56 protein-coding genes (1 of these 56 only partly in view) are annotated in these 57,381 nt (G+C 59.2%); 13 read left to right on the top strand and 43 right to left on the bottom strand.

The window, feature by feature from the left end; all coding sequences use genetic code 11:
* The 11 genes from NPX02_RS11080 to NPX02_RS11030 all read right to left on the bottom strand — a co-directional run.
* Positions 1 to 1,129, bottom strand: partial view of a DegT/DnrJ/EryC1/StrS family aminotransferase gene (locus NPX02_RS11080; RefSeq protein WP_260293629.1) — the 5' portion only. It extends 56 nt beyond the left edge of the window; only the first 1,129 of its 1,185 coding nucleotides appear in the window; its start codon is at positions 1,127 to 1,129; the stop codon falls past the left edge of the window.
* On the bottom strand, positions 1,126 to 2,127 hold the full coding sequence (locus NPX02_RS11075; protein WP_260293628.1) for an NAD-dependent epimerase/dehydratase family protein: 1,002 nt from the start codon (positions 2,125 to 2,127) through the stop codon (positions 1,126 to 1,128). The genes NPX02_RS11080 and NPX02_RS11075 overlap by 4 nt, the downstream gene beginning before the upstream one ends.
* Positions 2,128 to 3,342, bottom strand: coding sequence for an L-2-hydroxyglutarate oxidase (lhgO, locus tag NPX02_RS11070; protein ID WP_260293665.1), 1,215 nt, complete (start codon positions 3,340 to 3,342; stop codon positions 2,128 to 2,130).
* Between the two features lie 5 nt (positions 3,343 to 3,347).
* A complete protein-coding gene (locus tag NPX02_RS11065) occupies positions 3,348 to 4,406 on the bottom strand; it encodes an NAD-dependent epimerase/dehydratase family protein (protein WP_260293626.1) in 1,059 nt (352 codons plus the stop codon).
* 6 nt (positions 4,407 to 4,412) lie between these two features.
* Positions 4,413 to 5,345, bottom strand: a complete 933-nt coding sequence (locus NPX02_RS11060; RefSeq protein WP_260293625.1) for an NAD-dependent epimerase/dehydratase family protein — start codon at positions 5,343 to 5,345, stop codon at positions 4,413 to 4,415.
* Positions 5,346 to 5,359: 14 nt separating this feature from the next.
* On the bottom strand, positions 5,360 to 6,298 hold the full coding sequence (locus tag NPX02_RS11055) for an NAD-dependent epimerase/dehydratase family protein (protein ID WP_260293624.1): 939 nt from the start codon (positions 6,296 to 6,298) through the stop codon (positions 5,360 to 5,362).
* 27 nt (positions 6,299 to 6,325) lie between these two features.
* A complete protein-coding gene (wecB, locus tag NPX02_RS11050) occupies positions 6,326 to 7,417 on the bottom strand; it encodes a non-hydrolyzing UDP-N-acetylglucosamine 2-epimerase (protein ID WP_260293623.1) in 1,092 nt (363 codons plus the stop codon).
* A gap of 4 nt (positions 7,418 to 7,421) precedes the next feature.
* Complete coding sequence (locus NPX02_RS11045; protein WP_305792837.1) at positions 7,422 to 8,528, bottom strand: DegT/DnrJ/EryC1/StrS family aminotransferase; 1,107 nt, start codon at positions 8,526 to 8,528, stop codon at positions 7,422 to 7,424.
* On the bottom strand, positions 8,525 to 9,106 hold the full coding sequence (locus tag NPX02_RS11040; protein WP_260293622.1) for an acyltransferase: 582 nt from the start codon (positions 9,104 to 9,106) through the stop codon (positions 8,525 to 8,527). The genes NPX02_RS11045 and NPX02_RS11040 overlap by 4 nt, the downstream gene beginning before the upstream one ends.
* Before the next feature lies 1 nt (position 9,107).
* Positions 9,108 to 10,157, bottom strand: coding sequence for a Gfo/Idh/MocA family protein (locus NPX02_RS11035; RefSeq protein ID WP_260293621.1), 1,050 nt, complete (start codon positions 10,155 to 10,157; stop codon positions 9,108 to 9,110).
* A gap of 180 nt (positions 10,158 to 10,337) precedes the next feature.
* Complete coding sequence (locus tag NPX02_RS11030) at positions 10,338 to 10,787, bottom strand: MarR family EPS-associated transcriptional regulator (protein WP_335342552.1); 450 nt, start codon at positions 10,785 to 10,787, stop codon at positions 10,338 to 10,340.
* Between the two features lie 237 nt (positions 10,788 to 11,024).
* Here NPX02_RS11030 and rfaH point away from each other — a divergent pair, with 237 nt between their 5' ends.
* Complete coding sequence (gene rfaH, locus NPX02_RS11025) at positions 11,025 to 11,519, top strand: transcription/translation regulatory transformer protein RfaH (protein ID WP_260293620.1); 495 nt, start codon at positions 11,025 to 11,027, stop codon at positions 11,517 to 11,519.
* A 158-nt stretch (positions 11,520 to 11,677) separates the two neighbouring features.
* Here rfaH and NPX02_RS11020 read toward each other — a convergent pair whose 3' ends face one another.
* The 4 genes from NPX02_RS11020 to NPX02_RS11005 form a co-directional block, all read right to left on the bottom strand.
* Complete coding sequence (locus tag NPX02_RS11020; protein ID WP_260293619.1) at positions 11,678 to 12,181, bottom strand: hypothetical protein; 504 nt, start codon at positions 12,179 to 12,181, stop codon at positions 11,678 to 11,680.
* Entirely contained in the window at positions 12,178 to 12,471 is a 294-nt protein-coding gene (locus NPX02_RS11015; protein ID WP_260293618.1) for a nucleotidyltransferase domain-containing protein, read from the bottom strand. Before NPX02_RS11015 ends, NPX02_RS11020 begins: the two co-directional genes overlap by 4 nt.
* 264 nt (positions 12,472 to 12,735) lie before the next feature.
* Complete coding sequence (locus NPX02_RS11010) at positions 12,736 to 13,254, bottom strand: hypothetical protein (RefSeq protein WP_260293617.1); 519 nt, start codon at positions 13,252 to 13,254, stop codon at positions 12,736 to 12,738.
* The gene (locus NPX02_RS11005) at positions 13,251 to 13,550 is read right to left on the bottom strand and encodes a nucleotidyltransferase domain-containing protein (protein WP_260293616.1); all 300 of its coding nucleotides are present in this window, start codon (positions 13,548 to 13,550) and stop codon (positions 13,251 to 13,253) included. The genes NPX02_RS11010 and NPX02_RS11005 overlap by 4 nt, the downstream gene beginning before the upstream one ends.
* Before the next feature lie 341 nt (positions 13,551 to 13,891).
* On the opposite strand from NPX02_RS11005, the gene msbA reads away from it, so the two are divergent.
* The 6 genes from msbA (at position 13,892) to NPX02_RS10975 (ending at position 21,072) form a co-directional block, all read left to right on the top strand.
* Entirely contained in the window at positions 13,892 to 15,649 is a 1,758-nt protein-coding gene (gene msbA, locus NPX02_RS11000; protein WP_260293615.1) for a lipid A export permease/ATP-binding protein MsbA, read from the top strand.
* Positions 15,650 to 15,839: 190 nt separating this feature from the next.
* Positions 15,840 to 16,769, top strand: coding sequence for an LpxL/LpxP family Kdo(2)-lipid IV(A) lauroyl/palmitoleoyl acyltransferase (lpxL, locus tag NPX02_RS10995; protein WP_260293614.1), 930 nt, complete (start codon positions 15,840 to 15,842; stop codon positions 16,767 to 16,769).
* 301 nt (positions 16,770 to 17,070) lie between these two features.
* Positions 17,071 to 18,516, top strand: coding sequence for a bifunctional D-glycero-beta-D-manno-heptose-7-phosphate kinase/D-glycero-beta-D-manno-heptose 1-phosphate adenylyltransferase HldE (gene hldE, locus NPX02_RS10990; protein WP_260293613.1), 1,446 nt, complete (start codon positions 17,071 to 17,073; stop codon positions 18,514 to 18,516).
* The gene (locus tag NPX02_RS10985; protein WP_260293612.1) at positions 18,513 to 19,700 is read left to right on the top strand and encodes an FAD-dependent oxidoreductase; all 1,188 of its coding nucleotides are present in this window, start codon (positions 18,513 to 18,515) and stop codon (positions 19,698 to 19,700) included. The genes hldE and NPX02_RS10985 overlap by 4 nt, the downstream gene beginning before the upstream one ends.
* Entirely contained in the window at positions 19,697 to 20,488 is a 792-nt protein-coding gene (locus NPX02_RS10980; protein WP_260293611.1) for an aldo/keto reductase, read from the top strand. The genes NPX02_RS10985 and NPX02_RS10980 overlap by 4 nt, the downstream gene beginning before the upstream one ends.
* Entirely contained in the window at positions 20,485 to 21,072 is a 588-nt protein-coding gene (locus NPX02_RS10975) for a D-sedoheptulose-7-phosphate isomerase (RefSeq protein WP_260293610.1), read from the top strand. The genes NPX02_RS10980 and NPX02_RS10975 overlap by 4 nt, the downstream gene beginning before the upstream one ends.
* A 21-nt stretch (positions 21,073 to 21,093) precedes the next feature.
* Here the strand turns inward: NPX02_RS10975 and NPX02_RS10970 are convergent, their stop codons facing one another.
* The 17 genes from NPX02_RS10970 to trxA all read right to left on the bottom strand — a co-directional run bounded on the left by NPX02_RS10970 (position 21,094) and on the right by trxA (position 40,714).
* On the bottom strand, positions 21,094 to 22,284 hold the full coding sequence (locus NPX02_RS10970) for an O-antigen ligase family protein (RefSeq protein WP_260293609.1): 1,191 nt from the start codon (positions 22,282 to 22,284) through the stop codon (positions 21,094 to 21,096).
* Positions 22,285 to 22,307: 23 nt separating this feature from the next.
* Positions 22,308 to 23,321 (bottom strand): glycosyltransferase, encoded by a 1,014-nt coding sequence (locus NPX02_RS10965; RefSeq protein ID WP_260293608.1) that lies wholly within the window; start codon positions 23,319 to 23,321, stop codon positions 22,308 to 22,310.
* The gene (locus tag NPX02_RS10960; RefSeq protein ID WP_260293607.1) at positions 23,318 to 24,475 is read right to left on the bottom strand and encodes a glycosyltransferase family 4 protein; all 1,158 of its coding nucleotides are present in this window, start codon (positions 24,473 to 24,475) and stop codon (positions 23,318 to 23,320) included. The genes NPX02_RS10965 and NPX02_RS10960 overlap by 4 nt, the downstream gene beginning before the upstream one ends.
* 69 nt (positions 24,476 to 24,544) lie before the next feature.
* Positions 24,545 to 25,432, bottom strand: coding sequence for a glycosyltransferase family 9 protein (locus NPX02_RS10955; protein ID WP_260293606.1), 888 nt, complete (start codon positions 25,430 to 25,432; stop codon positions 24,545 to 24,547).
* 69 nt (positions 25,433 to 25,501) lie between these two features.
* On the bottom strand, positions 25,502 to 26,506 hold the full coding sequence (locus NPX02_RS10950; protein WP_260293605.1) for a mitochondrial fission ELM1 family protein: 1,005 nt from the start codon (positions 26,504 to 26,506) through the stop codon (positions 25,502 to 25,504).
* Positions 26,503 to 27,426, bottom strand: a complete 924-nt coding sequence (locus NPX02_RS10945) for a branched-chain amino acid transaminase (protein WP_260293604.1) — start codon at positions 27,424 to 27,426, stop codon at positions 26,503 to 26,505. The genes NPX02_RS10950 and NPX02_RS10945 overlap by 4 nt, the downstream gene beginning before the upstream one ends.
* Positions 27,427 to 27,603: 177 nt before the next feature.
* Complete coding sequence (glnE, locus tag NPX02_RS10940) at positions 27,604 to 30,450, bottom strand: bifunctional [glutamate--ammonia ligase]-adenylyl-L-tyrosine phosphorylase/[glutamate--ammonia-ligase] adenylyltransferase (RefSeq protein WP_260293603.1); 2,847 nt, start codon at positions 30,448 to 30,450, stop codon at positions 27,604 to 27,606.
* A gap of 125 nt (positions 30,451 to 30,575) precedes the next feature.
* Entirely contained in the window at positions 30,576 to 31,004 is a 429-nt protein-coding gene (locus tag NPX02_RS10935; protein WP_260293602.1) for a hypothetical protein, read from the bottom strand.
* 600 nt (positions 31,005 to 31,604) lie between these two features.
* Positions 31,605 to 33,254: a chaperonin GroEL gene (gene groL, locus NPX02_RS10930; RefSeq protein ID WP_260293601.1), complete on the bottom strand. Its 1,650-nt coding sequence runs from the start codon at positions 33,252 to 33,254 to the stop codon at positions 31,605 to 31,607.
* A gap of 53 nt (positions 33,255 to 33,307) precedes the next feature.
* Positions 33,308 to 33,598 carry a co-chaperone GroES gene (locus NPX02_RS10925; protein WP_260293600.1) on the bottom strand — a complete coding sequence of 97 codons (291 nt, stop codon included), beginning with the start codon at positions 33,596 to 33,598 and terminating at the stop codon, positions 33,308 to 33,310.
* A gap of 202 nt (positions 33,599 to 33,800) precedes the next feature.
* Complete coding sequence (murU, locus tag NPX02_RS10920) at positions 33,801 to 34,475, bottom strand: N-acetylmuramate alpha-1-phosphate uridylyltransferase MurU (protein ID WP_260293662.1); 675 nt, start codon at positions 34,473 to 34,475, stop codon at positions 33,801 to 33,803.
* A gap of 137 nt (positions 34,476 to 34,612) precedes the next feature.
* Positions 34,613 to 35,506 (bottom strand): UTP--glucose-1-phosphate uridylyltransferase GalU, encoded by an 894-nt coding sequence (gene galU / locus NPX02_RS10915; RefSeq protein ID WP_335342551.1) that lies wholly within the window; start codon positions 35,504 to 35,506, stop codon positions 34,613 to 34,615.
* 325 nt (positions 35,507 to 35,831) lie between these two features.
* The gene (locus tag NPX02_RS10910; RefSeq protein ID WP_260293598.1) at positions 35,832 to 37,361 is read right to left on the bottom strand and encodes a glycosyltransferase family 39 protein; all 1,530 of its coding nucleotides are present in this window, start codon (positions 37,359 to 37,361) and stop codon (positions 35,832 to 35,834) included.
* Between the two features lie 31 nt (positions 37,362 to 37,392).
* The gene (locus NPX02_RS10905) at positions 37,393 to 37,785 is read right to left on the bottom strand and encodes a GtrA family protein (protein WP_260293597.1); all 393 of its coding nucleotides are present in this window, start codon (positions 37,783 to 37,785) and stop codon (positions 37,393 to 37,395) included.
* On the bottom strand, positions 37,775 to 38,719 hold the full coding sequence (locus NPX02_RS10900) for a glycosyltransferase family 2 protein (protein WP_260293595.1): 945 nt from the start codon (positions 38,717 to 38,719) through the stop codon (positions 37,775 to 37,777). Before NPX02_RS10900 ends, NPX02_RS10905 begins: the two co-directional genes overlap by 11 nt.
* 225 nt (positions 38,720 to 38,944) lie before the next feature.
* Entirely contained in the window at positions 38,945 to 40,201 is a 1,257-nt protein-coding gene (rho, locus tag NPX02_RS10895) for a transcription termination factor Rho (RefSeq protein WP_260293593.1), read from the bottom strand.
* 180 nt (positions 40,202 to 40,381) lie between these two features.
* Positions 40,382 to 40,714: a thioredoxin TrxA gene (gene trxA, locus NPX02_RS10890; protein WP_305792836.1), complete on the bottom strand. Its 333-nt coding sequence runs from the start codon at positions 40,712 to 40,714 to the stop codon at positions 40,382 to 40,384.
* 338 nt (positions 40,715 to 41,052) lie between these two features.
* Here trxA and rhlB point away from each other — a divergent pair, with 338 nt between their 5' ends.
* Positions 41,053 to 42,429 (top strand): ATP-dependent RNA helicase RhlB, encoded by a 1,377-nt coding sequence (rhlB, locus tag NPX02_RS10885; RefSeq protein ID WP_260293589.1) that lies wholly within the window; start codon positions 41,053 to 41,055, stop codon positions 42,427 to 42,429.
* Between the two features lie 4 nt (positions 42,430 to 42,433).
* Complete coding sequence (locus NPX02_RS10880) at positions 42,434 to 42,811, top strand: YkgJ family cysteine cluster protein (protein ID WP_260293588.1); 378 nt, start codon at positions 42,434 to 42,436, stop codon at positions 42,809 to 42,811.
* A gap of 126 nt (positions 42,812 to 42,937) precedes the next feature.
* Here NPX02_RS10880 and yrfG read toward each other — a convergent pair whose 3' ends face one another.
* Complete coding sequence (yrfG, locus tag NPX02_RS10875; protein ID WP_260293587.1) at positions 42,938 to 43,591, bottom strand: GMP/IMP nucleotidase; 654 nt, start codon at positions 43,589 to 43,591, stop codon at positions 42,938 to 42,940.
* A 50-nt stretch (positions 43,592 to 43,641) separates the two neighbouring features.
* Between yrfG and nudE the strand changes: the two genes are divergently transcribed.
* Positions 43,642 to 44,190, top strand: coding sequence for an ADP compounds hydrolase NudE (gene nudE, locus NPX02_RS10870; protein WP_260293586.1), 549 nt, complete (start codon positions 43,642 to 43,644; stop codon positions 44,188 to 44,190).
* Positions 44,191 to 44,217: 27 nt separating this feature from the next.
* On the opposite strand, the gene NPX02_RS10865 is transcribed toward nudE, so the two are convergent.
* On the bottom strand, positions 44,218 to 44,679 hold the full coding sequence (locus tag NPX02_RS10865; RefSeq protein WP_260293585.1) for a hypothetical protein: 462 nt from the start codon (positions 44,677 to 44,679) through the stop codon (positions 44,218 to 44,220).
* A 305-nt stretch (positions 44,680 to 44,984) separates the two neighbouring features.
* Between NPX02_RS10865 and NPX02_RS10860 the strand changes: the two genes are divergently transcribed.
* Complete coding sequence (locus tag NPX02_RS10860; protein ID WP_260293584.1) at positions 44,985 to 46,145, top strand: GGDEF domain-containing protein; 1,161 nt, start codon at positions 44,985 to 44,987, stop codon at positions 46,143 to 46,145.
* A gap of 232 nt (positions 46,146 to 46,377) precedes the next feature.
* On the opposite strand, the gene NPX02_RS10855 is transcribed toward NPX02_RS10860, so the two are convergent.
* From NPX02_RS10855 to NPX02_RS10810, 8 genes are all read right to left on the bottom strand, one after another.
* Positions 46,378 to 46,746: a YajD family HNH nuclease gene (locus NPX02_RS10855; RefSeq protein WP_260293583.1), complete on the bottom strand. Its 369-nt coding sequence runs from the start codon at positions 46,744 to 46,746 to the stop codon at positions 46,378 to 46,380.
* Between the two features lie 15 nt (positions 46,747 to 46,761).
* The gene (locus tag NPX02_RS21360; RefSeq protein ID WP_335342550.1) at positions 46,762 to 49,398 is read right to left on the bottom strand and encodes a sensor domain-containing protein; all 2,637 of its coding nucleotides are present in this window, start codon (positions 49,396 to 49,398) and stop codon (positions 46,762 to 46,764) included.
* Entirely contained in the window at positions 49,395 to 49,874 is a 480-nt protein-coding gene (locus tag NPX02_RS10835) for a hydrogenase maturation protease (RefSeq protein ID WP_260293582.1), read from the bottom strand. Before NPX02_RS10835 ends, NPX02_RS21360 begins: the two co-directional genes overlap by 4 nt.
* A gap of 4 nt (positions 49,875 to 49,878) precedes the next feature.
* Positions 49,879 to 51,408, bottom strand: coding sequence for a nickel-dependent hydrogenase large subunit (locus NPX02_RS10830; RefSeq protein ID WP_260293580.1), 1,530 nt, complete (start codon positions 51,406 to 51,408; stop codon positions 49,879 to 49,881).
* 1 nt (position 51,409) lies between these two features.
* Positions 51,410 to 52,351: an NADH-quinone oxidoreductase subunit B family protein gene (locus NPX02_RS10825; RefSeq protein WP_260293578.1), complete on the bottom strand. Its 942-nt coding sequence runs from the start codon at positions 52,349 to 52,351 to the stop codon at positions 51,410 to 51,412.
* A 190-nt stretch (positions 52,352 to 52,541) separates the two neighbouring features.
* Positions 52,542 to 53,546 (bottom strand): M20/M25/M40 family metallo-hydrolase, encoded by a 1,005-nt coding sequence (locus NPX02_RS10820; protein ID WP_260293576.1) that lies wholly within the window; start codon positions 53,544 to 53,546, stop codon positions 52,542 to 52,544.
* Positions 53,539 to 54,228, bottom strand: coding sequence for a DUF6064 family protein (locus tag NPX02_RS10815; RefSeq protein WP_260293574.1), 690 nt, complete (start codon positions 54,226 to 54,228; stop codon positions 53,539 to 53,541). The genes NPX02_RS10820 and NPX02_RS10815 overlap by 8 nt, the downstream gene beginning before the upstream one ends.
* Before the next feature lie 89 nt (positions 54,229 to 54,317).
* Entirely contained in the window at positions 54,318 to 54,890 is a 573-nt protein-coding gene (locus tag NPX02_RS10810; RefSeq protein WP_260293573.1) for a histidine phosphatase family protein, read from the bottom strand.
* A gap of 118 nt (positions 54,891 to 55,008) precedes the next feature.
* Here NPX02_RS10810 and NPX02_RS10805 point away from each other — a divergent pair, with 118 nt between their 5' ends.
* Entirely contained in the window at positions 55,009 to 55,248 is a 240-nt protein-coding gene (locus NPX02_RS10805; protein ID WP_260293572.1) for a type II toxin-antitoxin system ParD family antitoxin, read from the top strand.
* The gene (locus NPX02_RS10800; protein ID WP_260293571.1) at positions 55,248 to 55,541 is read left to right on the top strand and encodes a type II toxin-antitoxin system RelE/ParE family toxin; all 294 of its coding nucleotides are present in this window, start codon (positions 55,248 to 55,250) and stop codon (positions 55,539 to 55,541) included. Before NPX02_RS10805 ends, NPX02_RS10800 begins: the two co-directional genes overlap by 1 nt.
* Positions 55,542 to 55,685: 144 nt before the next feature.
* Here the strand turns inward: NPX02_RS10800 and NPX02_RS10795 are convergent, their stop codons facing one another.
* Positions 55,686 to 57,215 carry an IS1182 family transposase gene (locus tag NPX02_RS10795; RefSeq protein ID WP_470423644.1) on the bottom strand — a complete coding sequence of 510 codons (1,530 nt, stop codon included), beginning with the start codon at positions 57,213 to 57,215 and terminating at the stop codon, positions 55,686 to 55,688.
* Positions 57,216 to 57,381 lie beyond the last annotated feature (166 nt).

Genomic DNA, 57,381 nt, shown 5'->3' with positions numbered 1-57,381 from the left:
TCCCGTTGAATAGGGGCAAGGAGATGCTACAGTCGTTCGCGGCATATGCCATGGGGAAATCTTCGGGCTTGAGACCGTACTTATTACAATAGTAGGTCAGCATATGCACTGCATGGGTTGCGGGACGCGTGGAGATACCCGCCTGCTGCAAGCGATCCATCCATTCGTTCCTTTTGGCATTCACACGCTTGACAGACTGGGGGACAATCGGCTCCGGCTGGAAAAGACAGGGATAGCTCTGATAGCCGTGACCGTATCCCGCAGGATGGGCCGGAGTCCTGAGCCAGGGCAGCTTGGTGAATGCTTGGTCGTAGATGCCAGCCAGTCGCCGGCGCTCATCGATGATCGCTTGTGCCCGGTCCATTTGCGCCGAACCCAGCGCAGCCTGCAGGTCCGTCATGCGTTGGTTGTAACCCGCATCCGGATGATCAGCCAGGAGGTAGGGACGCGCGCCCATATGGCGCTGCAAGTCTGTCATGGCCGCGCCATGATCCCGCAATCGCCGCAGTTTTTCGGCCAGCGCATCGCTTTGCGTCGTGACCATCCCACCTTCGCCGGTAGTGATGGCCTTTCGCGGATGGAAACTGAAACAGCCGGCGTCGCCAAAAGTGCCGACATGCTGTACCTGATAGGTGCTGCCAAAACCACAAGCGGCATCCTCGACTACCCACAGGCCATGTTTACGCGCCAGCTCCATAACCGGACTCATGTCGGCTGACAGGCCAAACAGATGAACAGGCAGAATGGCTTTGGTGCGGGACGTAACCTTGCGTGCTGCGTCCTGGACGTCGAGGTTGAAGGTATTCAAGTTTATATCACAAAAGATCACTTTCCCGCCCAGATGCTCGACCACGTTCGCTGTTGCAATCCAGGTGAAGGCAGGGACAATAGCTTCGTCGCCCGGGCCAAAGCCCAATGCTGCCAGCGAGAGATGCAATGCGGTGGTGCAAGACGTCACCGCAATCGAGTGACGAGCCCCTGTGAACGCTGACCACTTTTCCTCGAATTCCCGAACCTTGGGGCCCTGGACAAGCCACCCGCTACGCAGTGGTTCGAGGACACTTTGAACCTCCTCCTCGGTGAGACTGGTTCTCGCGATAGGAACCTTCTGTTCGGTCGAACCGCTCATTCGGGTAATCCAACGGCGGCACGGCGCGCCGCTACCTCAGCCTTGTGATCAGCACGCCATTCAATGAGTCGTTTGAGACCTTCGCGCAGATCCAATGTAGCGGTAAAACCGATTTCCCCAGCCGCCTTCTTGGGGCAGCCGATGCGATTACGCACCAAGGTGGCCTGGCTGCGCGGGGCATACTTTATCGGCTTGTCGCAACCGGTTATTTCCAGTAGGAGTTCCGCCAACTCTTTGAGCGATGTCCGCTTGCCCGTGCCGACGTTGTAGTTGGTGTCAGTAGTGTCGGCTTTCATGGCGCAAACATTGGCAAGGCCACAGTCTTCCACCGCCACGAAGTCAAAGGCTTCGGAGCCTTCGCCCATAATGGTCGGCCCTTCCCCCTTGTCGATGGCGTCGAGCATTTTCATTATCACGGCGATATAGGCACCGTGGTAGTCCTGCCGGGGACCATAGACATTCATGTATCGCAGGCCAACGTAATCGAGACCGTAGCGGTGGTGGAATGCACGTAGCATGGCTTCACCGGCGATCTTGGTGGCACCATAGAAATTCTTGTTGTTGAACGGATGGTCTTCGTCCATCGGCTCGCGTACGGCGTCGCCATATACTGAAGCAGAGGAGGAAGACACCAGACGCTTGACGCCCTTGGCCACGCAGGCCTCCATGACGTTGAAGGTGCCGCGCACATTGACGTCGAAGGCGCTGCGCGGGTGTTCATGGCATTGAAGCAGCCAAAGCGCCGCAAAGTGGAAGACGCCATCCGCGCCTTCGAGAGCGGATTGCAGGATGTCAGTCTGCATGATGTCCCCGCCAACGTCGTAGATCTTGACCCTGGGATCTTTCAGTGCCTCGTGGAGGTTTTCGACGCTGCCGCGCACCATATTGTCATAGATCAGGATTTCTTTGACATCTTCTTTTACCAAATAATCGACAGTGTGGGAACCGATAAGACCGGCGCCGCCGACAAGAACGAGTTTTTTACCTTTCAAATCCATTCAATTTGTCCTTTCGATAAAGTGATCACAAATGTAACGTGCAAAAGGGAATGCGCTTGTCCAGGCCGGTGATATGGCATTCAGGATATGCGTGGATGACTCGCCACGTTCAACCAGAAAATCAGTAACCAGCCGTCCTGTTTGCTTATCCAGCATTTGAGCGCGAATGCCCACTTTTTCCGTTGGCTGCAGATGCTCCGGTCGCAAGCGGGGGACAACCGCTTGCGCCGCGTCAGCAAACCATGACTTGAAGTATCGTCGGCCCTCTTGCACCGCGAGGCGCCTGAAACCGTCCCTGCCACTCACGTACTGGCGAAGCAACAGGAGTGAAATACGGCCCGCCTCACCGATCGAAACACCCCTTAAACCGTTATAGTTTTCTCTGCCAAAGGCAGGCACTGCCGTGGGCCCGAAGTAAGTTGAACCGTCTGTTGTAGTGGTCGTATGCACACCCAGAAAGGGCACTCTCAGGTCAGGCACAGGGTAAATCAGGTGGTGAATTCGAATCCCAGAATCTGGATCCAATTTCCAGTAGATACCCTTAAAAGGCAACAACGTATAACGCCTGCCTACTCCAAACAGATGAGCAAGGCGATCTGCATGCAGTCCACTGGCATTGATAGCATGCCCATAACCGACGGTTTCGCCATTCTTGAATGTGACCATCTTCCGTTCAGGTTTAGCTTGTGCTAGAAGGGCGTTACAACGGAGTTCGACGCCCATTGACTTTACTTCTCCAACCAAGGTCTTCATTACCTCAGCAGGACTGCCGACCGCTGTCGATGGCACCCAAAGGGCTTTGCCTGTTGCAGAACGCGCTTCCGGCTCAAGCTCCTTCAAGGCTTGGGCATCAAGAAACTCTGCTTCTACTCCGTTAAGTTTGGCCCGTTGCGCCAGGAGATCCAGTTGTGGCGAATCCTCCTCACATGTGGCTATAAGGATCTTGCCTCTGCGATCTAACCGCAGTTGGCTGTCCTTGTGATACTGTGCCATTTCTATAGCACCTTGTCGGCACAGCTTCGCCTTGAGAGAGTCTCGGGGGTAGTAAATTCCGCTGTGCAATACGCCGCTGTTGCGCCCACTTGAATGCAACCCCGGCATTGACTCTTTTTCAATCACCAAAACCTTGCCTGATGGATTACGGCGTTTAAGCTCGCGGGCGATGGTCAATCCGACTACACCCGCACCGAAAATGACATAGTCTGCTGTCGGCACGAAGATCAAGCAAGAGTCTGGGACATCATTTTGTCGTGCTTGGCAATAGACCGCCTGATGAGGTCACCATTTGCCTTCGTCCACTCAACCGTGCGGCGAATACCTTCACGAATATCGACCTGAGTAGTAAAGTCCAGCTCCTGCTTCGCCTTTTCTGTCGAAGCAAAACGCTTTCCTGACCGATCCCAATCGCGAGCGGGTTTCAAGTCAACCGGCGTTTTATTACCGGTAAATTCGTTGATGAGGTTAGCCAGCTCCAGAATCGTAGTCTCCTTTCCGGTGGCCAGGTTATAAACTCCTCCAGCCTCTCCTTTTTGGGCACAAGCCATCAGGCCGCGAGCCATATCCTCGACGTAAATAAAGTCACGGCTCGTGTTGCCGCCATTATCCAATGGTAGCGCCTCGGCATTTATAGAACGCCAAACGAAAGTAGGGGTGACGTTGCGCCATACCGTGTGCACCGTACCGCGCCACTGACCGGCGCCGAGGATTTCCCGCGGCCCATATACGTTTGAAAAGCGTGCCTTGACAATGGGTAACTGGTGACTCTGGAAGTAATAGTTACCATACAGCTCGCCAATGATCTTGGATATCGAGTAGGGGCTGTCGTGGTAGAGGGTAACAGCCTGGTCTTCGGTGGTCGCCGTCGGGGAACCGTAGGTCTTTTCAGCCACGGCGCAGGCAGCAGCGGCATAGACTACCTTTTTCAGTGACTTGATGTCCTTCAACCTATCGAACAACTTGAGCGAAGTCAGGGTATTGTTCTCGTGGTCGGCAAAAGGGTCAGCAATCGAGGACTGGTTCCCATGATAGCAGGCCAGATGAAAGGCATACTCCAAGTCTTCCGGCAGGGCGGCCAAAATCTTTTCATCGGTGATAGAGCCAAATACGAAACGAACACGCGGATCCGCCGGAATGTTGGCCACGTCCGAGGAGATCAGGTTGTCGACAATGATGATTTCTTGAGGGTTTTGTTCCAGGAGTTGATGAACCAGGTTGCTACCCACAAAGCCGGCGCCGCCAACAACCAGCACTCGCGAATTTGTAAATCCATTATTGTTCATAGGGTCTCACTTTGGGGCCGGAGCCTTGAGGTGTGAATAAACGTCGGTAATCCCAAACTGGTCATACCACTGTAATTGACGCCGGATGGTATCGGCAAAACTCACCTGGGCCTGCCAGCCAAAGGATCGCAGCGTTTCCGATGGGTCCAACGAAACGACCGGCACATCATCTGCGGAAGGCGGGACAATGGGCACATCGAGGCGGCCTAGGCTAAGGTAATCCGAGACCAGATCGAAAATCTCCTTGATGGAATGCGCTTCGCCGCTGGCGATGTTGAATACACCTACGGGTGCGTCGGCTTTGATGGCGAGGTCCATGAAGGCGAGGAAGTCACTCATATCGAGAAAGTCGCGTGACGTATCCGAACAGAAGCAGCTCTGCCCAGCTTTCAGGCGTTTGTAGAAAGTTGGTATGGGTCCAATCGCCAGTCGTGGACCAGTGACGTTAGCGACACGAAGTGTCAGAGTCGGTATTTCGGACAGCAACATAAACTGCTCACCTGCCGTCTTGGTGATGCCGTAACTGGTGAAAGGTGCAGTCGGGTGGTCGGTAGGAATTGGTAACTGATGTGGGCGGCCGTAGCATAGGGCCGTCTGGAAATTGATAAGCCGCTTTACCCCGTTGGCCTTTGCCGCACGGGCCACATTGATACTGCCCATGACATTGGTGCGGCTGTCCTCGACCCAGTCATCTGGGTCCTTATAAGCTGCTGCCGAATGCACAACAACTTCTGGCTTAAAGGCATCGAAGCAGTTATTCACCAAACCTTCATCGGCAACCGAGCCCTCCCTCACGGTGAGACCAGGCACTTCGGGCACGACCTCCCGTTTGCCAGTGGCGAAGTTATCGACAACAAAGATTTCATGGCCTTGCGGTAACCAGTGTTCAATTAAGTTTGAACCCAAGCAGCCGGCACCGCCGGTAATCAGGATACGCATCTCTTCTCCCTCGCTTACTTTTCGTCTTGCAAGCGCAAGTGGGTGTACTCACCCAAAGTACCATGCTGCTGGTAGTATTTGATGGCTTCTGTGACTGTTGTCTGCAAAGGGGTAAATTCAATATCCCCAAAATCCTGGAAGGTGCGCGAGGGATCCAGCAATATGGAAAACACGTCATCCGGCCCCAAATCCTTTACATCGGCTTGCGGTCGGCCGGGAACATCCATTGCCTCGACAACGGCATTATATAGTTCCTGAATGGCGACATCCGTACCGGACGAGAAGTGATAGGCACCGTGCCCCATACCATCACATGCCTTGACGGTGACAGCCGCCAGGTCCTTAACGAAGACAAAATCACGCCGTGACTTGGTGACGAAACACTTTTTACCGTCCTTCAGTCGCTGATAGAAAATGGGCAGCGGACCCGCCACGTTGCGCGGACCAATAACATTGGCGAGGCGGAAGGTCACGTATTCAATACCGGACAGTTCGATGTAATACTCGTTTGCAGTTTTGGAGATCGCATAACTGCTACCAGCCGGATTCCTCGGATGATTCAGCGTGATGGGCTGTTCCTGGGGCTTCAATCCATAGCACAAAGCAGTCTGGTAGTAGACGAATCGCTTGACACCACACTTCTTGGCCAAATCAACCATCAGGGATCCACCGACACAGTTGGTTAGAGTATCGTTGTACCAATCATCCGGATCCTTGTAAGAACAGGCGGCATGAACCAGTGCATCTGGGCGGAAATCCCCGATCAGTTCCTCCATCAGCGACTTGTTGGCGATAGAATCGATCACCACCTTGAGCTTAGGATGCTCCGCAAGATGCTCGATACGGCCTGTCGCTAAATTGTCGACAACGACTACCTCATCCCCACGCTCCAAAAGCATTTCCACGACATGGGAGCCGATTTGGCCTAAACCACCAGTAACGAACGCTTTCATCCCTTCTCCTACACCAAGTAAAATGTTTTAAGATTTATTTTCAGCCAGCAACGAGACTATCTTTCCGGCTGCATCCCCCGCGCCATAGGGCGTTTCCCTGATCACCTGACGTGCCTTGCCCGCCACATCATCAAATGCGGCAAGAATCGCGGAGGTTGAGGAGCCGACCAGCAGGTTCGCTCCTGTACTGATCGTTTCCACCCACTCCGTTTCATCGCGCAGGGTAATGCACGGCACACCATAGAAAAATGCCTCTTTCTGCACGCCACCCGAATCGGTGAGGATTACCGTGGCTGCCTGCTCAAGGGCAACCATGTCAAGAAAGGGCAAAGGCTCTGTGACCTTGACGCTGCCCAGCATATCAGTCAATCCATAATCAACAAGCTGCTTGCGCGTTCGTGGATGCAGCGGCAGCACCACAGGGATCGTCTTAGCAATACTGCCAAAGGCATTGACGATCCTGCCCAATCTTTCAGGATCATCTGTATTTTCCGCTCGATGACAGGTTGCCAAGGCAAACTCGCTTTTCGTGAGACCGTATTCTTCGAGGCTTGTGCTTTGCGATTTGGCTTTCTCGCGATAAAAAAGGGCCGCATCATACATCACGTCACCACTGTTATGAACACCTCTTGTCAACCCTTCGGCCTGGAGATTGACGACTGCTGCCTCCGTCGGGCAGAAGAGTTTAGTGGACACCCGATCGGCGAGGATGCGGTTAATTTCTTCCGGCATCCGCATGTTAAATGAACGCAGCCCAGCCTCAACATGAGCCACGGGAATATGCAGTTTGGCGGCGGCAAGAGCGCCGGCCAGGGTGGAATTTGTATCCCCGTAAATGAGCACCCAATCGGGCTTTTCTTGCAGGAGGACGCTTTCGACGGACTCGAGCATGCGGCCTGTCATGACACCGTGATTACCACCGGATATCTCCAGGTTGTAGCATGGGCGAGGAATATTGAGTTCATCGAAGAAGACTTTTGACATGTTGTCGTCGTAGTGCTGGCCGGTATGCACAAGCACTTCGTCGATCTTGTCTGCATAGCGATCCCGAATAACCCTTGAAACCGTTGCAGCCTTGATGAATTGCGGTCGTGCTCCAATGATCGTAACGATTTTCATGGATTCAGGAGGCGCTCAGTTGTACGGATTGCAACAGCGCGGCAACGATTCGATCCTGATCGGGTTCGGATAGATCCGGCCCCATCGGCAAGCTAACCACTCGCCCGGCGACAAGTTCGGATACTGGAGTAGCGCCACCACCACAAGTAGATGCGTAGGCAGGCTGGTGGTTAAGTGGCACAGGATAATGCACTGCAGTCGGGATACCCTGTTCATTAAGTTGCTTGGCGACGACATCGCGGTTGTCAACACCGATGGTGTACTGGGCATAAACGCTCGTACGGTCTGACTTTATCGTGGGCAGTTGGCAGTTGGCAGTTATCAGTTCGCTGTAGCGGGCAGCCAATTGGCTTCTACGCTCTACTTCCCAGTCGAAGCGATCAAGCTTGGCAAGGACGACGGCACATTGCAGAGTGTCCATGCGACCACCGACGCCAATACGTGTGTGGTGGTAGCGCTTTTCCTGACCATGGACGCGAATCTCGCGACAGAATTTCGCCAATGTGTCATCGCTGGTAAAGATTGCCCCCCCATCACCATAGCAGCCAAGCGGCTTGCTTGGGAAGAAACTGGTACAGCCGATGGTGGAGAGGTTGCAGCTCTTGCGCTTCTTGTATTTGGCCCCAAAGCTCTGTGCCGCATCCTCTATCACGGGCAAATTATGTTTTAGGGCGATAGCATTGATCTCGTCCATGTCCGCTGGCTGGCCATAGAGGGACACCGGCATGATGGCGCGGGTGCGCGGAGAGATCGCCGCCTCGATCAGGGCCGGATCGATGTTATAAGTGTCCGGCTGGATATCAACGAATACCGGCTTGGCGCCCAGCAGTGCAATGACTTCCGCGGTGGCAACGAAGGTAAAGGGCGTGGTAATAATTTCGTCGCCCGGGCGGATACCCAACGCCATGAGCGAGATCAGCAGTGCCTCGGTTCCGGAGGCGACAGCAATGCAATGCTTTACGCCAACATAATCAGCCAGCCTTTCCTCCAGCTCGCCAACCTCCGGGCCCATTATATACTGACCATGATCGAGAACCCGGTTGATACGCTCCTGGATCTGGGGCTTGAGCGCCTGATACTGACTTTTAAGATCTATAAACGGAATAGTCATTTGTTCACTTGCTCCAGATTCGTTCCATTCAACACATATACCTGCTTGCTATGTGGACAGGTGTACGTCCCATCGCCCTCCATCGGTAATGGGATCTGCTCACCATATTCGCTCATCCAGCCGACCTGTTTGGCGGGCACGCCGACCATCAGCGCATAATCGTGTACACTCTTATTGACCACCGCTCCAGCACCGATGAATGCGAAGGCTCCAACTGTCACTCCACAAATGATGGTGCAGTTGGCGCCCAGGGTGGCACCCTTCTTCACCAGTGTATCCCGGTATTCATTTTTGCGTTCAATCAGCGATCGCGGGTTGTAGACATTGGTGAACACCATGCTCGGGCCGCAGAATACACCTTCCTCCAACGTGACATTGTCGTAGACAGAGACGTTATTCTGGATCTTGCAGTTGTCGCCTATGACGACCTTGTTACCTACAAATACATTTTGCCCAAGTGAGCAGTTCTTACCGATCTGCGCACCCGCACAGACATGTACGAAGTGCCAGATACGGGAGCCCTCTCCTATACTGGCACCAACATCCACAATCGCACTTTGATGGACTGAATAATTCATATCAATATTCCAGGGGAAGCGAGACTGTATTGCCATCACGCGCAGAGAGATAGGCAGCGATCAGCAGCTCAAGTGATTTCAGTCCTTCGCGGCCGTCGGTTTCAGGGTCCGTTTCACCGCGCATCACTTCGATGACGTTCTTGTAGTAAACCGGATGTCCGAAACCATAGACAGATGTCGTTTCATAGTTTGCCGTTTGTATATGCTCGTCGTAATCCCGTGGCTCATCAAATTCCCAATGCTGAATGTCATTGACTGCAACACCACCCACTCGCACAGTGCCTTTTTCACCAAGAATGGTGATACTGCCTTCCATGTTCTTCGGGTAGGTGAGCATGGTCACACTCATTGACCCCAATGCACCACTGCGCCAACGGAGGTTCAAAACACCGGTATCTTCCACCTCAATATCTCGCGTCGTGCTCATCATCGCCTGAACCTTGTCGACCGGCCCGATCAGCCAGTCCAGCAGGTCCACGTAGTGGCTCGCCTGGTTCATGAACGCACCACCATCAAACTCCCAGGTTCCGCGCCATTTTGCTTGGTCGTAGTATTCCTGGGGACGGGTCCAGAATACGTTCAGGTGAACCATATGGATCTTGCCAAACCGCTTCTCGCCAATGGCCCGCTTGAGCAGCTGCAAAGTAGTGTTGCGCCTGTTCTGTTTCACCACGAACAGGCGGACATTGGCTTCATCACATGCCCGAACCATACGCACACCATCCTGCCAGCGGGTTGCCATCGGCTTCTCAGTCATGACGTGGACCTTGTACTTCGCCGCCAACACGGCCTGGTCCGGATGTATACCGCTGGGCGTACAGAGAACCACCAGATCCAGCTGCTCCGCCTTCAGCATCTCTTCAAAGTACTGATAGCCTGGCACTTGGTATTGCTCAGCATGCCTCTCAAGCACTTTGGCATCGATATCGCAAACAGCCACCAACTCGATGCTCTCTGCGTGTTTTTCTATTGCACCAAAGTGATTCTTTGAGATACGGCCACAACCTACGATGGCAATTCGTATTTTTCGATCGGTAATACTCGGAAACATCACTGGCGTCCTATGTTGGTTGAGTTCTGGCTGATCGCGCAGAGTGATCTATAAATTCTCCCCCACCCTGCCGGGGACTTCTTGATATCCATTATTCTGCACCTGGCCCAGGGATGTCGGACAGGTGAAGGGGGGGTGCGATCGCTAGCGGGAATCGCGTAGAACACCATCACCCCACATCTATTGCATTTCTCGTTCAAGTGAATCTATTTCAGCCTTAAGCGATTCGTACTCCACCAACTTGCGTTTCAGAAACTTCGCCGTAAGCGCTGTCTTTTCCGCTATACCCGTCGGCGTCAGCAGATAGGCATACCCCAACTTGTTATTGCTGTTCTGGAAGTTTTGTATTTTCACCAACCCCTTATCCACCAGCGCCCGCACGCAGTAGTTCACGCCCCCCAGGCTGACACCCAGCCTTTCAGCGATCTCACGCTGGGTCAGGTCTGGATGCGCCTCCAGGAGTCTGAGTACGCGAAATCGCGTATCCTCTTGTACCGTGGTGGGGCGACGCGTCATGTTTACAAGGTGTTGGTATTTTTTATTCAGGCAGGCTACCGCCGAATTGTGCGAAACACACAACCCGGGGCACTTGCTCTGTTGAGCCGCTAGCAAGACTTGAATTCTGTTCAAACATGAACATCATAAACGATTTAGCAGAGAATAGGGAACCCGAAATTGGCATTTTAATCACACTTCAGTCACCGCTAAGATAGGCGCCAGCCAAACCACACCGCCCTTTAACCTGGGTGGAATTGACGACAAAATACCACCCCTTCTCATTTTGTTATCTGGCTGGTTGATAATTTGGTGGATTATGTCCACTATATCGACCTTGGGAATTACCGTTGTTTCAGAAAGGGAATCCGAATGGACAATCAAGCCGCTTGGCACCTGATCCACACCAAACCGCGCCAGGAGCGGGTAGCGTGTGAACAACTGGAAAGGCAGGGATATAGGACTTATCTTCCCCTAATTGGGCGGCCGAATCACTCCCAGAACCCCGTCGTCCCCCTCTTTCCCCGCTATCTGTTTATCCGCCTGACCGCCGGTCTGGACGACTGGACCCCCATCAGATCGACCCGCGGCGTAAGCTCATTGGTGCGTGTCGGTATGAATCCAGCCAAAATATCTGATCAACTGATTGATTCTATTCAAAAAAGAGAGAACGCCGACGGACTCCACCTGCTGCCGACACAGGCCTTTCGCAATGGAGAGCGGATTCGACTTGTGAGCGGGCCCCTTTCCGATTATGAGGCAATTTTCTGCGAAAAGCGGGCTGAGAACCGGGTGATTATCCTGCTCAACCTCATCGGCCACCAGAACCGGATCGAAGTACCTGCGGAAAGTATCTCCAGGCTGTAGTTTCTGTTTCGCGCCAGAGGCGCTCCTACATACAGGTCGGGATCCCCGCGTGGGTGGCTACCCACACCATGTAGGGGTGGCCGCTCCCGGCATCCTGCAGCATTAGCACTTCCTTGTGCGTCGCTTTGCCGCGGAATGCTTTCGCACCGGAGACGCGCCTACAAAAACCCTGGCATTTGACCCCCGGGCCAGCGCTCTTTCACTTTCCGTTCAAAGCCCGCAATGAGTTCACGCAATCTTTTAGCCGATATGATGGCGAGTTCAAGCCGCTCGTATCGTTCTGCAACATCTTCTGGGTAGTCGTGTGTGAACTCATTGCGTATCGCTCGCAGTCTGATCCACTCTTCCGCGGAAGGCAGCCAACCCAGCTGTTCCAGTCTGTTGAGGCGATCAAGCATCGCCATACTGGCTATCTCTTCTTCCAGCATTCGCAAAGTTGCCGGGATAAGCCGCGAACCCATGTCATCTTGTAATCGTGTGTAGCGGTAGGCAAACTGGTCAAGCAGGCGTCGGTCATCTTTCGTCAGGCGCTCCAAATCCAGATCGTCTGTCCCAAAATCACGTTTAGCCAAGTCATTTAGCGCTTCCTTTAAGGCTTGCCCGTGTCCCAGGCAGGTAATGAGGGCATTGCGAAGGGACAGGAGTTCTGGGCTGTTTGTCATAGCGCAACTCCAGTTTGCCGTGCAATCCGGACAATCGGGCGTGTATCGTCCGCATGTTCGATGACGATATCGACCTTGCGTTCTCCCAGACCCTGTTCAAGTAGTGTGAGCATATGTATCTTGCGGGCAATCAAGCCATCATTTTTGGCCGGCAAGACGAGCAGATCGATATCACCCCCCCGCTTCTCATCATTTACGCGTGAGCCGAATAGGGTAACCTTCGTACCTTCGCCGAAGGCTTCCCGTGCCGCGTGACAAATGAGCTTGGACTGGTGCGAAGTCAGTCTCATGGTGATTACCTCATGCATGAGTGTTTTGCAATCCTCAGCGATATCCTACCCGCGGATAGTAGGCTAATGGAAGCTTTGCGGGGATTCGTTTAAAAAACGAAGTTCGGAGACCCTGGATGGCATGCAATGGATTCCGGGGCCTAAACACTACTTTATTTCCCTGGCTGCGCCGTCGTGGGCGCAGCGCTGGCCCAGAGGAGTGTGTTCGCTACGAAAAGCTTTCGCGCCAGAGGCGCTCCTACGAAAACCTTTGTGTCCGGGCCTCTATAACTGGAGAGACTTCGGTAATTGCGCCTCTTTGATACCCATCCTGACAGCCGCGAACTCACGCAGACGGTTGAAGCTGTCCAACAGTATCAAGGCATACTCCTTTCCCAGCATGAGGTCTTCTGCGAAGGTCTCCGCACTCTCCATGTATTCGTGGACCCATTTATTACGCAGCTTTCTCGCTTCGAGCCAATGCTCAACGTTTTCGATCACACCGAGCCTCTCGGCGCGATTGAGGGTTTCGATCTGGCTTCCGGGAGTCTCCGCCAAGGCCATCAGCCAACGTGGCAAGAGTTTGTCTGCAATGGTGTCCTGCATGCGGCCAAAGCGCGATATGAAGGCTTCCAGGCGCTCGGCCAGTTCCGGATGGGTTTCCAGACTATTTACCCACGCCACGTCGATGACCTGATGTTGATAAAGTCTATTCCAGCTGTAGGCCAGGTGACCGCCTTCGCGTGAGACGATATCCAGGGTCAGGAGAAAGCGGTCAACCGGCAGGATGCTGCTTGTCGTCATAACCTCACACCTGTGCGGAGCGCCTCTTCATGTATTGGTTGATAGGTCGTTTCGGGATCGAGCACCAGGACGTCAATCGGCTGGTCACCCAAACGGAGTTGCAATCTGGCGACAAGTTGCAATGCTTTTCGTTCACGTTGCTGAACTGGCTTGTCCGACCGCACCAGTAAGTCCAGGTCCCCGCCACGCGCCGTGTCATCGACTCTGGACCCAAACAACATGACAGCCGCATCCGCGCCGAATATTTCGTTCACGGTATCGCGAATTGTCTTTCGTGTTTGACTGGACAGGCGCATTGGTTCGCAGAAGGCCTCATGGTTCGTTAAACCGGTAGGTCAGTCGTGGATATGCTGAACAACCAGGATCCGGCGAACACTCCCATCATGGCAACATGACAGAGATGATTGATCCTCTGCGATATCCTACCTGCGGATGGTACGCTAATGGAAGTTTTGCGAGTAATTCTTTGGAAGATCGACTGAGGATACCCCAGATGGCGTAAAACGATATCCGGTACTTTCCGAAAAACCGGTGCATGCCACATGGCTTTTCGGTTATCATGCGCGCAACTGTTTTTCAAATACTCCCTTTTTAAACAATTACTTAAAAAATTCACCCAGGTTAACGCCTCTTTTCCATGACTTCCCTCGCCCAGTACAAAAGACTCCTGCGCTATGTCCGCCCGCACTGGCGGATATTCCTGGTCTCCATACTGGGGACCATCGTACTGGCCGCCACCCAGCCCGCCATGCCCTACCTGATGAAGCCGCTGCTGGACGGCAGCTTTGTCGAGAAGGACCCGCGGATGATCATCCTGGTCCCGCTGTTGCTGATCGGGCTGGCCCTGGTTCAGGGGTTGGCGACCATTGTCAGTTCGGTGGCCATGGAGTCGGTGGCGACCCGGGTGGTGTTCAATCTGCGGGAACTGATGCTGCAGAAACTGCTGGTCCTGCCGACCCGCTTCTACGACAACAATTCAGCCGGAGTGGTGCTGTCCAAGGTGACCTACAATGTGGAGCAGCTCACCAGCTCCGCCTCCTATGTGATCGTCACATTGATTCGGGACACCCTTTCCATCCTCGGCCTGTTGGGCCTGATGCTCTACCTCAACTGGAAGCTGACCCTGATCGCCTTCGCCCTGATCCCGGCCGTGGCCTTTTTCGTCCGCGTGGTTAGCAAGCGCTTACGTACCATCAACCGCGCCCTGCAGAAGCGCATGGGAGAGATGACTCACGTACTGGAGGAGGTGATCACCGGCAACAAGGTGATCAAGCTGTTCGGCGGCCAGGCGCACGAGGCACGCCGTTTCTTCGACTCGGCCAACAAGGTGCGTCAGTTCAAAATGAAGGCGGTGCTGGCCCACAACGGCAGCGTTCAGGTGAACCAGCTGGTGGCGGTTTGCGGTCTGGCGCTGATGGCTTATCTGTCGGCGCAGCAGTCGGCGGCCGGGGGTTTCACCGTGGGTGAATTTGTCGCCTTCTTCGGCGCCATGGCGATGATCCTTTCGCCCCTGAAGAAGCTCACCAGTATCAATAATGAGCTGCAGCGCGGACTGGCTGCCGCGGAGAGCGTGTTTGAGCTGCTCGATGAGCCCGCGGAACAGGACCAGGGCACGGCCGATCTGCCGTCACCCAAAGGCCTGTTGGAGTGGCGCAGCCTGGAGTTTCGTTACGAACCCAACGGGGCGCCGGGCGATGGCACCGAGACCACCCCTACCCTGGGAGATATCCAGCTGACCGTCGCCCCCGGCGAAAATATCGCCCTGGTCGGCCCCTCCGGCAGCGGCAAGACCACCCTGGCGAGCCTGATCCCGCTGTTTTACCGCCCCAGCCGGGGGCAGATCCTGATCGACGGGATGGATATCAGCAACCTGCCCCTGTCGGTGTTGCGGGCCAACGTCTCCCTGGTCTCCCAGGACGTGTTTTTGTTCAACGACAGTGTCCGCGCCAATATCGCCTATGGAATCAACAGCAATGCCACGGATGAGCAGGTACGGGAGGCCGCCCGGGCCGCCAACGCCCTGGCGTTCATCGAGCAGATGCCGGAAGGGTTCGACACCACCATCGGGGACAACGGCGTCCGGCTCTCCGGCGGCCAGCGCCAGCGCCTGGCCATTGCCCGCGCCCTGCTCAAGGACGCACCGATCCTGATTCTGGACGAGGCCACTTCCGCCCTGGATACCGAGTCCGAGCAGCTGATCCAGGAGGCGATGGAACGGCTCAGATCCGGCCGCACCACCCTCACCATCGCCCACCGGCTCTCCACTATCGAGAACGCCGACCGCATTGTGGTACTGAAGGATGGCCGCATCGTCGAAACCGGCTCCCATCGTGAACTGCTGGCGCAGCAGGGGCTGTATAAAAAACTCCACCAGTTGCAGTTTTCTGCTGGGTAATGCGGTTTATGAAGAACAGAGTCCGGACGGCTGCAGGATACGCATCACAGACCAAACCCGTAGGGCTCCTCGTTCCCACGCAGAGCATTGGTATGCGTTCCCACGCAGAGCGTGGGAACGAGGGGGCCCTGCGGAACTACAGCGCCACACCTCAGCCGAGCACATCTTCCATCCATGGAAACATGTACGCATGACGGCGCAAACAAAACCCCAAGGCCGATTCCCCTGGCAACGGTTTATCCATCCCCGATTCTGGCCCACCTGGGCCGGGCTGGGCATGCTGCGGTTGCTCAGTCTGCTGCCCTTCACCATTCAACTGGGTATCGGCCGGCAACTGGGCCGACTGGCGCAACAGCTGCTGTCACGGCGCGTCAATATCGCCCGCACCAACATCCGGCTCTGCTTTCCCGAGCTATCGCCGGAACAGCAGAAACAGCTGCTTCGAGACCATTTCGAGGCGATTGGCATGGGTATTTTTGAAACCGCACTCTCCTGGTGGGGCAGCGACGAGCAACTGAGGAGCCGGGTGGAGATCGAGGGCCTCGAGCACATCCAACACGCCAAAGCGGGGGGATCCGGGGTGCTTATGGTCACCGGTCATTTCAGCATGATGGAGCTGACAGGACACATGCTCGGTCTGTTCAACCGGACGGGGGCCATGTACCGTCCGATGAAAAACCCGCTCATGGACCTGCTGCTGCTGCGTGCCCGCAGCCGCCGTCTTGGCCCCATATTTACCCGGGATGATATCCGGACCATGACCCGCTGCCTGCGCCGGGGAGAGATGGTTTTCTACGCCTATGACCAGAACTACGGCCTGGAGCACGCCCTGTTCATCCCGTTGTTTGGCATCCCGGCGGCAACCATTACCGCCACGTCACGTTTCGCCGCCATGGGCAAGGCGGTGGTAATACCCTATTTTCCGAGACGCCGGGCGGACGGCACCTACCTCATCAAGGTACACCCCCCCCTGGAGGGTTTCGCCACCGGCGATGATGAACAGGACACCCTGCGCATCAATGCCCTGCTGGAGCAGGCGATTCTGGAAGCACCGGAACAGTATTTCTGGATTCACCGGCGATTCAAGACGCGCCCGCCGGGAGAGCCGTCGCTCTATTGAGTGTTGGCCACGGAAGAACACCGAAGACACTGAAAAAACTTTCCGTGTTTTCCGTGGCTGAACAGCCCCACCACAAAGGCACCAAGCTCACAAAACCTTCAAGAGAAAGGCATTCATTAGTGTACTTTGTGACTTTGTGGTGAAAAAGTTTTCCGAATCGGGCGCGCACAGGCTATACATCATTGGCCACGGAAGACACGCTTTCCGTGGCTAGCTGACAGCCGTCGACTACTGGATATAGGGGGCAATGGCGGCTTGTGGTATATTCACAGCTCTGTTTTCACGGCCTGTCTGATCGCACATGTCACTTGATCTCCCGGACTTCACACCCGTACACATACTCGTCGCCGGCGATGTCATGCTGGACCGTTACTGGCACGGCGGCACCCACCGCATTTCACCCGAGGCGCCGGTACCGGTGGTGCGGATCGAGGGGGATGAATCCCGCCCCGGCGGGGCCGGCAACGTGGCCCTGAATATCGCCTCGGTTGGGGGCCGGGCCACCCTGCTCGGTATCACCGGCAAGGACCGGGAGGCGGAAGAGCTTGAGCAGTTGCTCTCCGACAAAGGAGTCAGCTGCCGGTTTCAGCGCCACGAGCTGCGCCCGACCATCACCAAGTTGCGCATCATCAGCCGCCAGCAACAGCTGATCCGTCTGGACTTCGAAGATGGTTTCAACAACCTGGCCACCCGGGATCTGACGTCCGCCTACCAGGAGCAGCTTGGCGAGACCGATCTGGTGATCCTGTCGGATTATGGCAAAGGCACGCTTCAGGAGGTCGGCGAACTGATCCGCCTGGCCCGGTCGGCCGGAAAGCCGGTCATCGTCGACCCCAAGGGCACCGACTTTGAACGCTACCGGGGCGCCACCCTGGTCACCCCCAATCTGTCCGAGTTCGAGGCGGTCGCCGGCAGCGTGGCCGACGATGACGACCTGGCGGCCAAGGGAGTGGCGCTGATGGCGCAGTACGATTTCGACGCCCTGCTGATCACCCGGGGCGAACAGGGCATGACCCTGTTGCAACGGGGCCGGCCTGCCCGGCACCACCCGACCCACGCCCAGGAGGTCTACGACGTCACCGGCGCCGGGGACACCGTCATCTCCATCCTGGCCACGGGTCTGGCCAGCGGCATGCCGCTGGATGCCGCCACCCAACTGGCCAATATCGCAGCCGGCATCGTGGTGGGCAAGCTGGGCACCTCCACGGTCACGCTGGACGAGCTGAAATATGCCTTGCAGGAGCGGCAGGTGGCCCATACCGGCGCGGTCACGGAAGAGGAACTGCTGGAGGCGTTGGAGCTGGCCCGGGCGCGCGGCGAATCCATTGTCATGACCAACGGCTGTTTCGATATCCTGCATGCCGGACACGTCACCTATCTGGAGCAAGCCAGCCGCCTCGGCGACCGGCTGATCGTGGCGGTCAATGTGGACGAGACGGTGCGCGCCCTCAAGGGCGCCGACCGGCCGGTCAATACCCTGTGGCGACGCATGACGGTGCTGGCCGCCCTCGGTTGTGTCGACTGGGTGGTGCCGTTCTCGGAGGAGACTCCGGAGCGACTGATCTGCCGGCTCAAGCCGGATTTCCTGGTCAAGGGTGGGGACAACGATCCCGACAAGATCCCCGGTGCACGCTGTGTCCGGGAGAGTGGCGGCGAGGTGCGGATCATGCAGTTTGTCGACGACTGCTCCACCACCGCGATGATCAAGACCATCCGCGACAGTGAGCTTCACGGCAAGACACCGTGAGCGACACGGTGCAGGTCGACATCACCCTGCTGGGTGGCGGTATCGCCGGCCTGTGGAGCGCCGCCACGCTGACCCGGCAGGGCTATTCGGTGGCCCTGATCGAATCCCGGGCCATCGGCGGCATCCAGACGGTCGCCTCCCAGGGCATCATTCACGGCGGCACCAAGTATGCCCTGCGCGGTAACCTGAACGAATCGGCTCGGGCGATCGCCGAAATGCCCGGCATCTGGCGCGCCTGCCTGGTGGGCGATGGCCCGCTGGATCTGCGCCAGGTACGCGTCCTGGCGCAACACCAGCACCTCTGGTCGACGGACAACCTCATCTCGCAACTGGCCGGCTTCTTCGCCGGCAAGGCGATGCGCAGCCGCATGCGGCCGATCGAGGGACCCTCGCGCCCCGCACCATTCGATGCCCCAGGCTTCCATGGCCGGCTCTATCAACTGGATGAGCCGGTGCTGGACATACCTTCCCTGATCCGGGAATTGGCCGGCCAGATTAGGGAGCGGATCCTGCTGGTGCCGCCCGGAGGGCTCACGCTGAACCCGGCCACTCCCCGCACCCTGACCGTCGACAGCGGAGGAGAGCGGGTCACCCTGGAGAGTCAGCGGATCATCCTGACCGCCGGCAAGGGCAATGCCGACTTGTTGCAACAACTCGGTCGGCAACACCCGGCCATGCAGCTCAGACCCCTGCATATGCTGATCCTGCAGGGCCAACTGCCGCCGCTGTACGCCCACTGCCTCGGTGCCCAGGCCAATCCGCGGCTCACCATCACCAGCTACCCGCTCCCGGATGGTGAACAGGTCTGGTATATCGGCGGACAGCTGGCGGAAAACGGGGTCGCCCTGAGCGCCGAGCGGCAGATTGAGATGGCCCAACAGGAACTGCGGACCACCATGCCCTGGATCGATTTCAGCAGTGTCCGCTGGCGCTCCCTCATGATCGAACGGGCGGAACCGCGGATCGCCAGTGGCCTTCGACCCGACAGCTGCTACCTGCACAGTGACCGGGAGATCATCACCGCCTGGCCGACCAAGCTCGCCTTCGCGCCGCGCCTCGCCAGCGAAATCACCGAACTGCTGCAATCGCAGGGGGTAAAGCCGGCAGCCCCACAGCCGGAGATCCTGCAGCGGCTACCGAAACCACCATTGGCCCAGCCACCCTGGCAGGAGCAATCGGGATGAACTGGCGGGAGCTGGGCCGTACCGGTATCAAGATCAGCCCCCTGGGACTGGGCACGGTCAAATTCGGCCGTAACGAGCAGGTCAAATACCCAAGCCATTTCGAGATTCCGGATGATCGCAACGTGCGCAATCTGCTGGCCCAGGCGCAGTCGCTGGGGATCAACCTGCTCGACACCGCGCCCGCTTATGGCAGCAGTCAGGAGCGGCTGGGAAGGCTGCTGCCGGGCCCCAGAAGTGACTGGGTCATCGTCTCCAAGGTGGGCGAATTTTTCGAACGCGGCCAGTCGCGCTTCGACTTCGGCTACCAGACCACCATCGCGGTGGTGGAGCAGAGCCTGCGCACCCTCAACAGCGATTATCTGGATGCCGTCCTGATCCACTCCGACGGCAACGACATCGCCATTCTGGAACGGGAGGGCGCCCTGGATGCCCTGCGCACCCTGAAACAGCGCGGGCTGATCCGCGCCCACGGCATGTCCAGCAAGAGCATCGCGGGCGGACTGCGGGTGGTGGAAGAGATGGACATCGTCATGGCCACCTGCAACCTCGCCTATAACCAAGAGCTGCCGGTCCTGCAGGCGGCGGCCGCCAACAATAAAGGTGTGCTGATCAAGAAGGGCCTGCAGAGCGGCCATATACCGGGAGTACAGGGTGTCGAGGAATCGATGCGCTTTGTCTTCTCCCAGCCCGGCGTCAGTGGCATGATTGTCGGCACCATCAACCCGGACCACCTGCGGGACAATGCGCGGATACTGGAACGCGTCCTGGAAGAGATCGACACGCAATGAACACGAGCCACACGGACCAATTGAAACGGTTTCTTGAAAAATCCATCGAGGCCAAGCAGGCGCTACTGCAGGATCAGGAGCAGCTGGGGGCCTTCGACCGGGCCATGCAGGCGATTATCGCCTGTTACCGGCAGGGTGGACGCCTCTATATCGCCGGCAACGGCGGCTCGGCCGCCGACGCCCAGCACCTGGCCGCCGAGCTGGTCTGCCGCTTCGGCAAGGAGCGCCCGGCCCTGCCGGCGGAAGCGTTCACCGTGGACAGCTCCATTCTGACCGCCATCGCCAATGATTATGGCTACGAGCATATCTTCAGCCGCCAGGTGGAGGGCAAGATGCAACCGGGCGACCTGTTCCTCGCCATCACCACCTCCGGCAACTCGCCCAACATCCTGCGGGCGCTGGAACGGTGTCGTGCCCAGGGGCTGACCAGCATCCTGCTGTCGGGACACCAGGGCGGCCGGGCGGCCGCCCTGGCCGACCATGTCATCCTGGCCAAGGGGGCCGAGACCGGCACCATCCAGGAGCAGCATATCGTGATCATCCACGCCCTGTGCCACACCCTGGAGCAGACCCTGTTTGGCTGACTGAAAAACCCCCTGTCCTAATCAGTCACCGGCTGTGGCTTTACCGCAACGCCGGTGATAAAGATAGAGCACCGTAAAACAGAACAGCATGTAATAGCGTGTCAGCGGATGAAGATACCCTTTATCCAGCAGCCCCCCGATCAAGGCCGCCATACCCGAGGCGAAAAATACCGCATAGACCCGCCTGTCCATACCCTGCAGCATCCGGTAGGCGCGCGGCAATCCGGACAGCAGTAGTGAGACCAGCGCCAGATAGGCCAGCAGACCCAGCAGACCGGTCTCGAACCAGATCTCGATAAACAGGTTATGCAGATGCTTGACGTAATCGAGTTCAGGGAGAAACTCAATGGATCGATGCATCCCCACCCCGGTCAAATAGTTTTCCGGAGGATGGGATAATGCCCCGACCCAGATGCTCAGGCGTTTGGAACTGAGCGTATCCAGCCATTGAAAAGTGTCACCACTGAAGGTCAAGCCTTGCGATCTGAACAGATAACTGTCAGCTGCTATGGCCACGACCAACACGAAGGGTATGATAATAAACAGCGCGGTGAGTCTTCTGGTATACATGGCGACGAAAAAAGCACCGCCCGACAGCAGCATCAGCAATTCGGTTCTGCTATCGGCAGCGGACAAGGCCAGCAGGGCCGTCAGGTAAAACAGAGCATATATAGTAACCCGTGCATATTTTTCAGGCCTGCCAACAAGAAAAACCAGCGGCGATAACGCCGCCAGAATCATGCCGTTGATCTGGGTGGCGGGATCAAAACTCTTAGCGAAGAAAAAGAGATACCCTAGTTTGATCGTAAAACCCGCCAGCAGCGCGATCGGGATCCATGCCATCAATCGATAATCGGGCTGCTGCCGCTCCGGCGGAGAGGCACCGACGGTAAAGACCAGCACCAACCCGGACAACGCATAAAGTACCCAATACTTCAAACTCCGTGCTGAAAATTCAGGATAGAGCGCCGATAGCAACATCATGCCGAGCAACAGTACAAGCAGATAGACAAGCCGCCGGTGGGGCCCGATATGCATGTTTCTTAATGCATAGAGACCACACAACAGATAGAGCAGCTGCAGTGAATCACCCATTCCCCTGCCGATGTGATAACTCGCCATCACCACCACGGGTAACAGAAGCGCGTGACGCATGAACCAACCGGCAATCCCGGAGGTTTGTTTGATACTGCCCTGCAAATCAGAATACATGCTGCAAATCTGTCCCCGCACGCTTAATGTTTATTATGTTCTAACGTCATACTACAACCCAGCATGTTGCTATATAGTTCGATATGCTGAGCCGCGATAGTTGAGAGTAAAAAATCCCGCTGATGTGTTTGTTGCAGCCGGCTGAACAGTTGTGCGTAGTACGTATAATCGCGATAAACCTGCTCTATTTTTTCTGCAAAACCACCCTGCTCGACCAACAGATCAGCGGGCAAAATCTCAGGCACGATACCTACCGGAGTGGAGATCAGCAAATTTCCATAAAACAGCGTTTCCAAAGCGACCACCGGGCCACCCTCGCTGCGCGAACTGATAACGACCAGATCCGCCTCATTCAACTGTTGCGGAATATCTTCCCGATAGCCCAACAACTCAACGCGACCGGTAAGCCCCAGCGTTGAGACGAGGTCCATGAGGTGCTGCTTTTCTGGTCCTGAACCGATAATCTTGAGCAGAAAATCGAACTCCAGCCTGGCGATATCTTTCAGTAGCAGATCGAAACCCTTGATCGGATCCAGCCTGCCGACCGCCATCAGGGTGAACCTCGCGGGGCGGCACTTTCTATGCGTAATAGGGACGGCGGTTATTGCATTGTGTATGACGTGCACACGCGAATTTTTAATCGTTGCCCTTACCTGATCAGAAACGGCAATGACATGAGCCAGCCGATCAAAAACCCGTCCTTTCCGCGGATTGTGTTTCGTCGCCACGTGCGGCAGGTGCAGCACTCTGTTGAGAAAGCGAAATATCCCTGTCGCCTTACCAAAATGGGTATGCACGATATCCGGCTTGAGGGATTTGAACTGCTTTCCCAGCTCCCATAAAAGCAGTGGATTTTTTCTGGAATTTTTATGCTGATACTGACAAACAGAAACAGCACTTGAAACCCTATCCAGATAACGGGCACCCTCTGGAATCATCAATGTAATATCGCACAGACCCGACAGCTCATTGACGAGATCCACATAGAACTCACCCCGGCCAAGACCACGTGATGCGATGAAGTGGCATACCTTCATAACACCTGCCCGTAGATAGTGAGTGTCTTCTCCACCATGGCGTCGAGGGTGAATTCCGGATCAACGGTCGAGCGCGTGCTCCGTATTGGCGTTCTGTATAATTTTTCTATGCTCTTCGCGAGGCCATCCACATCCTGATTGTTGATAATATAGCCATTCACATTATCAACCACCAGATTGCGCAACCCTGCAAAAGTGGTGGCGATGACCGGCGTATTCATTGCCAGCCCTTCTGTTACGGTACGCCCGACATTACCCATCTTAAGCGACGCGTTGACCATCACATCAAACAGGTTATAGATCTCCGGCATACGACTCTGGCTGCCGGCAAAAACAATACGCTCTGCAACCCCCAGCGAGGTCGCCAGCTGTTTCAAGCCAGCCAGATACTCCTGCTTGTCCGCCCTTACCCCTCCGACGATAACGCCGCGTATATTCGGAATTGACTCGGTACATTGTGCAATCGCGGCAATGAAGGTTTCATAATCCTTCAGGTAGGTGATGCGCCCTACACTGCCGACAATAAAGGCATCAATCAGTCCGAGCTGACGCCTGAATTCGTCGACAACCTCCCTATCGACCGCCTCCGGGTCAAACAGCTGCATATCCACGCCACGCTGTATCACATGCAGTTTTTCACCGTTAAGGTCCGGGTAGTTTTCCAGCAGATACCCCTTGATCACCTCACTGACACAGATCACCCGGTCACCCGTCGTCATGATCCGGCTATAGCGACTGATGCTGTTCATTCCATGAACCGTGGTTATAAAAGGGAAACGCCGGTTATGGTTGGCAAAGTGACAAAGCCACGCCGGAACCCGGCTTCTGGCATGAATGATATCGGGTTGCAGCTGGTCAAACAGCTTGCTCAGCTTGTAACTGCGAAACGGAACCGACAGTGGATTTTTACTACAGACATCAAGGGTAATGTGCTCCCCACCTGCTGCAGAAATCATTGGAACCAGCCTTCCGCCATTACTGATTACAATGCTGGTGTGCCCTCGTTTTACGAACTCACGGTTGAGCTCCACAACACCACGTTCCACGCCCCCTTCGTTCAATTCAGGCAATAATTGAATAATTTTCATATTTGTAGCCAAGGTGTTTGCAACATCATCTCGCAGCGGGAAATAGACCCGTAAAAAGATTGCCACACTGCTTTTTTGGGTGGGATGGCGCTGCAGGCAGAAACCATCCGCGCGGGGACACGCCCCAGTGAACCACTAACACAATACCTGCCTCAGGGCCTCAAGCCCCTCCTCAATACGGATGTTACTGTAATAATCATCAACAATTAGCCGACTACCGGATGGCGGCCGCCCATCCGCGTAGTAAACATGATCATACAGAGCCACACTCCAGGGGCCGAAAGGAGCGGACTTGACCCAGTTGGTGGCACCGAACAGTCCAATGGTCGGGGTCTTTTGCACTGCCGAGAGATGCATCGGCCCCGAGTCGGTGGATATTGTCAGACAGGCCTCCTTGAGTAACTTTTTCAATTCCTGAATGGTTGTTTTTCCAGCCAAAACCTCGACCTTTCCGGGGACCAGCCGAGCGATGTGCTGAACATATTCACGCTCTTCTTCGCTGCCGGTCATTACAAACGGCAGACCAAAGCGATCCAGCAACAGCCGTGAAAATTCAACCCATTTATGGTCTGGAAGCCGTTTGGAACGCCACTTCTCGCTCGAACCCACATTCAGCACGATGTAACTCTGTTCGCGTTTCTCGGGGGTCACGTCCAGCGGATAAAAGCAGTCGCTTCTCTGGGCGATATCCGACAGAATTTTTGTCGTCTGTTGTTGCTGATTTATACCGATGGAGTTGACTCGCGGCGTCATCGCCAAGGCGGTGAGCATTTTACTGCGATCATTACTCTGCAGGTCCACAATCATGTCAAAACGGCTACGCCACAACGCCCTCAACAACCTAAGGGCTTCCGTGACGCGCTTGTCACGCATGATGAGAAACGACTCACATTCATCTTCGTAAAGCGTTTTCCCCAGAGGGGAGGTGATGAGCACGGGGGGATACCTGCATGCCCGCACCACCGGTATTGTGGAGGCAATGTCGCCCAACGCACTAAAACGGATGATTCCCACCTTTTTCATATCAGACGACTCTATCCTACGACGCGCTGCCAGCCGGATCCCGGGGAGGTAATAGGCAGACACGTTCCGCTACAACCACTGTTCCACCATCCACGCCGCACACCGGGCGGCCTCATCAAACACGCCGGGCGAACGGGCATATCCGCCCGCTTCCCGCCAGTGTCCAAAGGGCGTCACCCACCCTTCGGTGACCAATCGCTCCACGCCTCCGCTGATGCGGCCAGGTTTGTTCTGCTCCAGGGTGATCAGCCCCACCGCGGCACCCGAGGTGAGCGCCTCGTAGACCATGGAGACCGAATCCTCGCTCACCCAGACGGCATGACTCAGCCCCAGCTGCTCCGCCACCCAGCCCGGGCCGGTCTGCCGCCAGGGGATCAGGCTGAGATTGGCCAGCCGCAGGGCGGCGATTTTTTCCATGCAGCCGGCCGGTGTACGGCGTGAGTCGCTGAGGAGAAACCGCTCCGCGGGCTGCTGCCGCACGATGGCCTCGACCTGATTTAACACCACCTCGTCCCGCCATTTGTAGTGCGGGGATGTCCCGCCCAGCAGGATCAGTGTCTGCGGCGCATCCTCCCGCGCGGATGCGTTGTCGACCGGCTCCGTGGGCGCAGATTCGTCACCAGGTTGTTTCAGGCCAGAGGCGCTCCTACCGGGAGCAATGGTATTCATCACGCCCCGGGTGAGGAACACGTTGTCCCCCGATACGCCGTCATGTTCCGGGATCACGCAGAGGTCGAACAGCCGGCGCGGCAGTGTTGGCTTCATGATCACCACCGCCCGGCCGCCGAAGGCCCGCCGTGCCGCCAGCAGGCCCAGGTGGGTTTGATGACCGGCGCCGATGATCAGGTCCGGTGGTGGCAGTCCATGTCCGGAAGGGAAGCGTCCGCTCAGCCAGTGTATCCAGGCGGTGAGCCGACCGCCGGCCGGGATGTCGTGTCGCGTGACCGCCAGCCGTCGGGCCAGGGCATTGGACAGGCCGAGCGACTGGTTCTCATGCCCCGGCTTGCCGTCGGTGAGCCGCCAGATCACCAGCGGCTTACCATCACCTGTTTTCTGTTCCTGAGGGGCCGTCACACGTAGCTGAGCCACTCCGGATGCTCGGCGCGGCGACCATGCACCTGATCGAAATACATGGTCTGCAGTTTCTCGGTGATCGGGCCACGGCTGCCGCCGCCGATGGTGCGATTGTCCACCTCGCGGATCGGGGTTACCTCGGCGGCGGTGCCGGTGAAGAACGCCTCGTCGGCGATATACACCTCATCGCGGGTGATGCGTTTTTCCACAATCGGAATACCCAGCTCCTCGGAAAAGGAGAAGATGGTCTTGCGGGTAATGCCGTTCAGTGCCGAGGTGAGGTCGGGGGTATAGATGACGCCGTCCTTGACCAGGAAGAAGTTCTCGCCGGAACCCTCCATCACATAGCCGCTGGCATCCAGGATCAGCGCCTCGTCATAGCCGTCGTTCACCGCCTCCTGCAGCGCCAGCATGGAGTTGATGTAGTTGCCGGTGGCCTTGGCCTTGCACATCATGGAGTTGACCTGGTGGCGGGTGTAGGAGGAGACGCGGATGCGGATGCCGTTCTTCAGGTTATCCTCGCCCAGATAGGCGCCCCACTCCCAGGCGGCGATCATCACGTGCACGGCGAGACTGTCGGCGCGGATGCCCATGCCCTCGGAGCCGTAGAAACAGAGCGGCCGCAGGTAGGCGGAATCGAGGCCGTTCTCGCGCACCACGTCGATCTGCGCCTGGTTCAGGGTGGCCTCGTCATAGGGCATTTTCATGCCCATGATGTGGGCCGACTGGAATAGCCGCCGGGTGTGCTCCGCCAGCTTGAAGATCGCCGGTCCCTGGGTCGTCTTGTAGGCGCGGACTCCCTCGAACACGCCCAGACCGTAATGCAGGGTGTGGGTTAACACATGCACCTTGGCCTCGCGCCAGGGCACCATCTCGCCGTCCAGCCAAATCCAGCCGTCGCGGTCCGCGAAATTCGCCATCTGATCTCTCCACTCAATTCAATATTGTAAAAATGTAGCTACTTGACCCTATCTGCACCAGATTGGGAGGTGTCGGAGTCAAGCCGTCTATTGTCGGAAATTAATCGATCCATTCCAATCGGCTTGACTCCGACACCTGGCTTGTCCACTCAACTCAATATTGCAAAAATTGATCTGTCACGCCGTCATCAACCGCTGCCACAGCGCCCACACCTGCGCCCGCTCCTGCAACAGCTCATCACCGGAAACCAGCCCGGGCAGCTCGCTCAGCGCCTTGCGATGGTAGGCGGCGCGCAGCGCTCGGTAATTCCCGGCCAGCTGTTCCGCCACTTCCCCGGTAAACAGACGATGCCCTGCAAGTGTGTCCAGCAGGCGAATATTATCTGTCCAATCAAGCAGATCGGGGTGTTTGTGTGCCCAGCGCAGAACGCCGTATTGAACCATAAATTCAATATCCGCGATACCGCCAGCGCCCTGCTTTATATCAAAATGCCCGTCCTTGCTCTTGTCCAGTGCGGCGCGCATCTTCTCGCGCATCTCGCGCACATCCTCGCGCAGCCGTTCCGGGTCGCGCTCGCGCCCCAGCACCTCGCGGCGGAGGCGCTGGAACCGCTCGATCACCTCCGTGTCGCCGGCCACCGCCCGGGCCCGCAGCAGCGCCTGATGTTCCCAGGTCCAGGCGGCATTTTTCTGGTACTGCTCAAACGCCTCCAGCGAGCTGACCAGCATGCCGGAATTGCCATTGGGGCGCAGCCGCATATCCACCTCGTACAGGGTCCCGGCCGGGGTCCGGGTGGTGTACATGTGGATCATGCGCTGCCCCAGGCGGGCATAGAACAGGTCGTTGGCGATCGGGCGCTCGCCGTCAGTCATGCCGTTCGGGTTGTCGTTGCCGTGCAGGAACACCATATCCAGATCGGAGCCGTAGCCCAGCTCGATGCCGCCAAGTTTGCCATAGCCGATCACCGCGAAGCCCTTGCCGTCGCCGACCACATTACTCGGCCGGCCATGCTTGGCGACCAGGCAATCCCACGCCTGTTCCAGCACCTTGCGGGTGACGGTCTCGGCGATCTCGGTCAGGTAGTCGCTCACCACCATCAGCGGGATCCCCCCGGTCAGGTCGGCCGCCGCCACCCGCAGCATGTTGCTCTGGGTGAACTGGCGCATCCGCTCCATCTGCTGCTCCAGGTCATCGGCATCGACCGCGGCCAGCGCCGTCTCCAACTCCGCCTCCAGACCCTCCCGTTTCAGCGGGGTATAAAGCCTTCGCGGGTCCAGCATCTCATCCAGCAACAGGGGATGACGGGCCACCTGCTGGGCGATCCAGGGACTGATGCCGGCCAGCTTGACCAGTTGGCTCAGGGCGGTCGGGTTCTCCACCAGCAGCGCCAGGTAGGCGGTGCGCCGGGCGATCGACTCCAGAATTTTCAATATCCGTTCCAGGGTCACATCCGGTACCGGGGATTGCGCCACCGCCTCCAGCAGCACCGGCATCAGCTCTTCCAGGCGATGCCGGCCGCGCTGCCCCAGGCGGCGACAGGCATGCCCCTCGCGGAACGCTTCCAGCCGGGCCAGCACCGTCGCGCCAGCGGCATAGCCCGACTGCTCCAGCAGCGCGACGGCCTGTTCATCCTCCAGCTCCTGCTCCCAGAGCGCCTGTAGTGGGGACTCCGCCACCACCTCCTCGCTGAGCGCGAAGACGTTGTCGAAGTGGGCCTGGACCCGCAGCCGATGCCGCTCCAGGACCGCGAAGAACGACGCCCAATCGGCAAATCCCATGGTCCGGGCGATGCGCAGACGGCCGGCCTCACTCTCCGGCAGCAGGTGTGTCTGGCGGTCCTTCCACGCCTGAATGCGGTTCTCCACCCGCCGCAGAAACCGGTAGGCCTCGCTCAGCTCCGCCACCTCTTCGGCCGACAGCTGTTGCTTCTCGCCCAATACCCGCAGCACCGGCAGGATGGGGCGGATCTGCAGTTCGGGCTCACGGCCACCGCGAATCAGCTGAAAGGCCTGGCCGATGAATTCGATCTCGCGGATACCACCGGGGCCCAGCTTCACATTATCGGCCATGCCCTTGCGCTTCAGCTCACGGCTGATCAATCGCTTCATGTCGCGGATCGACTCGATCGCGCCGAAATCGAGATAGCGGCGGTAGATGAACGGCTGCAGCATGGCCATGACCTCCCGTCCGGCCGCCGCATCGCCCGCCACCACCCGTGCCTTGATCATGGCGTAGCGCTCCCACTCCCGGGCGTGGGACTGGTAATAGGTCTCCATGGCGTCAAACGAGAAGGCCAGCGGCCCGGCGTCGCCAAACGGCCGCAGCCGGGCATCCACCCGGAACACGAAGCCATCCGCGGTCTGGCTGTTGAGCGCCTTGACCAGCTGCTGGCAGAGGCGGATGAAAAACTGTTCGTTGGAGAGCGGGCGGACGGCGTCCGTCTCGCCCTGCTCGGGATAGGCGAAGATCAGGTCGATATCCGAGGAGAGGTTGAGTTCCCGGGCACCGAGCTTACCCATGCCCAGCACCACCAGCGACTGCGGCTCACCCGTCTCGCCGCGAGGGACACCGTGCTTCTCGGTCGCCCAGACATGGAGCAGCGCGAGCGATCGGGCCACGCAGGCATCGGCCAGGGCGGAGAGATCGGCCAGGGTCTCGTCCAGCGGGGCGGCCTGGCACAGGTCCCGCCAGATGATGCGCACCATCTGCTCGTTGCGAAAGCGCCGCAGCTGCCGGTGCAGTGCCGGCTCATCTGCGACCGCGCCCAATCTATCGCCTAGCAGGGCATCCAGTTCGCCTTCGGCATAGCGGCGCGCCAGGGCACCTGTCCGCTGCAGCCGCATCAGCAGTTCGGGCTGTTTCAGGCAGTACTGGGCGACAAAATCGCTCCCCTCCCAGACCCGCAGCAGTTCCGCCTCGAATCCTGCCACCACGCGGAGTTCCGCCGCCAGCACCGGCTCCGCGGCCTGCCAGTGATGCCACTTGATTTCTGCCTGTTTTGCGGGGTACTCGGATGGCTGCATGGGTTTCCCGGATTTGAATTGAATTGAAAGATTGTCGTATGGCCGGTTCGAGTGTATGTCGGAGAAGCACGAACCGCGTCGAATGGGACTCCGGCAATGGTGCGGTTCGCAGGCTCACCGGCACCCTACAACACCGGCCAGGGTCGCGGAGCATCGCCCAGATAAAGCTCCAGGGTCTCCCTCGGCACAAAATGCAGATGCACCTTCTCATCACCCGGGGCATTCTGTGCAAACCGGGCGCTCAATAGCCGGCGCAGATTCGCGCCCGGCCGGCCCGGCACCACGATGCGCAGCCGGTTGCAGCCGGCCGCGTCGCGCTCGGCGATCCCGGTCCGCTGCAGCCGGTCAAGCCGCTCGGGCAGTCGCTCGGAGTCGGCATCCGACAGCAGATAGACCAGCAAGCGCCCTCCGGCCAGCAGCCGCTGGTAACGGATATCCGGCAACTCCCGGATCTCATTCTCAACGACCTCAGATACCTGGGCCGGGCATTCACAACCGAGGCATTCACGGACAAAAGGCTCGATAGCGATCAGCGGAAGATCAGTATTTTTCACGGCACGATCCATTCCAACAATATCGGCCCATCCTACCGCCACCCCCGGCAAAGGTGAATGGTGGATGCGCCTACCGGCTTATCCACCCTACACTCGAATGGCTGTGTTCCAGCGCGGAATGCTGGGGGATGTATTTACTCACCCGGTGTGTAAGTGATTGGCCTGCCTTGTTGGTCGATCTTGATGCAGCCATCACGTGAGGCCGGCAAGGCAGGTCAATCTCGCCGTGAGCATTGGTGAGGAGTGGTACATGGATGTACCGTTTACGGACCTGAGGATGGCATGCGCCTCCGGCTTATCCACCCTACATCCTACTCACCCCCCATGAGCAATCTGAGGGGTCGGAGTCAAATGGGGTTGAAGCCGGTGGAACAATATCAGCAGCGTTATCCCATTTGACTCCGACCCCTGCGCTAAAAGACAGGTAGGGTGGGCACGCCGTTTGTGCCCACGCGGATACACTGGCCATAAAAAAAACCCTGCCTGGCAGCGCCAGGCAGGGTTTTGTCCAGGGATGGATTTCCAGATGGAAGGGCAGGCACAGGGGCCGGCCCCTACAGATGGAAAAGGGCAGGCACAGGGGCCTGCCCCCACGGCTGATTACATCATGCCGCCCATACCACCCATGCCGCCCATGCCGCCCATGTCCGGCATGCCGCCGCCCTTCTCATCGGCCGGCTCCTCAGCGATCATCGCCTCGGTGGTGATCATCAGACCGGCCACGGAGACGGCGTTCTGCAGTGCGGTGCGGGTCACCTTGGTGGGATCCAGGATACCCATCTCCACCATGTCGCCATACTCGCCATTGGCGGCGTTGAAGCCGAAGTTGCCTTCACCCTCGGCCACCTTGTTGACGACCACGGAGGCCTCGCAGCCGGCATTGCTGACGATTTGGCGCATCGGCTCTTCCATGGCACGCGCGGCGATCTTGATACCGACATCCTGGTCATGGTTATCACCGATCAGATCCTTCAGCGCCGCCAGGGCACGGATCAGGGCAACACCACCACCCGGCACCACACCCTCTTCAACCGCGGCGCGGGTGGCGTGCAGGGCGTCTTCCACGCGGGCCTTCTTCTCTTTCATCTCGACTTCGGTCGCCGCACCCACCTTGATCACGGCCACACCGCCGGCCAGCTTGGCCACGCGCTCCTGCAGCTTCTCGCGATCATAGTCGGAGGAGGTCTCCTCGATCTGGGCACGGATCTGCTCAACCCGGGCCTTGATGTCGTTTTCGGTGCCGGCACCATCGATAATGGTGGTCTCTTCCTTGGTGATCTGGATCTTCTTGGCGGTACCCAGCTCGTTCAGGGTTGCCTTCTCCAGGGTCAGACCGACCTCTTCGGCGATCACGGTGCCACCGGTCAGGATGGCGATATCCTGCAGCATGGCCTTGCGACGGTCACCAAAGCCGGGAGCCTTCACGGCACAGACCTTGACGATGCCACGGATGGTGTTGACCACCAGGGTAGCCAGCGCCTCGCCTTCCACATCCTCGGAAACGATCAGCAGCGGACGGCCCGACTTGGCGACGGCCTCCAGTACCGGCAGCAGGTCGCGGATGTTGGAGATCTTCTTGTCGTGCAGCAGGATGTAGGGATCTTCCAGATCGACCGACATGCTCTGCTGGTTGTTGACGAAATAGGGAGAGAGGTAGCCACGGTCAAACTGCATACCCTCGACCACATCCAGGCTGTTCTCCAGGGCTGAGCCCTCTTCGACAGTGATGACACCCTCTTTACCCACTTTCTGCATCGCCTCGGCGATGATGCCGCCGATGTTCTCGTCGCTGTTGGCGGAGATGGTACCCACCTGGGCGATGGCCTTGTCATCGGCGCAGGGCTTGGACATCTCGGCCAGTGCCTTGACGGCGGCGGCGGCACCCTTCTCCATACCACGCTTCAGATCCATCGGGTTCATGCCGGCGGCAACGGCCTTGAGGCCGTCGCGCACGATGGCCTGAGCCAGCACGGTCGCGGTGGTGGTACCGTCGCCGGCCACATCGGAGGTCTGGGAAGCGACCTCTTTCACCATCTGGGCACCCATGTTTTCAAAATTGTCGGAGAGTTCGATCTCCTTGGCGACGGAGACGCCGTCCTTGGTGATGGTGGGCGCGCCAAAGCTCTTCTGCAGCACCACGTTGCGGCCCTTCGGCCCGAGGGTGACCTTTACGGCGTCGGCCAGGATGTTGACCCCACGTAGCATTCTCTGGCGGGCGTCATCGGAAAATTTCACTTCTTTTGCAGACATAAGTTCGTATTCCTTTGAAATTCAGTAATTGAAGAGGTTTCGTTGGCGCTCGATCAGCCTTCGATCACACCCATGATGTCTTCTTCACGCATCACCAGCAGCGTCTCCTCACCGAGCTTGACCTCGTTACCGGAGTACTTGCCGAACAGGACCTTGTCGCCGACCTTGACGTCCAGCGGGCGAGACTCGCCGCTGTTCAGCACCTTGCCGTTGCCGACGGCAATCACTTCTCCCTGAGCGGGCTTCTCGGTTGCACTGTCCGGCAGGACGATGCCACCAGCGCTGGTGCGCTCTTCTTCCATACGACGAATGACCACGCGGTCTTGCAGCGGACGAATTTTCATCTACCGATTTCTCCTGATTGGCTGTTTACACATAAAACGACTGTTATCCGGCGGCGCTGTTAGCACTCACCGCGACTGAGTGCTAATAATAGGGTCGAAATACTCAGAGTCAAGAGTGGCGGGCAGAAAAAAACGTCGCTATCGCTATGGAGACAACCCCGACGACCCCATCACCCCATGGGCGCCGTCGGCGGTAACGGCCCTAGGGTTCCCGAGCGGTGAGTTGAGCATCCAGCTCGCCGAGCCGCTCGGGCGTACCGATATCCAGCCAGCGACCGGCAAAATACTCGCCGTTCACCCGCCCGTCGGCCATCGCCTGGCGCAACAACGGCGCCAGCGGGAAGGCGCCACCCGCACAGCCGGCAAACAGCTCCGGCCGATAGAGACCGATGCCGCTGTAGGTCAGTCGGACACCCGCGTCGGCGGAGAGCCGCCCGCTATCGGCCAGCACAAAGTCGCCCCCGGGATGGTGGGGGGGATTATCCACCATGACCAGGTGGGCCAGGGTGTCCGCGGCAAGGCGCGGTGGCGTAAAGGGGTAATCGGTCCAGATATCCCCATTGACCACCCAGAACGGGCCGTCCCCCAGCAGCGGCAGGGCCCGAAAGATGCCGCCGCCGGTCTCCAGCGCCCCGGCCGGTTCCGCGGAGTAGCTGATCGAGACGCCCCACGTCCCGCCATCGCCCAGGAAATCGACGATCTGCCCACCGAGGTGGGCATGATTCACCACCAGCTGACGCACACCGGCCCGGGCCAGCGCCTCGACGTGGTACTGAATAAGCGGCTTTCCCGCCACCCGCAGCAGCGGTTTGGGGGTACTGTCGGTCAATGGGCGCATGCGCTCGCCCCGGCCGGCGGCCAGGATCATGGCATGGATGGGGGATTGATCGGCCACCAGATCTCCCTAAAAAGCCTGAATAATCATCTTTAACAACCGCAACTTCCAGCAATCAAGTCCCGCATGCGCCACTGAACAAGGGGCGTGCTGATAACCAAATTCTTCCTCAGGAACCTTTACTCGGCATTCCCCAGATCACCGATTTTCGACTTCAGGTACTCCCTGAACGCATCACCCAGCTCCGCATGATTCAACGCATACTCCACGGTGGCCTTCAAATAACCCAGCTTGTCCCCGCAATCGAAGCGCTTCCCGTCGAATTCATAGGCCACAACCGCCTGCTCTTTCAACAGCATGGCGATGGCATCTGTCAGTTGAATCTCACCGCCCGCACCCCGCTCGGTTTTCTCCAAAAAACCAAATATCTCCGGCCGCAACAGATAACGGCCCACCACCGCAAGATCCGAGGGCGCGACATCGGGATGGGGTTTCTCGATGATGCCGTTAACATTGAATACGCGGTTGTTGCCGCCATCGGTTTTGATAATGCCGTATCTCTGGGTCATGCCGGGATCGATTCGCTCGATCCCCAGCACACTGGCATGTAGCTCCTTGTATACATCCATCATCTGCCCCAGGCAGGGCTTGCTGTTGCCGTTGATGAGGTCATCGGCCAATATCACCGCGAAGGGTTCATTCCCCACCACCGGCCTGGCACAGAGCACGGCGTGCCCCAACCCCAGAGCGACCGGCTGGCGCACGTAAACACAGGAGACCCCCTCGGGCAGGATCCCTTTCAATATATCCAGCAGATCCTGCTTGCCGCGCCGCTCAAGCTCGGACTCCATTTCGTAATTCTTGTCGAAGTGGTCCTCTATCGCCCGCTTGCTGCTACTGGTGACGAAAATGAGCTGCGTGATTCCAGCGGAAATAGCCTCATCGACCGCATACTGGATCAGCGGCTTGTCCACGACAGGCAGCATCTCCTTGGGGTTGGCCTTGGTGGCCGGGAGGAACCGGGTCCCCATGCCGGCGACGGGAAAAACAGCCTTGGTTATCTGCATCGGCACTCCTCAGTAATACGCATACTATACTCGCCCGCCTGTTTCCATCAGTTCCGCGCGAACGATCTGTTTATTGATCCTGAAAACCTCGCTTCAACCGCCAGGGACGCAAAGCACACGAAGGAAAACACCGCCTTGTATTCTCCCAATCCTTCACCTGCCGGGCTGGAGCGAAAATGCAGGTAAACCCTGGTATCTCTTTGCCAACCTGGCGTTCTTCGCGGGTACCTGCTCACCCGGTCTTTAAGTAATCGGCCAACAAGGCAGGCCAATCACCCCATGAGTAGTTACCTTCGCGGTTAAAACAAGGCATTTAGGTTTATTCCCGGCTCTACTCCGCCGGCGGCACTATGCCCCAGCCGATGTATTCTGGGAGTATACGCCCTCCCGCCGCGGATGTGATCCTGATCGGGCTTCCCACCCTGAACGCGCCAAAGCGCTCCCGGTACCTGGCTACCTCATCAGCGACCCCCGCTTGCGGTGGCTCGACAGTGCCGAGACTCCACAGCACCATCGCACCCTCTCGCCTGATATCCTCGTCGTCGACCCAGGGTGAGCGCCGCTGTTCAAGCTCGATCGATACCGATGGGCGAGCCGGCAGCCCCGAGTACCAGGCCGCATTGCCCGCCAGCCAGGGGTCGCCACCGACAACCCGCAGGGGCCGGTCCGTTTCCCCCGCCCAAACTTCCTGCACCTTGAGCGCCAACTCCCGTCCCGGAAAATGCGTTCGTTTCCCCTTCTCCTTGAATAAAGGTGAATAGAGCTGAATGGCCGCATAGAGAGCAACGAAGCATACATTTACCAAGACAAAGGCCCTGAGAAATCGGCTGGTTCTCCATTGGGATATGTCGCCGGTGAACTGACTCACCAGGAATATGCCGAGGGGTAGAAACAGCGGGTAGGCCCACATCGAACGCAGGCGCATTCCGGTTACGGCGGACAGGATCAGCACCAGCAGCAGCGGGGTAAACAGAACGACCCACAGAAACAGGGTGGAACTCGACGTAAAATCCTGCCTGGCGCGCCGGCCCGGGGCAAGCGTATAAAACATAATCACAACAGGAAGCGATACCGCCAGGCAGACCGCCAGGAACTTCAAGGGATGCCTGACATGATCCAGCAGAGAGCCATCGGCGCCACTCCCGCCGCGACTCATTGCGTACTGAATGGTTATAAAGTCATTTGCCAACATCCACAGCAGATGCGGCATCAGAACGAACGAGCCTGCCAACAGCGCGACATAGAAGTTGGCACTCCTGAAATACCGACGCCCGGCAACGTCAACCAGTAAAAATATTACTAACGGCAGGATCAGAACAGCTGCGAAATACTTGCTCAGCACGGCCATGGCCGCCGCCAGGCCGCAGAGGATCCAGTCCAGCAGCCGGTCATTTTTATAGGCACGCCAGAAAAAACAGAGGGTCAACGACCAGAACAGCAGGAGCGCCACATTCGCATTGAACTCCGGGCTCTGGAAGTTATGGAAGTAGACGCCCTCGAGCAGCAACACCGCGACGATTGCGCGCTGCTCATCCAGCAGTTCACGGGCGAGCGACCAGATCGCAAAAAAAGCCACCGTGATCGAAAGCTGTGCCAGCAGATATTGGCCCCAGTCGGCGCGGCCTGTGAGCCAGGCCACCCCTTCCATCATCCAGGCCGACATGGGCGGGTGCTTGTCATAGCCCCATTGCCACTCGTTACCCCAGACCAGCCCCTCGATTACGTCGAGCGGTAGATTCTGGTTAACCAGCGCGGGCACCAGTGTCCAGATGGTCAGATGTCCCAGCAACAGGGTGAGCAGCAAGGTGGCAGGCGTTACAGGCCAAACCGCTGCGGGATGATTGTTGTTATCCCTGGCCATCACTTCGCCCCTGTACGGACCCGCACTCAGCTCACCCGGCCTTATCGGCAAACACCCAGGTCCGGCTGACCGCATAGGTCAGCACCGGGATGGTCAGCACGATAAGTGCGAATCCGAACCAGTAGTGCAGGCCGAGCTGAGTGGTGACCAGGGACATGATAGCGACGTTGGCCAGAAAGCCGGCTATCGCGGTGGCAAGAAATTTCATCACCGAACGCCCATGCCCCCCGCTCGCTTCGAATGTCCAGTGGTAGTGGCCCAGGTAACTCACTAAGAAGGCCGCCGCGAATGCCAGCGAATTAGCCATGACCGGTCCAACCCCGAGCAGCTCGACCCAGCAATAAAGCGCCAGGCCATGAACCAGCGTAGCCGTCAGGCCGACAATGCCAAAACGGCACAACTGGGCCAGCAAGTCACGTGTCATGATGCTTGTCGGTAGCAACGGGAGGATTGTCAACGATATACAGGGGGCGTCTTTTCACCTCCTCGAAAATACGCCCGACATACTCACCCAGGATCCCCAGCGACAGGAGCTGCACGCCGCCGAGAAAGAGAATGACGACCATCGTGGAGGCGTAGCCCGGAGTTTCAACGCCATAGAAGAGGGTCTTGGTGAGAATTACCAGGCCATATATGAAGGAGAGCGACGCGATGACGAGCCCGATATAACTCCACACCCTCAGCGGAATAGTGGAGAAGGTAATAATGCCGTCGACCGCCAGTCTCCAGAGCCGCCTGAAACTTTGACTCTCCTGGCCGGCAAAACGCTCGGGGCGGGCAAACTCAACCGATGTCTGCTTGAAGCCGACCCAGGCGAACACCCCCTTCATGAACCGGGAACGTTCGCGCATCCGACCGACACTGTCGACAACCTTCCTGTCCATCAGGCGGTAATCACCCGCATTGAACGGGATCTTTGTCTCCGTCACCAGGTTGAACAGCCGGTAGTACAGTTCGGCGGACCACTTTTTAAACCAGGAATCGGTATCGCGCAGGGTGCGCGTTGCATACACCACGTCATACCCCTCGCGCCACTTGGCGATCATCTCGGGGATCAGTTCGGGCGGGTCCTGCAAATCACTGTCGATCGGGATCACCACATCGCCGGTGCTGTGATCGAGTCCCGCCGTCAGCGCGATCTCCTTGCCGAAGTTACGCGCCAGATTAACGACCACAACTTCCGGATGGCGATCCCCCCAGGAGTACAGAAGGTTCAGCGTATTGTCTTTGCTGCCGTCATTGACACAGACAATCTCAAAACCATCTCCCGTCTCTTCCAGAATCGGAACCAGCGTGGCAAAGAACGCCTCAATATTTTCCGCTTCATTGTAAAACGGGGCCACTATAGATATTTTCATATATCGGCTCTTTTTAGTTTTATCTTCGCGACACGCCGGAACCCGTCACCGGCCGGTATGGATAACCCGGGCTCCAGGGTGAAGAATCGCCGACCAAATCCGTCTGGTCCGTCTGCACGAGCCCGATATATTCGAGAGCCCGATATATTAAAGTGCCCGGCAAACGTAAAAAAGCCACCCGAATTCAAGGTGGCTTTTCCCGTTTATAGCTGTCTCACGGAAGACTCACCCCTTCATCGAGGCGAAGAACTCCTCGTTGGTCTTGGTGTCCTTGAGTTTGTCGAACAGGAACTCCATGGCCGCCAGCTCATCCATCGGGTGCAGGATCTTGCGCAGGATCCACATCTTCTGCAACGCGTCGGGCTTCATCAACAGGTCCTCGCGGCGGGTGCCGGAGCGGTTGATGTTGATGGCCGGGAAGATGCGCTTCTCGGCAATCCGCCGGTCCAGGTGGATCTCCATATTGCCGGTGCCCTTGAACTCTTCGTAGATCACGTCATCCATGCGCGAGCCGGTCTCCACCAGGGCGGTGGCGATAATGGTCAGGCTGCCGCCCTCCTCCACATTACGCGCCGCGCCGAAGAAGCGCTTGGGACGATGCAGGGCGTTGGCGTCCACACCACCGGTCAGCACCTTGCCCGATGACGGGATCACGGTGTTGTAGGCGCGCGCCAGGCGGGTGATGGAGTCGAGCAGGATCACCACGTCCTTCTTGTGTTCGACCAGGCGCTTGGCCTTCTCGATCACCATCTCGGCCACCTGGACGTGGCGTGCCGCCGGCTCGTCGAAGGTGGAGGAGATCACCTCGCCGCGTACCGAACGGGTCATCTCGGTCACCTCCTCCGGGCGCTCGTCGATCAGCAGCACAATCAGTTGCGCCTCGGGATGGTTATAGGCGATGGACTGGGCGATATTCTGCATCAGCATGGTCTTGCCGGCCTTGGGCGGGGAGACGATCAGGCCGCGCTGGCCCTTGCCGATGGGCGCGCAGAGCTCGATGGTGCGCGCGGTGATGTCCTCGGTACTGCCGTTCCCCTTCTCCAGGTTGAACTTCACATTGGCAAACAGCGGCGTGAAGTTTTCGAACAGGATCTTGTTCTTGGCGTTTTCCGGCTTGTCGTAGTTGATCTCGCTGACCTTGAGCAGGGCGAAATAGCGCTCGCTCTCCTTGGGGGGGCGGATCTTGCCGGAGATGGTATCTCCCGTGCGCAGGTTGAAGCGCCGGATCTGGCTGGGCGAGACATAGATGTCATCCGGGCCCGCCAGGTAGGAGCTGTCCGCGGCGCGCAGAAAACCAAAGCCGTCCTGGAGGATTTCCAGTACGCCATCCCCATGAATATCCTCGCCTTTTTTGGCGTGGGCCTTGAGGATGGCGAAGATCAGATCCTGTTTGCGGGATCGTGCCATACCCTCCAGATTCATGGATTGGGCGAGTTCGACCAGTTCTGTGACCGGCATCTTTTTAAGTTCGGTGAGATTCATGATGTTATGCGTGATTGAAAAAAGAACGGAACGGGCTTTGGGTTCCCGTCTGGAACAGAGTTATTGGAAAATCGCTCTGGGGTGATTGGTTTCTTGGTATTAGCGCTCACGGGAGGGCTAGTACGCGAATTCTAGCACCATCCCGGAGTACGTCCAGTATTAATTGCGTTTTGGTGTGTTTCAGAGATTGCTGTCGATGAACGCGATCAGCTGGGATTTGGAGACGGCACCAACCTTGGTGGCCTCTACTTCACCATCCTTGAACAACATCAGGGTCGGGATACCGCGAATGCCGTAGCGCGGAGGCGTATTGGGATTCTCATCGATATTCAGCTTGGCGACCCTGATCTTGCCGGTATACTCACCGGAGATCTCATCCAGCACCGGTGCGATCATTTTGCAGGGACCACACCACTCAGCCCAGTAATCCACCAGCACGGGCAGATCTGACTTCAGCACTTCCGCCTCAAAATTATCGTCGGTCACATGAACAATCTGTTCACTCACTAGCATTCTCCACAAAATTTCAGTTGGGATATCGCACCACGTGGTACGGGGCTGCACCGGTGTTTAAGGGCTCGCGCAAAAAAAGTTCCTGTATTCGGCCGCCACTGGACCCCGCCGGCGGCGTTACGCTTTTGGCAAGGGAACAGCCATTGCCTGCAAAGCGTGCCTTGCCGGCGTGGCCCAGTAATGCCCTCGGTACTGCGGAATTATTCTTGCGCAAGCCCTTATCGTTGCATCCGGGATCTGTTGTTGTTTGAATCTCCAAAACCAGGGATCTATTTGATCCCAATATTTTCACCATTTCAAGTCCAAACATTGAGTAAATTGCTGTATCCTAGCGCACTATGACAGACAAACACCTCACGGACATCCGTTTCGACAGCTTCGGGCTGTGTAAAGAACTCGCACAAGGCATTGAAGACACTGGCTTTTCCTTCTGCACCCCCATTCAAGCCGAAACCCTGCCCATCGCCCTGAAGGGACAGGATGTGGCCGGGCAGGCGCAGACCGGCACCGGCAAGACCGCCGCCTTCCTGCTGGCGACCTACCAGCACCTGCTGAGCAACCCGGCAGCGGAGGGGCGGCGGAAAAACCAGCCCCGGGCGCTCATCGTCGCCCCGACCCGCGAACTGGCGGTACAGATCCACAAGGATGCCGAGGTGCTGGGCAAGCACACCGGCCTCACCCTGGGTCTGGTGTTCGGCGGCACCGCCTACGAGCAGCAGCGCAAACAGCTGGAGGACGGAGTCGATATCCTGATCGGCACCCCCGGCCGCCTGATCGACTACCTGAAACAGCACGTCTATGACCTGCAGGCGATCCAGGTGGTGGTCATGGACGAGGCCGACCGCATGTTCGATCTCGGCTTCATCAAGGACATCCGCTTCATGCTGCGGCGCTGTCCGCCGCCACAGCAGCGGCTCGGCCTGCTGTTCTCCGCCACCCTCTCGTTCCGGGTGCTGGAGCTGGCCTACGAACACATGAACAACCCGACCACGGTCAAGATCGAGACCGACAAGGTGACCGCCGACAAGGTGAAGCAGGTCTGCTACATGACCGCCAACGACGAGAAGATCTCGCTGCTGATCGGCCTGCTGAAGCAAATGGACGCCCATCGCACCATCGTCTTCGTCAACACCAAGCGCGGCGCGGACCTGGTCTGGGGCTACCTGGAGGGCAACGGCATCGGTGCCGCGGTGATCTCCGGCGACGTGCCGCAGAAAAAGCGCATGAGCCTGTTGAGCGATTTCCAGGAGGGCCGGCTCCCGGTGCTGGTGGCCACCGACGTGGCCGCCCGCGGCCTGCACATCCCGGACGTCTCGCACGTGTTCAACTTCGACCTGCCCGATGACGCCGAGGATTACGTGCACCGCATCGGCCGCACCGCCCGCGCCGGGGCCAGCGGCGACGCCATCAGCTTCGCCTGCGAGACCCACGCCTTCGCCCTGCCGGACATCGAGGCCTTCATCGGCCATCGCATCCCGATGGAGCCGGTGACCAGCGAACTGCTGTTCAAGATAGACCCCCGGAGCCGGGTCATACCGGACCGCCCGGACCGGGACCGGGACCGGGACCGCCGCCGCAGCGGTGGCGGTGGCGGTGGCGGAAAGAGGCCGGGGCACAAACCGGCCGCGGCCGCCAAGGCCCCGGAGGGCAGCAGCGAGGCGCCGAAGAAGAAGCGCCGCCGGAGAAAACCGAAGCAGGCCAGCACCACGGACTAGCCGCATGGAGCTGGCCGTCGCCAACAAGTGCAGCCGCTGCACCAACTCCAACTGCTGCACCTACACCACCGAGGCGCTGGGCGCGGCGCCGCGCTCCAAGGCCGACTTCGACCATCTGCTGTGGCAGGTCTCCCACCAGGGCGTGGAAATCTACAAGGATGAGGGCGACTGGTATCTGATGATTATCGGCCGCTGCGAACACCTGCAGCCGGGTGGCGCCTGCGGCATCTATGAGCAGCGGCCGCAGATCTGCCGCGACTACGACAACGACTGGTGTGAGTACGACGCCCCCGCCGAAGAGGGTTTCGAGCTGCACTTCCGCAACTACGCTGAACTGCTCGGCTACTGCCGGAAGCGCTTCAAGAGCTGGGACAAACGCTGAACCCGCCACGAGAATACCGCTTATCCACTCCTCGGTCGGGCGATTTTTCGCAGGATGCAGGGTGGGTTAGCGGCGCACAGACACACCACTTCCAGACCACGACAACGCCCGGGAATGGTGGACGCACTACCGCGGCAGGATGGCGGAAAAATCGTCGATCGCCATAAACCCCTCCGCCTCGCGCGACGGACCACGGGTGTCGGGTTTCAGCACCCGGAGCAGATAGCCGATCCCATAATCCCGAGCCGACTCCAGCACCGGCAGGCTGTCGTCGACGAACAGGGTGCGGGCCTTGTCGAACGGCTCGATCCGCTGGAGCCGATCCCAGAACTCCCGATGCTCCTTGGGCAGGCCGAGGTCATGGGCGCAGATCACCGCATCGAAATGACCCCGCAGCCGGGTGCGCTCCATCTTCAGCGCCAGTGCCTTCTGGTGAGCATTGGTGACCAGGACAATCCGCTTCTCCAGGGCGCGTGCCGCATCGAGAAAATCCACCACATGCGGATGCACGGCAATCAGGTGATCCACCTCGGCCTTCAACAGGGCGATATCCAACCCCAGCTCCCGGCTCCAGTGGTCGACGCAGTACCACTCCAGGGTGCCCTCAACGCTGCGATAGCGATCCCCCAGCTCCTCCCGGGCCTGGCTCAGGGGACAACCCCGGCGCTCGGCGTAGCGCCGCGGGACATGCTCCAGCCAGAAATAGTTGTCGAAATGGAGGTCCAGCAGGGTGCCGTCCATATCCAGCAGAAGGGTATCTATTTGGTTCCAGTCGATCATGGAATTAAGTTACAGTGGAACAAGACCGGATAGCAACAGAAGAACACAGCATGCCCAAGCCACCCCGCATCAGTGACCGCCGCACCCTCAATGAAACCGGCATCTTTCATATCGAAGAGATCGACCTGGAGTTCGCCAACGGCCAGCGGCGCACTTACCAGCGGGTGGTGGGCTCGGACGAGGGGGCGGTGCTGGTGGTGCCCATGCTGGATGCCGACACCCTGCTGCTGATCCGCGAATACGCCGCCGGGGTCAATCGTTATGAACTGGCCTTCCCGAAGGGCCATATCGAACCGGGCGAAGACCCGCTCAGCGCGGGCAACCGGGAGCTGCGGGAGGAGACCGGCTATGCGGCCCGGCAGCTGGAGCTGCTCAGCTCGGTCAGCGTGGCCCCGGGCTATATCTACCACTCCACCCATATCGTGCTGGCGCGGGAGCTCTATCCGCAACCCCTGCCGGGCGACGAACCGGAGCCGATCGAGGTGGTGGAGTGGCGACTGGCCGCGTTCGACGAACTGCTGGCGCAGGAGGATTTCACCGAGGCCCGCTCGCAACTGGCCCTGTACCTGGCGCGGGACCGGCTGCAACGCGACAGGTAACACGGCGCACCCTACCGGGCCGCAGCCCTAACGACAAAACGCCCGCAGGTAGTCAGTCTGCCGGCGACGCTGGCGGCGCAGCCGTTCGCCCCGTGACGGCTTGTAGCCGTGGCGCAGCTCCGCCTCGATCTGCTCGACACGCTGTTTCGCCCGCCAGCATGCCTGCTCCTGCCGGCGCGCCTCCCGGGCGGCCCGGGACAGGGCCGCCTGATCTCCGGACCCCGACTTGGCCGGGCGCTTTTTGCGGGGGGCCGGCTGTTCCGCGGGGCGCGCCGCCCACTCGGTGGTGCGAACATCCAGCTCGACCGCCTCGCCCTGGGTGCAGGCTATCTGCTGGAAAATCACCCCGCCGCTGCCGTCCGGACAGCGGAACACCCCGGCGACCAGTGCCGCGGGGCACAGCAGACCTATGAAAAGCGTGACCCGGAACCCCGCAAACCGTGTCCTGCCGCGCGCTTTGAGGCCATCCCGCCCCGACTGATCGCTCATCCGTGAAACGAATGGCACTAAGTTAAGCCCAGAGCCCCCGTCATCCCGGCGAATGCCGGGATCCAGAACCCGCATCCGCGGTGAATTCATGGATTCCATCCTCAGGTCCGTAAACGGTGCATCCCTGCACCACTCCTCCGGCCTGCGCCGGAATGACGAAAAAATGGACTCCTGCCTTAACTTAGTGCTATTCATCCCTGAAACTCCTTACTCTACTGTTGTCACACACTGTCACTGGCACAAACCGCAACTCCGGGTATTATGTACATGGACAAACTCAAGCCCAGCCGCGGATGGTCGACAGCATGCCCAAGCCACCTCCCAACCCGTCGTTCTCGGACCTGGCCTTCATCAATCGCCAGCTCAGGCAGCGGCTGGACAGTCTCACCCGCGAGGCACACCACAACGAGGAGGTGTTGAAGCGGTTCCATGACCGCGAACTGACCCTGCTGGCCACCGAATCCCTGCCGCAACTGCTCGACTGCCTGATCGATGGCATGAAGTCCTCCTTCGACCTGCCCGACATCCAGCTGATACTGCATGATCCAGACCACGAACTGAGGCACCTGCTGCTGCATTCCGGGATCGAGCCGGACAGCCTCAGTGATATCCGTTTCGTCGATCAGATCACCACCTTCTCACCCAGGCATGCCCGTTACAAGGCGCCCTGGCTCGGCCCTTACCAGGCGCAGGAGCACGCCCCCCTGTTTCCGACGGCCAGCAACCTGCGCAGCATCGCCATCCTGCCCATGATCCGGCGCAGCCAGCTAGTCGGCTTCATCGGCCTGGGTAGCCACGACCCCGAGCGCTTCACCCGCCGGCACGCCAGCGACTTCCTCAACCGCCTGGCCACCATCAGCGCCATCTGCCTGGAGAACACCGCCAACCGCGAACACCTGGTGATCGCCGGGCTCACCGACGCCCTCACCGGGCTGCACAACCGCCGCTACCTGGAACGCCGCCTCGAAGAGGAGGTCACCCGGGCGTTGCGTTACCAGTACCCGTTGAGCTGCCTGTTTATCGATGCCGACCATTTCAAGCAGGTCAATGACCGGCATGGCCACGGTGCCGGCGACAGCGTGCTGCGCGAACTGGCGCTCAGGGTCAAGGAGTGCCTGCGGCTGTCCGATATCGCCACCCGCTTCGGCGGTGAGGAGTTCACCCTGCTGCTGCCGCAGACCGGGGCCGCCGAGGCCTGCAACCTGGCGGAACGCATACGTGACAGGATCCAGGCCAAGCCGATCGCCCTGCATGGCGGCGAAACGGTTGATGTCACGATCTCCATCGGGGTGGCCGCCCTGCGGCCCGACGACGACGGCGACAGCCAGGCGATCGGCCAGCGGCTGCTCGACGCCGCCGACCGTGCGCTCTATACCGCCAAGTCAGCCGGGCGCAACCGGGTACAACTGGCGAGCCCCGCCAGCATGCCGGAAAAACATCGTGAGATAACTGAAATAAACGACTGACCTGCTGTAGGGGTTATCTGAAATCGAGACGCGGAAGCGTAGCCCGGATGAAGCCAGCACCACAGAAACGGGGAGTTAAGCACAGGGGCTGGCGGCGTAATCCGGGGAGTGGGGCAAGCGTCGTGCAGTGCCCTGGATTCCGCCCGTCCGGGATTGAGTATCCATTGGAGTTTCGTGGTGCGGGCTTCATCCAGGCTACAGTGCTGATCACTGCCTTTACCGGGACCCCGCGTCACTTTTTATTCTTGAGCAGGGACCCCAGATCGGCAAACGGATTGTAGGTCGTGGTCTTGTTCCCGGTGTCGGAGGCGGCATCGCCATGCGCCGCATCGATATAGCGCGAGTGCTCGTTGTCATGGCAATAGAGGCACAGCAACTCCCAGTTGCTGCCGTCCGGCGGGTTGTTGTCGTGATTGTGATCCCGGTGGTGCACCGTCAGTTCATGCAGATTGGCCCGGGTGAACTCGCGCGCACAACGCCCGCATACCCAGGGGTACAGCTTCAGCGCCTGCTCACGATAGCCTTTCTCGCGCGCTTCACGCGCCTGGCGGGCCTCGGCCACCACCCGATCGAGCCGGGACTTGGAATGTTCTGTTGCCATGATTGCACCCGGTGGTCAGTCTGTTACCCCTTTTTTAGCACAGGCGAGCAGATTCATGAAGGCCTTCGGCTCCAGCGGCGAACCGAAGTAACTACCCTGGACCTGTCCGCAACCGTACTCCCGCAGGCGTTGTTCCTGGCAGTGCCTCTCCACCCCCGCCGCGGCAACCGTCATCTCCAGCCCCTGCCCCAGTCCGAGCACGGCACGGACCATCGCCATACCCTCCGCCACGGGGGAACAGTCCGCGATCAGCGAGTGGTCGAGCTTGAGCTTGCCCACCGGCAACCGGTTCAGGGTGGCGAGCGCGCACTGGCCGGCGCCGAACCCGTCGATGGCGAGGCGCACGCCCACGGCATGCAGCGCGTCCAGTTCATCCAGGTCCTGTCGGCTGATACGCATGAGATCCCGTTCGGCAAGCGCCAGCTCCAGGTGTTCCGGCGGCAGGCCGGTCTCCGCCAGCAGCCGGGAGACGGTCGCCACGATATCGCCGCGTTGCACCTGAACCACCGAGAGACTGGCGGTCAGGGTCACCCCTTCCCGGCCGGCATTCAGCCAGCCCCTTGCATGGTGGCACGCCTGTTCCAGCACCCAGGCGCCCAGCGGCAGGATCAGCCCGGTCTCCTCGGCGATGGGAATGAACCGCTCCGACGGGATCGGACCAAGACGGGGATGCGGCCAATGCAACAGCGCCTCGACGCCGACCAGCGCCAGGTCGGGCAGCCGGTACACCGGTTGATAGCGGATGGAAAGGGTCTGCTCATCCAGCGCCTGGCGCAGATCCCGCTCCAGGCGCATGCGTTGACTGGTCTGCTCGGTGAGTTGCGCCTCGAAGAAGCGGAAGCAGCCGCGCCCGCGCTCCTTGGCCTGATACAGTGCCATATCGGCATGCTTGATCAGACTCTCCACATCCTCACCGTGATCGGGATAGAGACCGATGCCGATGGAGGTGCCGATGGTCAGGGTATGCTCGCGCAGGGCAAAGGGACGGGCGAACGCGGCCAGCAACTTTTGCGCGGTCGCCCGGACATTCTCTTCACTGTCGATATCCTCCAGCAGGATGACGAACTCATCGCCGCCCAGCCGGGCCACCGTATCCTGTTCCCGCAGGGTCTGCTGCAGGCGTTGCGCGACCGCCTGCAACAGTTCATCCCCCACCGGATGGCCCAGGCTGTCGTTGACATGTTTGAAGTGATCCAGGTCGAGGAACAGCAGGGCGAACCGCCCGCGCTCCCGCTTCGCCCGCGCCACCGCCCGCTCGCAGCGGTCCAGCAACAGGGCGCGGTTGGGCAAGCCGGTCAACACGTCGTAGTGGGCCAGGCGCTGAATACGCGCCTCGGAGGCCTTCTGCGCCGAGATGTCGTAGAAAATGCCGATGTAGTGACTCACCTCGCCCGAGTAGCCACGCACCGCCGAGATGCTTTGCCAGACCGGCACCATCTTGCCATCCTTGCGACGGTCCCAGATTTCCCCCTCCCACTTGCCCTCGTTGCGCAGGGCGCTCCACAACTCGCGGTAGAACGCCGCGTCGTGATGCTCCGACCTGAGCAGAGCGGGGGTCCGGCCCAGCGCCTCCCTGGCGGTAAAGCCGGTGATCTCGCTGAAGGCGCGGTTGACCCCGCGGATACGCCCGTCCGGTTCGGTGATGAGGATGCCGTTGAGGCTGTTGTCGAACACACTGGCCGCCAGCCTCAGCTCCTCCTCGGCCTGCCGCCGGTCGGTAATGTCCTGCACCGTGCCATGCGATCGCAGAGGATTACCCTCTGCATCGTAGCGGGTGACGCAGCGCTCGTTGACCCACTTTACCCGCCCGCCGGGCAGCAGCAGGCGATGCACGATGTCATAGGGTTGGCGTGTCTTCAGCGAGGTGGCGAAGGCCTCATCCACCTGGGTGCGGTCATCCGGGTGAATAAGGGCGAGAAAGGCCGCATAGGAGGCGGCAAACTGTTTCGGATCCAGCTCGAAAATCCGGTACACCTCCGGTGACCAGCTCAGCTCGTTACTGCGCAGATCCAGCTCCCAGCTCCCCAGGTGGGCGATCCGCTGCGCCTCGTTGAGCCCGGCCTCGCTGGCGCGCAGGCGCTGCTCCTGCTGCTTGATCAGGGTGATATCGGCGGCACTCACCACCGCCCCCTCCTCCATGCCCTGAATACTGTAGAGCATCGCCGCACTCACCATGTAGGTGCGATAGCCACCCGCTAGCGATCCCAGGCGGTGCTCGGCACCGTACACCCCCTGGCGCCGCACCGTCTCGAACAGGGCGGAGTGCACCGGCCAGGGCAACGCCGGCAGCCGTTCAACCAGGACCGTCCGCTCCTTCGGGTGCAACCAGTCGTCCAGCGGGCGCCCCCGCAACGTCTGCTCGGTCTCTCCCAACTGCTCCCGGCACTGCTGGTTGGCCGAACGCACCAGACCGTCCGGCCCCAGCACGATGACCAGGCTGCCCACGGTGTCCATCACCCGCTGGGCGAAGGCCGCCAGACCGCGTTCGCGCTGATGGGCATCGCGCAGGGCGTTGCGTTGTTCCTCGACCTCGCGCAGCATGGCGTCGGTCTGCTCGGCCCCGGCCAGCATCTGGGTCTCGAGGGCGGTGTTGGCCAGGCGCAACGCCTCCAGCTCGTCCCGCAGCCGCTGCAGCTCTTCCCGCTCGGTCACTTCGGATACTCCAGCGGCCAGGGCAGGACAAAGCCGCCCGCCATCCAGCGACCGAGCAGGGCCGCCGCCTGCTCCACCGCCTGCGTCACCGCCGGCGACAGGCCGGAACGGAACGGGGTCACGGCCGCCATCTCGGCGGTGAGGATGCGCAGCCGTGGCGGTGCCGACTCCAGCGCGGCCAGCGCCTGCAGCAGGTAGCCGACTCCGCTGCCGTGCCCCGGCAGTGCCGACTCGACCGCGATCTCTTCCGGCAGCGGCCAGGCGAGCCGCCCGGGATGGCCGGCCGGGGCGGCGGCGTCCACCAGGATCACCTCCTCACACCCCTGAAACAGCGCCAGGGCATCCAGACCGCGCGTGCCTGCGTCAAACAGGTGCCAACCGGCCGGCCGCTCAAGCGTCGCCAGGCGCCGGTAGACGGCCGGCCCGAAACCGTCATCGCCGTGCAGGTCGTTGCCGAAACAGATCAGGTGGCGCATAAGCTCAGGGGGCCAGGCGCAGACGCCGGCCGCTCTCCAGAAAATGGACCGTGCAAACCAGGCAGGGATCGTGGGAGCGGATCAGATGCCCCACCTCGACCGGGTCGTCCGGGTCCTCTACCCGCAAGCCGATCAGGCTGCGCTCCCAGTGCCCCATCTCGCCGGCGCTGTCACGCGGCGAGGCGTTCCAGGCGGTCGGGGTGACGATCTGGTAGCGCTCCACCACACCATCCTTGAGTTCGACCCAGTGGCCCAGTGCACCGCGTGCCGCCATCACCAGGCCGCAGCCCTGGCCGTCGATCTCCGCCTCGGCGGCCGGCGCCAGGAAATGGGGCTCGTCCAGGTGGGCGGCCAGCTCATCGAGCATGTCACGCGCCCGCACCAGCTGCACCGCGGCGCGCCTGACCCGGGCAAACTGGCGCAGCCAGGCACTGCCCCCCTCGGCAGCGTGCAGGTCGCGGATCAGTGGGTCACCGGCGATGTAGAGTTCCGCCAGGGGCCCGGTCTGCACCACCCGGTCGCCGTAGCGCGGCGCCTTGGCCCAGGTGTAGCGGTCGGTGCCCGGCTGAAAATCGGGTATCGTCTCACCCTGATAGGGGTGGCGTCCGCCCGTGTAGGGCTTGAACCAGGAGTAGCGTACGTGTTCGTTGATCAGCCCCTGATCCAGGGGGGACACCTGACCGCTGTCGCCGTCGTAGAAGCCGCCCGGCGCCAGATGGGCGTCGTAGGGCGGTCCCCAGCGCTGCGGATCGCACCAGGCGCCGAAGGAGATCATGTGCGGTGTGCCCGCACCCAGCCGATGCATCTCCAGGGAGCGGGTGAATGCGCACATCAGGCCGAGGGCACCGGCGGCCGGCCCCGGCCGCTCCAGCCAGGCGAACAACTCGGTGGCGCTCGCCAGCGCCAGCCACTCCTCCAGGGGCGCGCCGAGGATGCGCCGCTCGTACCATTCGCGCAGCTCATCCAGGACCGCCCGACAGGCCAGCAGGCGCCGCGCATCCGGCGGTGTCACCACGCCGCCCGGCAGCATGTAGGAGGAGTGGGGCCACTGGCCGCCGAAATGGGCCACGATCTCCAGCACGCGCCGGGTCATGGTCAGGGTCTCGCGATGCAGCTCGCCCTTGAATGGCTCGAACGCCGCCATCAGCCGCTCGAACAGCGGGTGGCCGCTGTAGCGGGGGTGGCAGAAATCCGGGGTGAAAAACAGGAACGTCTGGCGCAGGTCGTTCTGGATCCCCTCGGCCATCAGGCAGAGGTTGCGGATACGCGTGGCGTTGGCCGGCACCGGCAGCCTCCAGATCTGTTCCAGCGCCAGCACTGCTGCGTAGAGATGGGCGGTACCGCAGATGCCGCACACCCGCGGCGTAATCACCATGGCGTCGCGCGGCGTACGCCCCACCAGAATCTGTTCAAAGCCGCGATAGAGGCTGCCCACGGTCCGGGCATCCACCACCACTCCGTCCTCCAGGGTGACGCCGATGGTCAGGTCGCCCTCCACCCGGTTCAGCTCTAGATTCACTTCGATACGTGCCATCTCAGGGCTCCATCTCCTTGTCCCGCACCCGCTGCGGCGCGGCCGCGCGGGCCAGGTTCTTGTAGGCCATGTAGCGTGGTCGCTCCACTCCCAGCGGCAGGCGCAGCGGCACCTCGCCGATCTTTTCGGTGCGGAACAGGTCGTTGTCACGGGGGAAATCCGGCGAGGTGCAGCCGAAGCAGGGGACCCCGGCGCGAGTCTTGCTGCTGACCCCGTTCCAGAGATCGCTGTTGCAGACGGCGCGGGTCAGCGGCCCCTGACACCCCAGATTGAAGAACAGGCAGGCGCGCCCCCCCGGCTGGTGATCCTCGATATCATATTCGTGATACTCGTTGCGGGTACAACCCTGGTGTACCACCGTGCTGAAATGGGTGAGCGGCCGGTTCAGTTCATCCAGTTTCAGCGGCAATCCGGCCGCCAGCCAGGCCAGGGTCTGGGTCATGGCGTGGGGATGGGCCGGGCAACCGGCCACGTTGATCACCGGCAGGCCCCGCTGCGAGCGCCAATCGGGCGCAAACAACCCGCCCGGCTGGGCTCGGTCGAACTGCAGCCCGATACAGTCGCCCGGATTGGGGGTGGCGGCGTGCACGCCGCCGAACGCGGCACAGGTGCCCATGGCCACCACCACCCCGGCACGGACCGCGAGTTCGCGTGCGATCTCCATCTTGGCCCGGCCCTGGTAGCTGTCGTAAAGCCCTGTGCCACGCGGGGCGGTGACAATACTGCCCTCCACGCAGAGGATATCCAGGGACTGCCGGCCGCTCACAATCCGTTCGATCAGTTCATCATGATGGCGCATGGCATGGTGCGAGAGCGAGGGGTGCCAGAGCAACTCCACGCCATGGCTGGAGAACAGCTGCTCCACACTGGGGGATTCGGCACTGAGGATGGCCAGGGAATCACCCCCGCAGGCACCGGTCTGAAGCCAGAAGAGGGTTGCCATAAATGCTCCTGCAACAATGCGTCTGCATGAAGCGGCCGCTTGTTCACTTGTATCCCTACAAACAGGGTCACTGCACGGAGTCAACGCGAGGTCTATCGGTACGCCACCCCAATCCGGATGCCGTCAATTGAATTAAGCGGCCGGCGCCAGCCGACCTTTAGCCAAAACCCATTGCGGACCGGCGGAAAAATCAGTCGCGATTGAAACCATTCGCCCCAATCGACAGGCAGCGCCATACCACCCGCAGGAACAGTTCAGCCCCGATGGGGAGCAGCGCCTCGGGGAAGGCGTAGTGGTGGTCGTGCAGGTCCGGCGCGTTGGTCCCGGCACCAAGCCCGAACAGCGCTCCTTGGCAGGTCGCGGTGAAATGGCCGAAGTCCTCCGACCAGCGGAACGGTTGGTCGATTTCCAGCACGGCGTCGTCACCGGCACAGGCACGGACGATTTCCACCGCCCGTGGCGCATTGACCGTAGCGGGGAACACGTCGTCGTATTCGATGGCATGGTCGAGCCCGTCCATGGCGGCCGCTTCGGTTACGATCGCCTCGGCCTGGCGGATCAGGCCGGCCATGGCTTGATCGGTCCCGGCGCGCAGGGTGGCCCAGATATCCGCTCGCCCCGGCGCCGTGCCGAAGGCCATCACCTCCGCCGGCACGGCCCCGCCAGATAGGCGGGAGAAGCCCTCAATAATCCGACACATGGCGCCGGCCGGACTGACGCCCGTCTCCGGCTGCGCCGCATGGGCGGTGGCCCCGTTCAGGGTGATGCCGATGCCACGCGAGGCCGAACTGAACGCTCCGGAACGCAGGATCACCTGTCCCAGCGGAAAGCCGGGCAGGTTGTGCAGGGCGAAGGCGAAGTCCGGGGCCAGTGCGGCAAAGCGGGGATCGGCGAGGATTGCCATGTGCCCGTCATGGCCGCATTGATGGCCGACGCCAGCGACCCGCGAACGGTCGCTGTGAGCTTCGGACTCGTGGACCGGCAGCGCATCCAGCTCGGCGCGCAGCAGCACCGTGGGTCCCGCATCACGGCCTTGAAAAACCACCGCGACACCATGGCCACCCAGTTGCTCCAGCAACCCATCGGGCGCCAGCCGCCGGAAAAAGCCCACCAGGCGCGCGGCGGTCCCCGCCTCGCTGCCGGAGAGTTCAGGATACTGATGAAGCGCGCGCCGCAGCTCGAATATCTCATTCATCGGAGGGTGTCCGTAAACCGGTATCAGCGGTTGTGGTCACTGCATTCCGAACGCCGGCACGAGCCAGCAGCACCCCGCCGAACAGGGCAGCGGCCAGCAGGCCGAGATCCTGGGGTACGCCCAGAAGCAGGGCGGCCTGGACACCAACCAGCGACCACAGGATCGGGACGATCAGGACGCCGCGCGGATGGGGCGTCTCCAGCAGTCCGAGCAGGCCGATAGTGAAAATAGTCGTCGGACACGGCAGTCCAAACGTGACCAAGTTGGGATAACGATGGCCGGCCCCCCAGGACCAGAGCGGGTACAGCACCAAGGCGAAGCCAATGAGTGCGCCTCCGGTCCAGGCGTGCCCATCCCCCGTCCAATGGAACCGCAGGCGCCGCCGGACCACTCCCTGCCACAGAAATGCGAGTGCCCCGATCAGCGAGACGGCGGAAAATGGCCAGGCCAGGGGATTGATGCGAGTGAAGTACAGCAGATGGTAGGCCAGTGCCAGCCAGGCCCAGAGGAAGGCGAGGATTAGCGACACGCCGACCCCGGCTGCCGGCGCGGAGCGGCGACGCGGGTTGACCGCCAATGCGACCGCCAGCGACGCCAGCCCCACCAGCAGCCATTGCACTGGCCAGAACGCCTCGTTGTATTGGACGAACAGGTCGATAAACGCCTCACGGCTGAATGGCAACTGCATCGTCTCCTCTCACACCAACGGTCCGGTCAACAGCGCGGATACTGGACATCCATCATTTATTTCGGGGTAGGATCAGTCCTTGTTCACGGCATCGTTATGATCATTGCATACTCATAAGCACCGAATTCCCAGTACTTTTTTCCCGGACTTCGGGGGCCTATCCAGTTCGTTGCCAAGAGCTCTTTGGCCACATAGTGATTGAGGAAGCCGTGACCAACGAAAAGAACACTATCGTGTTCGGCCGCTAATTCGATAAGCTTGTTCGAGGCCATTCTTGCTCGGGCTTTCGCCTTTGAAAATGATTCAGTGTTTTTCGAAAAGCCAAGAAACCACAGAGTTCGAAGTACGGTGACCCATAGTTTGAGCGGCAGCTTGATAGGTGCGTGATCAAAATATGGCAGATTCATCTCTCTAATAACCGGAGATGAATAATGTATTTCATTTGCTCCAAGCGCCTCTGCCGATTGAACGGAACGCGGCAAATCGCTACAAACCACGAACCCATGATGATTGATCAGATTACGAGATTCATCAGGTGGGCTTCCGACAATGCCCGCTGAATCGTATGCGCTTTCGAGACTTCTGAACTCAGAGCCTCTAACGCTCCTTTGCCATTCAAAGTTGGGCTGGCCGTGTCTTAGTATGGTGATACGCACTTTATCCTTCCTGAACATAACGCCGCAAGCAGCCGGGCGGCTTTATCGCGTCGGCCTGCCTTGCCTTGTTATGGGTGTTTTGGCACAATATACCAATATTTGGTACAGGAGGCTCCCCATGGCTAGAAATACCAGCATTACGCTTGGCCCCCACTTTGACGAGTTTATAGCCACTCAGGTTGAGAATGGCCGCTATAGCTCGGCGAGCGAGGTAGTACGTGCCGGACTGCGCCTGCTTGAAGAAACGGAAAGTAAGCTTGAACGGCTCCGACGCCTCCTGGATGAAGGCGAGCAGAGCGGAATAGCAGACTATTCCCTTGAAAGTGTTATTGCGGAACTGGACAACGAAGCTCACTGATGCGTCCATACCTGCTCACTGCCGCCGCCCGAAAAGATATTGTCGATATAGGCCGCTTTACCACCGAAAAGTGGGGAAAGCGCAAACGCGATAAATACCTCAAGCAGCTTGACGATGCTTTCAAGCTGCTTGCTCGCCAACCTGATATTGGCCGCGATGCGGATGACATAAAGCCAGGGAACAAAAAGTTCAGTCAGGGCAGTCATATCATCTTTTACCGAGCCGGTACGGAATCCAGGATCGTTGTTATCCGAATTCTCCACAACAGTATGGATGTGGATCAGCACCTCTAACCCCCATAACGAGCCTGTCGAAAAACCAGTTTGAAGCAAACCGGTTTCTGGCTGGAGAATTTTCGACTTCGCTCTTTCATGGTTTTTGTTAATTGATCGGTGATTTCATTTTTTGGCGATTACTCCGCCATTATTCGCTTGTTTCTACGCCCATTCCCATCCAGAACGGTGGATCTTCAGGATATTGTGTAACATCATCATCAACTTCCATTGCCCATCCACCTTGCGCTTGCCTCTTAGGCTAAATCGCTTGATGCCGATAGCATCGGTAATATGCCCAAATACCGGCTCCACGGTTCCCAGTCGCTGGCTATAGATATGTCTGCCTTCCGGACTGTCGATCTTGCGCTTCATCCGTTCGATGATGCCGTCCTTTTGCTCCTGTGTGATATCCAGTGCAACATTGATCTGGCGTGGCGTCTTCTGGTTTTGGGATCGCAAGCAACGCTTTCGAAGACCACAGTCGTTGCAGTCTTTCTCATAGCCCTGAAACTGCATGAACAGGTGATGGCCAATTCTGGCACGCCGGGCCTTCAACCACATCGCCTTGCCCGCTGGACAGTGGCAGGTCTCCCTTTTGCGGTCGATGATGAATTCATTCTGGCTGAAACGTTCTTTGTCCTGGCGCTTGTTTCGTTCCTTGGGGGTTTTGTGGTCCTTGAAACGGGGATCGCGTGAACGGAATCCGGTATCGGCCAGATAGGCATCGATACCCTCCGTTTCCAGGTATTCCAGCATCTCCCGATTGTGGTAACCCGAGTCCGCGGTGATCTTGGTTTTCTTCAGTTGCTTTTCTGAGGTGGTTTCTGCGAGGGACTCTCTGACCCCTTCCATTACCGGTTTCAACAAGCCATGTTCCTGACCCTGACCAAAGGCTTCGGCATGCACCACGATTTGGTATTGGCTGTCCACCGCCGCTACGCCGGTATAGCCCTGAATGACACCATGACTGGTCTTCATCTTGGCGCTTTCGTTGTCAGTGATGTTGCTCTTCACCGTTTTTCCGCTTACCCCTTTGCGCTCGGTTTCGGTATCGAGAAAACGTTTGATCTTACGTGATACCGCCCGCAGTTTCTTGATCTGCTCCTGCTCTCTGGCCTGGATGTCGGGTGATTGCTCTGCATTGTCCTGTTCACGATGTCGCTGCAACATGCGACGAACGGCTCGATCGATCTTTTGCCGTTTCTTTTTCAGTTCGTCATGGGTGCCACTCCACTCCTTGGAGGCATTGGAGGGTAGCTTGCAGCCATCAATGGCGAACATCTCTTTGCCGATCAGTCCCAGTTGGTCACACATCAGCACGATCTGTCCAAACAGATCGGCGATGGATTCCGGGGAGCGGGAGATGAAGTCAGCCAGGGTACTGAAGTGGGGCTGCGTATCAGCGGAGAGCGCCATGAAGGTAATGTTCTCCCGACACAGCTTCTCAATCTGCCGGCTGCTGGTGATGCCTTTGGAGTAGGCCAGTATGATGATCTTCAGCAGCAGGCGCGGATCATAGGCCGGACGGCCATTGTCATCATTCTGGTAGTGGGCATCAAAGACCGACAGGTCCAACTCATGATCAATCAGATAAGAGAGAGAATATTCAAAACTGCCTGGCAGGATTTGGCGATCAAAGGAGACCGGGATCATCTTCATTTGATCGAAGTTGTAATCCTTATAGCGGGCCATCATCCATTTCTCACCTGCCAGTATTATTGTGCTTGTTATTTTACCCATAAATGGGGTTTTTCGACAGCCTCAACGCCTTGCTCTGCGGCATGTTACAGTTGGCGGCTTTTTTGCGAGCGAAGCGATGCGGAAAGGGTGCCAACTGTAACATGTCCGTAGCAGCAAC

Source organism: Sedimenticola hydrogenitrophicus, assembly GCF_025175675.1.
Lineage (GTDB): Bacteria > Pseudomonadota > Gammaproteobacteria > Chromatiales > Chromatiaceae > Sedimenticola > Sedimenticola hydrogenitrophicus.
Note: the sequence above shows the minus strand (reverse complement) of the source record. Positions and strands in the feature narration are given on the sequence as shown.

Coding starts and splice junctions, on each gene's coding strand:
- NPX02_RS11035 (WP_260293621.1), bottom strand. CDS start 10,157: ATGTTTCCGAGTATTACCGATCGAAAAATACGAATTGCCATCGTAGGT.
- NPX02_RS10800 (WP_260293571.1), top strand. CDS start 55,248: ATGCGTCCATACCTGCTCACTGCCGCCGCCCGAAAAGATATTGTCGAT.
- NPX02_RS11075 (WP_260293628.1), bottom strand. CDS start 2,127: ATGGATTTGAAAGGTAAAAAACTCGTTCTTGTCGGCGGCGCCGGTCTT.
- NPX02_RS10835 (WP_260293582.1), bottom strand. CDS start 49,874: ATGCGCCACCTGATCTGTTTCGGCAACGACCTGCACGGCGATGACGGT.
- wecB (WP_260293623.1), bottom strand. CDS start 7,417: ATGAAAATCGTTACGATCATTGGAGCACGACCGCAATTCATCAAGGCT.
- NPX02_RS10830 (WP_260293580.1), bottom strand. CDS start 51,408: ATGGCACGTATCGAAGTGAATCTAGAGCTGAACCGGGTGGAGGGCGAC.
- rho (WP_260293593.1), bottom strand. CDS start 40,201: ATGAATCTCACCGAACTTAAAAAGATGCCGGTCACAGAACTGGTCGAA.
- NPX02_RS10925 (WP_260293600.1), bottom strand. CDS start 33,598: ATGAAAATTCGTCCGCTGCAAGACCGCGTGGTCATTCGTCGTATGGAA.
- NPX02_RS11005 (WP_260293616.1), bottom strand. CDS start 13,550: ATGCGCCTGTCCAGTCAAACACGAAAGACAATTCGCGATACCGTGAAC.
- NPX02_RS10970 (WP_260293609.1), bottom strand. CDS start 22,284: ATGTATTCTGATTTGCAGGGCAGTATCAAACAAACCTCCGGGATTGCC.
- NPX02_RS10945 (WP_260293604.1), bottom strand. CDS start 27,426: ATGGCGAATTTCGCGGACCGCGACGGCTGGATTTGGCTGGACGGCGAG.
- NPX02_RS10975 (WP_260293610.1), top strand. CDS start 20,485: ATGAACACGAGCCACACGGACCAATTGAAACGGTTTCTTGAAAAATCC.
- NPX02_RS11060 (WP_260293625.1), bottom strand. CDS start 5,345: ATGCGTATCCTGATTACCGGCGGTGCCGGCTGCTTGGGTTCAAACTTA.
- nudE (WP_260293586.1), top strand. CDS start 43,642: ATGCCCAAGCCACCCCGCATCAGTGACCGCCGCACCCTCAATGAAACC.
- msbA (WP_260293615.1), top strand. CDS start 13,892: ATGACTTCCCTCGCCCAGTACAAAAGACTCCTGCGCTATGTCCGCCCG.
- rfaH (WP_260293620.1), top strand. CDS start 11,025: ATGGACAATCAAGCCGCTTGGCACCTGATCCACACCAAACCGCGCCAG.
- NPX02_RS11045 (WP_305792837.1), bottom strand. CDS start 8,528: ATGACTATTCCGTTTATAGATCTTAAAAGTCAGTATCAGGCGCTCAAG.
- NPX02_RS10825 (WP_260293578.1), bottom strand. CDS start 52,351: ATGGCAACCCTCTTCTGGCTTCAGACCGGTGCCTGCGGGGGTGATTCC.
- NPX02_RS10965 (WP_260293608.1), bottom strand. CDS start 23,321: ATGAAGGTATGCCACTTCATCGCATCACGTGGTCTTGGCCGGGGTGAG.
- NPX02_RS10910 (WP_260293598.1), bottom strand. CDS start 37,361: ATGGCCAGGGATAACAACAATCATCCCGCAGCGGTTTGGCCTGTAACG.
- lpxL (WP_260293614.1), top strand. CDS start 15,840: ATGACGGCGCAAACAAAACCCCAAGGCCGATTCCCCTGGCAACGGTTT.
- NPX02_RS10900 (WP_260293595.1), bottom strand. CDS start 38,719: ATGAAAATATCTATAGTGGCCCCGTTTTACAATGAAGCGGAAAATATT.
- NPX02_RS10805 (WP_260293572.1), top strand. CDS start 55,009: ATGGCTAGAAATACCAGCATTACGCTTGGCCCCCACTTTGACGAGTTT.
- yrfG (WP_260293587.1), bottom strand. CDS start 43,591: ATGATCGACTGGAACCAAATAGATACCCTTCTGCTGGATATGGACGGC.
- NPX02_RS10855 (WP_260293583.1), bottom strand. CDS start 46,746: ATGGCAACAGAACATTCCAAGTCCCGGCTCGATCGGGTGGTGGCCGAG.
- hldE (WP_260293613.1), top strand. CDS start 17,071: ATGTCACTTGATCTCCCGGACTTCACACCCGTACACATACTCGTCGCC.
- NPX02_RS11020 (WP_260293619.1), bottom strand. CDS start 12,181: ATGACAAACAGCCCAGAACTCCTGTCCCTTCGCAATGCCCTCATTACC.
- groL (WP_260293601.1), bottom strand. CDS start 33,254: ATGTCTGCAAAAGAAGTGAAATTTTCCGATGACGCCCGCCAGAGAATG.
- NPX02_RS10820 (WP_260293576.1), bottom strand. CDS start 53,546: ATGAATGAGATATTCGAGCTGCGGCGCGCGCTTCATCAGTATCCTGAA.
- trxA (WP_305792836.1), bottom strand. CDS start 40,714: ATGCTAGTGAGTGAACAGATTGTTCATGTGACCGACGATAATTTTGAG.
- NPX02_RS10880 (WP_260293588.1), top strand. CDS start 42,434: ATGGAGCTGGCCGTCGCCAACAAGTGCAGCCGCTGCACCAACTCCAAC.
- NPX02_RS10795 (WP_470423644.1), bottom strand. CDS start 57,215: ATGGCCCGCTATAAGGATTACAACTTCGATCAAATGAAGATGATCCCG.
- NPX02_RS11015 (WP_260293618.1), bottom strand. CDS start 12,471: ATGAGACTGACTTCGCACCAGTCCAAGCTCATTTGTCACGCGGCACGG.
- NPX02_RS11065 (WP_260293626.1), bottom strand. CDS start 4,406: ATGAACAATAATGGATTTACAAATTCGCGAGTGCTGGTTGTTGGCGGC.
- rhlB (WP_260293589.1), top strand. CDS start 41,053: ATGACAGACAAACACCTCACGGACATCCGTTTCGACAGCTTCGGGCTG.
- NPX02_RS11010 (WP_260293617.1), bottom strand. CDS start 13,254: ATGACGACAAGCAGCATCCTGCCGGTTGACCGCTTTCTCCTGACCCTG.
- glnE (WP_260293603.1), bottom strand. CDS start 30,450: ATGCAGCCATCCGAGTACCCCGCAAAACAGGCAGAAATCAAGTGGCAT.
- NPX02_RS10955 (WP_260293606.1), bottom strand. CDS start 25,432: ATGAAAAAGGTGGGAATCATCCGTTTTAGTGCGTTGGGCGACATTGCC.
- NPX02_RS11040 (WP_260293622.1), bottom strand. CDS start 9,106: ATGAATTATTCAGTCCATCAAAGTGCGATTGTGGATGTTGGTGCCAGT.
- NPX02_RS10865 (WP_260293585.1), bottom strand. CDS start 44,679: ATGAGCGATCAGTCGGGGCGGGATGGCCTCAAAGCGCGCGGCAGGACA.
- NPX02_RS10980 (WP_260293611.1), top strand. CDS start 19,697: ATGAACTGGCGGGAGCTGGGCCGTACCGGTATCAAGATCAGCCCCCTG.
- NPX02_RS10905 (WP_260293597.1), bottom strand. CDS start 37,785: ATGACACGTGACTTGCTGGCCCAGTTGTGCCGTTTTGGCATTGTCGGC.
- NPX02_RS11055 (WP_260293624.1), bottom strand. CDS start 6,298: ATGAAAGCGTTCGTTACTGGTGGTTTAGGCCAAATCGGCTCCCATGTC.
- NPX02_RS10860 (WP_260293584.1), top strand. CDS start 44,985: ATGCCCAAGCCACCTCCCAACCCGTCGTTCTCGGACCTGGCCTTCATC.